Annotated in this window: 42 protein-coding genes and 3 pseudogenes; 28 read left to right on the top strand and 17 right to left on the bottom strand. The window is 62.5% G+C overall.

Annotation, left to right across the window (positions count from 1 at the left end; genetic code table 11):
* Nucleotides 1–821: 821 nt before the first annotated feature.
* Nucleotides 822–1,472 carry a dienelactone hydrolase family protein gene (locus CXY71_RS05775; RefSeq protein ID WP_233204450.1) on the bottom strand — a complete coding sequence of 217 codons (651 nt, stop codon included), beginning with the start codon at nt 1,470–1,472 and terminating at the stop codon, nt 822–824.
* 327 nt (nt 1,473–1,799) lie between these two features.
* On the opposite strand from CXY71_RS05775, the gene CXY71_RS05770 reads away from it, so the two are divergent.
* The 4 genes from CXY71_RS05770 (at nt 1,800) to CXY71_RS05755 (ending at nt 4,302) form a co-directional block, all read left to right on the top strand.
* Nucleotides 1,800–2,333 carry a DUF488 family protein gene (locus tag CXY71_RS05770; RefSeq protein WP_104134708.1) on the top strand — a complete coding sequence of 178 codons (534 nt, stop codon included), beginning with the start codon at nt 1,800–1,802 and terminating at the stop codon, nt 2,331–2,333.
* 91 nt (nt 2,334–2,424) lie between these two features.
* Complete coding sequence (locus CXY71_RS05765; protein ID WP_104131165.1) at nt 2,425–2,634, top strand: DUF2945 domain-containing protein; 210 nt, start codon at nt 2,425–2,427, stop codon at nt 2,632–2,634.
* Nucleotides 2,635–2,890: 256 nt separating this feature from the next.
* On the top strand, nt 2,891–3,820 hold the full coding sequence (locus tag CXY71_RS05760) for an alpha/beta fold hydrolase (RefSeq protein ID WP_104134707.1): 930 nt from the start codon (nt 2,891–2,893) through the stop codon (nt 3,818–3,820).
* Between the two features lie 23 nt (nt 3,821–3,843).
* Nucleotides 3,844–4,302, top strand: a complete 459-nt coding sequence (locus tag CXY71_RS05755; RefSeq protein WP_104134706.1) for a carboxymuconolactone decarboxylase family protein — start codon at nt 3,844–3,846, stop codon at nt 4,300–4,302.
* Nucleotides 4,303–5,077: 775 nt separating this feature from the next.
* Here the strand turns inward: CXY71_RS05755 and CXY71_RS05745 are convergent.
* Complete coding sequence (locus CXY71_RS05745) at nt 5,078–6,085, bottom strand: universal stress protein (protein WP_104134704.1); 1,008 nt, start codon at nt 6,083–6,085, stop codon at nt 5,078–5,080.
* 175 nt (nt 6,086–6,260) lie between these two features.
* On the opposite strand from CXY71_RS05745, the gene CXY71_RS05740 reads away from it, so the two are divergent.
* From CXY71_RS05740 to CXY71_RS05725, 5 genes are all read left to right on the top strand, one after another.
* Nucleotides 6,261–7,142 (top strand): universal stress protein, encoded by an 882-nt coding sequence (locus CXY71_RS05740; protein WP_104134703.1) that lies wholly within the window; start codon nt 6,261–6,263, stop codon nt 7,140–7,142.
* A gap of 90 nt (nt 7,143–7,232) precedes the next feature.
* Nucleotides 7,233–7,691 carry a cation-transporting P-type ATPase gene (locus tag CXY71_RS22590; protein ID WP_368665864.1) on the top strand — a complete coding sequence of 153 codons (459 nt, stop codon included), beginning with the start codon at nt 7,233–7,235 and terminating at the stop codon, nt 7,689–7,691.
* A 12-nt stretch (nt 7,692–7,703) separates the two neighbouring features.
* A complete protein-coding gene (locus CXY71_RS22585; RefSeq protein WP_368665863.1) occupies nt 7,704–8,306 on the top strand; it encodes an HAD-IC family P-type ATPase in 603 nt (200 codons plus the stop codon).
* Between the two features lie 114 nt (nt 8,307–8,420).
* Complete coding sequence (locus CXY71_RS22580) at nt 8,421–9,956, top strand: HAD-IC family P-type ATPase (protein ID WP_368665862.1); 1,536 nt, start codon at nt 8,421–8,423, stop codon at nt 9,954–9,956.
* A 501-nt stretch (nt 9,957–10,457) separates the two neighbouring features.
* Complete coding sequence (locus CXY71_RS05725; protein ID WP_368665861.1) at nt 10,458–10,889, top strand: GNAT family N-acetyltransferase; 432 nt, start codon at nt 10,458–10,460, stop codon at nt 10,887–10,889.
* On the opposite strand, the gene CXY71_RS05720 is transcribed toward CXY71_RS05725, so the two are convergent.
* From CXY71_RS05720 to CXY71_RS05715, 3 genes are all read right to left on the bottom strand, one after another.
* On the bottom strand, nt 10,839–11,708 hold the full coding sequence (locus CXY71_RS05720) for an isochorismatase family protein (protein WP_104134701.1): 870 nt from the start codon (nt 11,706–11,708) through the stop codon (nt 10,839–10,841). The two genes, CXY71_RS05725 and CXY71_RS05720, sit on opposite strands and share 51 nt — an antisense overlap.
* A 24-nt stretch (nt 11,709–11,732) precedes the next feature.
* Entirely contained in the window at nt 11,733–12,089 is a 357-nt protein-coding gene (locus tag CXY71_RS20610) for a hypothetical protein (protein ID WP_146072752.1), read from the bottom strand.
* A gap of 105 nt (nt 12,090–12,194) precedes the next feature.
* The gene (locus CXY71_RS05715; RefSeq protein ID WP_255412622.1) at nt 12,195–12,971 is read right to left on the bottom strand and encodes a metallophosphoesterase; all 777 of its coding nucleotides are present in this window, start codon (nt 12,969–12,971) and stop codon (nt 12,195–12,197) included.
* Nucleotides 12,972–13,288: 317 nt separating this feature from the next.
* Between CXY71_RS05715 and CXY71_RS05710 the strand changes: the two genes are divergently transcribed.
* The 7 genes from CXY71_RS05710 (at nt 13,289) to CXY71_RS05680 (ending at nt 25,125) form a co-directional block, all read left to right on the top strand.
* Nucleotides 13,289–13,726 carry an ASCH domain-containing protein gene (locus CXY71_RS05710; protein WP_104134699.1) on the top strand — a complete coding sequence of 146 codons (438 nt, stop codon included), beginning with the start codon at nt 13,289–13,291 and terminating at the stop codon, nt 13,724–13,726.
* A gap of 363 nt (nt 13,727–14,089) precedes the next feature.
* A complete protein-coding gene (locus CXY71_RS05705) occupies nt 14,090–16,321 on the top strand; it encodes a UvrD-helicase domain-containing protein (protein ID WP_104134698.1) in 2,232 nt (743 codons plus the stop codon).
* 269 nt (nt 16,322–16,590) lie between these two features.
* Nucleotides 16,591–18,720 carry an alpha/beta fold hydrolase gene (locus CXY71_RS05700; protein ID WP_104134697.1) on the top strand — a complete coding sequence of 710 codons (2,130 nt, stop codon included), beginning with the start codon at nt 16,591–16,593 and terminating at the stop codon, nt 18,718–18,720.
* Nucleotides 18,721–18,779: 59 nt separating this feature from the next.
* Nucleotides 18,780–20,285 carry a DUF3375 family protein gene (locus tag CXY71_RS05695; protein WP_104134696.1) on the top strand — a complete coding sequence of 502 codons (1,506 nt, stop codon included), beginning with the start codon at nt 18,780–18,782 and terminating at the stop codon, nt 20,283–20,285.
* Nucleotides 20,278–20,931 (top strand): DUF4194 domain-containing protein, encoded by a 654-nt coding sequence (locus CXY71_RS05690; protein ID WP_104134695.1) that lies wholly within the window; start codon nt 20,278–20,280, stop codon nt 20,929–20,931. Before CXY71_RS05695 ends, CXY71_RS05690 begins: the two co-directional genes overlap by 8 nt.
* Nucleotides 20,928–24,314, top strand: coding sequence for an ATP-binding protein (locus tag CXY71_RS05685; protein ID WP_104134694.1), 3,387 nt, complete (start codon nt 20,928–20,930; stop codon nt 24,312–24,314). Before CXY71_RS05690 ends, CXY71_RS05685 begins: the two co-directional genes overlap by 4 nt.
* A 328-nt stretch (nt 24,315–24,642) precedes the next feature.
* Nucleotides 24,643–25,125 (top strand): hypothetical protein, encoded by a 483-nt coding sequence (locus tag CXY71_RS05680; RefSeq protein WP_146072751.1) that lies wholly within the window; start codon nt 24,643–24,645, stop codon nt 25,123–25,125.
* 82 nt (nt 25,126–25,207) lie between these two features.
* Here the strand turns inward: CXY71_RS05680 and CXY71_RS05675 are convergent, their stop codons facing one another.
* The 3 genes from CXY71_RS05675 to CXY71_RS05665 all read right to left on the bottom strand — a co-directional run bounded on the left by CXY71_RS05675 (nt 25,208) and on the right by CXY71_RS05665 (nt 26,573).
* Nucleotides 25,208–25,768: a GNAT family N-acetyltransferase gene (locus CXY71_RS05675; RefSeq protein WP_233198163.1), complete on the bottom strand. Its 561-nt coding sequence runs from the start codon at nt 25,766–25,768 to the stop codon at nt 25,208–25,210.
* Between the two features lie 7 nt (nt 25,769–25,775).
* A complete protein-coding gene (locus CXY71_RS05670) occupies nt 25,776–26,243 on the bottom strand; it encodes a DoxX family membrane protein (RefSeq protein WP_104134692.1) in 468 nt (155 codons plus the stop codon).
* A gap of 165 nt (nt 26,244–26,408) precedes the next feature.
* A complete protein-coding gene (locus CXY71_RS05665) occupies nt 26,409–26,573 on the bottom strand; it encodes a hypothetical protein (RefSeq protein ID WP_104134691.1) in 165 nt (54 codons plus the stop codon).
* A gap of 155 nt (nt 26,574–26,728) precedes the next feature.
* On the opposite strand from CXY71_RS05665, the gene CXY71_RS05660 reads away from it, so the two are divergent.
* On the top strand, nt 26,729–29,020 hold the full coding sequence (locus CXY71_RS05660; protein WP_104134690.1) for an FdhF/YdeP family oxidoreductase: 2,292 nt from the start codon (nt 26,729–26,731) through the stop codon (nt 29,018–29,020).
* Nucleotides 29,021–29,029: 9 nt separating this feature from the next.
* Here CXY71_RS05660 and CXY71_RS05655 read toward each other — a convergent pair whose 3' ends face one another.
* Nucleotides 29,030–29,347 carry a DUF6457 domain-containing protein gene (locus tag CXY71_RS05655; RefSeq protein WP_233198164.1) on the bottom strand — a complete coding sequence of 106 codons (318 nt, stop codon included), beginning with the start codon at nt 29,345–29,347 and terminating at the stop codon, nt 29,030–29,032.
* 94 nt (nt 29,348–29,441) lie between these two features.
* Nucleotides 29,442–29,930: a DUF427 domain-containing protein gene (locus CXY71_RS05650; protein ID WP_104134688.1), complete on the bottom strand. Its 489-nt coding sequence runs from the start codon at nt 29,928–29,930 to the stop codon at nt 29,442–29,444.
* Nucleotides 29,931–30,512: 582 nt separating this feature from the next.
* On the opposite strand from CXY71_RS05650, the gene CXY71_RS05640 reads away from it, so the two are divergent.
* Together CXY71_RS05640 and CXY71_RS05635 are read left to right on the top strand one after the other, a co-directional pair.
* Nucleotides 30,513–31,346 carry an aldo/keto reductase gene (locus CXY71_RS05640; protein ID WP_104134686.1) on the top strand — a complete coding sequence of 278 codons (834 nt, stop codon included), beginning with the start codon at nt 30,513–30,515 and terminating at the stop codon, nt 31,344–31,346.
* A 58-nt stretch (nt 31,347–31,404) separates the two neighbouring features.
* Nucleotides 31,405–32,427: pseudogene (locus tag CXY71_RS05635) on the top strand (DNA polymerase domain-containing protein).
* A gap of 10 nt (nt 32,428–32,437) precedes the next feature.
* Here CXY71_RS05635 and CXY71_RS05630 read toward each other — a convergent pair.
* Together CXY71_RS05630 and CXY71_RS05625 are read right to left on the bottom strand one after the other, a co-directional pair.
* Nucleotides 32,438–33,439, bottom strand: coding sequence for a glutathione S-transferase family protein (locus tag CXY71_RS05630; protein WP_104134685.1), 1,002 nt, complete (start codon nt 33,437–33,439; stop codon nt 32,438–32,440).
* A gap of 29 nt (nt 33,440–33,468) precedes the next feature.
* Nucleotides 33,469–33,783, bottom strand: a complete 315-nt coding sequence (locus CXY71_RS05625) for a hypothetical protein (RefSeq protein WP_104134684.1) — start codon at nt 33,781–33,783, stop codon at nt 33,469–33,471.
* Nucleotides 33,784–34,095: 312 nt separating this feature from the next.
* Between CXY71_RS05625 and CXY71_RS05620 the strand changes: the two genes are divergently transcribed.
* Both CXY71_RS05620 and CXY71_RS05615 read left to right on the top strand, forming a co-directional pair.
* Entirely contained in the window at nt 34,096–34,335 is a 240-nt protein-coding gene (locus tag CXY71_RS05620; RefSeq protein ID WP_104134683.1) for a hypothetical protein, read from the top strand.
* Nucleotides 34,332–35,138, top strand: coding sequence for a DUF1206 domain-containing protein (locus tag CXY71_RS05615; protein ID WP_104134682.1), 807 nt, complete (start codon nt 34,332–34,334; stop codon nt 35,136–35,138). Before CXY71_RS05620 ends, CXY71_RS05615 begins: the two co-directional genes overlap by 4 nt.
* Here the strand turns inward: CXY71_RS05615 and CXY71_RS21870 are convergent.
* Nucleotides 35,102–35,377: a hypothetical protein gene (locus CXY71_RS21870; protein ID WP_104134681.1), complete on the bottom strand. Its 276-nt coding sequence runs from the start codon at nt 35,375–35,377 to the stop codon at nt 35,102–35,104. The genes CXY71_RS05615 and CXY71_RS21870 overlap by 37 nt on opposite strands.
* A 53-nt stretch (nt 35,378–35,430) precedes the next feature.
* A pseudogene (locus CXY71_RS21430) lies at nt 35,431–36,695 on the bottom strand (DNA polymerase ligase N-terminal domain-containing protein); the annotation flags it as partial.
* 56 nt (nt 36,696–36,751) lie between these two features.
* On the opposite strand from CXY71_RS21430, the pseudogene CXY71_RS21865 reads away from it, so the two are divergent.
* Nucleotides 36,752–36,976 (top strand): annotated as a pseudogene (locus CXY71_RS21865) (Ku protein); the annotation flags it as partial.
* 480 nt (nt 36,977–37,456) lie between these two features.
* Here the strand turns inward: CXY71_RS21865 and CXY71_RS05590 are convergent.
* Nucleotides 37,457–39,025: a phosphotransferase gene (locus CXY71_RS05590; protein WP_158252989.1), complete on the bottom strand. Its 1,569-nt coding sequence runs from the start codon at nt 39,023–39,025 to the stop codon at nt 37,457–37,459.
* Between CXY71_RS05590 and CXY71_RS22575 the strand changes: the two genes are divergently transcribed.
* A complete protein-coding gene (locus CXY71_RS22575) occupies nt 38,947–39,234 on the top strand; it encodes an FCD domain-containing protein (protein WP_368665860.1) in 288 nt (95 codons plus the stop codon). The two genes, CXY71_RS05590 and CXY71_RS22575, sit on opposite strands and share 79 nt — an antisense overlap.
* Entirely contained in the window at nt 39,235–39,414 is a 180-nt protein-coding gene (locus tag CXY71_RS05580; protein WP_104134678.1) for a hypothetical protein, read from the top strand.
* 418 nt (nt 39,415–39,832) lie between these two features.
* On the opposite strand, the gene CXY71_RS05575 is transcribed toward CXY71_RS05580, so the two are convergent.
* The gene (locus tag CXY71_RS05575; RefSeq protein ID WP_104134677.1) at nt 39,833–40,336 is read right to left on the bottom strand and encodes a GNAT family N-acetyltransferase; all 504 of its coding nucleotides are present in this window, start codon (nt 40,334–40,336) and stop codon (nt 39,833–39,835) included.
* Between the two features lie 328 nt (nt 40,337–40,664).
* Between CXY71_RS05575 and CXY71_RS05565 the strand changes: the two genes are divergently transcribed.
* The 3 genes from CXY71_RS05565 to pflA all read left to right on the top strand — a co-directional run bounded on the left by CXY71_RS05565 (nt 40,665) and on the right by pflA (nt 45,694).
* The gene (locus CXY71_RS05565) at nt 40,665–42,389 is read left to right on the top strand and encodes an AMP-binding protein (RefSeq protein WP_304481825.1); all 1,725 of its coding nucleotides are present in this window, start codon (nt 40,665–40,667) and stop codon (nt 42,387–42,389) included.
* Nucleotides 42,390–42,470: 81 nt separating this feature from the next.
* Complete coding sequence (pflB, locus tag CXY71_RS05560; RefSeq protein WP_104134675.1) at nt 42,471–44,741, top strand: formate C-acetyltransferase; 2,271 nt, start codon at nt 42,471–42,473, stop codon at nt 44,739–44,741.
* A 2-nt stretch (nt 44,742–44,743) separates the two neighbouring features.
* Complete coding sequence (gene pflA / locus CXY71_RS05555) at nt 44,744–45,694, top strand: pyruvate formate-lyase-activating protein (RefSeq protein WP_233204442.1); 951 nt, start codon at nt 44,744–44,746, stop codon at nt 45,692–45,694.
* Here the strand turns inward: pflA and CXY71_RS05550 are convergent, their stop codons facing one another.
* Nucleotides 45,695–46,543 (bottom strand): TIGR00645 family protein, encoded by an 849-nt coding sequence (locus CXY71_RS05550; protein WP_233204441.1) that lies wholly within the window; start codon nt 46,541–46,543, stop codon nt 45,695–45,697.
* 798 nt (nt 46,544–47,341) lie between these two features.
* Between CXY71_RS05550 and CXY71_RS22430 the strand changes: the two genes are divergently transcribed.
* Nucleotides 47,342–49,030 carry a flotillin family protein gene (locus CXY71_RS22430; protein ID WP_158252987.1) on the top strand — a complete coding sequence of 563 codons (1,689 nt, stop codon included), beginning with the start codon at nt 47,342–47,344 and terminating at the stop codon, nt 49,028–49,030.
* Nucleotides 49,031–49,119 lie beyond the last annotated feature (89 nt).

Below are 49,119 nucleotides of genomic sequence, written 5' to 3'. Positions count from 1 at the left end.
ATGATTCCTGATTCTCGCCCTACGTCACACGGCGGACTTGCTGTTAGCTACTGGCCTCACCCAACCCTGGCACGTAGGGCCCACGGTGATAGTGACATCCGCTACAGCACCTGCTATGTCATCAGCGGTCTCGAACAGAGTCGGGTATTCCTGGAAGGCATACTGTTGCCCCGGATCGAGGGTAACGGAGATCTTGTCGTCTTGGTCTGAGAGCGTTACCTGGATTTCTGCCTCTGACCCATTCAGGAGAACTCCGATAAGGCGTGCGGGCTCAGCCTCGCCGTGTGTGACTAGGAGCAGGTTTCTGACTTCGACAGGACCCACCTCCGCGTTCATGCCGAGGTTTATCGATCCCAGCTCCGTCGGAGGTATGGGAGGGGGTCCGAGGAAGGAGCAGCCTGACAACCCCCCGACCATAAGCAGCAACCCTGAAGCAATGATTCGATTACGCACGACACTCCGCCTGGAGGTAAGAGGAGCCTTGGTCTGGCTGGCGGAGCGCACGATGCTGCGGTCCGACAGTCGCACGGAGATCAGTGCGAACATTCTGGTCAGTGTGGGTCCTCCTGCTTGGTCTATTGCGGCTACTTGTGGTCTTTCTGCTAAGGCCATCGCCCGGTGATTTTCACTTCCGACGATTAGTTTATGTGCCGCGCGCAACTCAACCCTTGACCGATGCCGCGCGGAAGCAGGCGAGTTTGGGGAAGATTGCGGAGAACATTATCTTGCGGGACGCGATCCAAACAAATTTTTCTAAGATAGTTGAGCCCGCACCAGATTGCTTACCAAGTGCTTATCGATTTTCTGGGGCAGCTTGAGGCCTAGCGTAGATGGGTTTTCAGGAAGAGGGATGTTCGCGCGAATGCGTCTGTTGCCTCGACTGCGGCGTGGTGCGGAAGGTCCGGGTCCAGGGCAAAGCCGTGACGGGCCTTGGGGTAGACAATGACAGCGGATTGCGTGGTATTGGGGGTGAGGATTTCGCGCATCTGTTGGATGTCACGAGCGGGGGTGCTGGCGTCCTTGCCGGCATATATTCCCAGCCAGGGGGTCTTAAGCACGCGTGCGGCATCGATTCCGCTGAGGATGCCAGGCCAGCGTGGCGAAGCCAGGCTAGCGCCGTAGAAGGTGACGGCGGCGTCGATGCGCAGTGTTGCTGCCGCCCACACTGCGAGGGTCCCTCCCATAGAGAAACCCATTATCGCTACTTTCTGTGCTCCCTGGGCGCGGATCCAGGTTAGGGCGCTCTCGATGTCAAATGTGATCCCTTTGGCCGTAAGGGTGTCGTGGTACCGGCGGGCTTTTTTGAACTTCCCATCGGTGACGACGGGGTCCTCGATGCGGTGGTAGAGGTGTGGCGCTGCCGTGATATAACCGCAGCCGGCCAGGCGGACGACGAGATCGGCAACTGGCGCGGAGAGGCCCCAGACCTCATGGAGCACGATGACTCCAGCTCGCGCTTCACCGGTCGGCACTGACACTGTCAACGGGACATCACCAGGCCCTGCAGTTTTAATCGCGTGTGAATGGTCGGAACGGTTCGGGATCGGTTGCATGCTTTCTCCGTTCGTTCGAGGACTCCCTTTGGCCGCGGTGTTATCGGAGATATCCGCGCCTAGCTCGTGGAACCGGTGGACTGGAACGAGGAAGCTTCGTCCGTGATCAGGTTAGCGACGGCTTCAGGATGGCAACAGGGCGATGGCCAGCATCCGAGGTCCCGCTCGTTATTGCGGAGCCGGATGTCGAGCGCGCACATCTGACATTCCTGACGTGGACTTCAGTACGTGGGGTTGAATGGGAGCATGGATGCAATCTGCGTGTACACGATCGGGCATTCGACTCATCCCATTGATGAGTTCGTTGGAATGTTGACTAAACACGGTGTCGAACGACTCGTCGACGTGCGCACCGTTCCGGGGTCTCGTCACAACCCGCAATTTGCGGAACACGAACTTATCGTCAGCATGCCGGAGGCAGGTATTGACTATCAGCGGCTCCCTGAGCTCGGCGGGCTACGACACACCCCGGCGGCAGAAGCATCTATCAATGGAGCGTGGCGTAATAAAAGCTTTCGCAACTACGCCGACTACATGCAAACGTCCGAGTTCAGAGCCGGTGTCGACGAGTTGCTGGCATTGGCGAGGAATCAGACAGTGGCGATCATGTGTGCCGAGGCTGTGCCCTGGCGTTGTCACCGATCACTGATCGGAGACGCATTACTGGCGCGGGACTTTCAGGTTCTCGACATCATGAGTCTGACCTCGACCAAGCCGCACACACTGACCAGCTTTGCCAAAGTCGATGGCGACCGTGTCTGGTACCCACCAGAAGAGTGATCGATGAGGGTGCCAATCCAGATCGGGGCGACGTAGTACAGCGAATATGGTGAAGAGATTCGGCAACAGTGTAAAAGCGGAAGGTGCACCTATGATAAAAAAATTCTCAGTCGGCGATCACGTGCGCTGGAACTCCGAGGCCGGCCATGTGCGCGGCACCATTACGAAGATTCATACGAAGGACGTGGAATACAAAGGCCACATTCGCCGCTGCAGTGTTGATGATCCGCAGTACGAGATCACGAGCGACACGACCGATCACGTGGCGATGCATAAGGGCGAGGCCCTGACGAGAATCTAGCCGTGCGCGGCCACCACTATGGATACCAACGCGAACGTGCCCACGTTCTGTGCTTGCTGGCATTGGCGATGGCGACCACGGTCGGAGGTCGGCGGTCTGTGCCGCAGCCCGGATAGAAGTGAGTTGGCGCGCAGATGTGGTCACCTTCTGTTGCGTCATGGATGGTAAGGGTGGCATCACTTCGTAGCTATATTGACATGAGCTACTGCCAGTGCAAGTCTGAATTGTAGGCATGGACGGGTGAAGCGAGGACAGTATGGGCGAATTCACAACGGAAACTGATCAGCTCACGCGGGTGCGCCATCGCACCATTTCCGTCGATGGGGTAGAGATCTTCTTCCGGGAGGCGGGCCCGGCGGATGCGCCGACTCTCGTACTCCTGCATGGCTTCCCTGCTGCGTCGCACCAGTATGCGCGCCTGATGGATCGGCTCAGCGATAGGGTACATCTCATCGCACCGGATTACCCGGGTTTTGGTTACAGCAGCGCTCCCGCCTCGAGCAGCGGCGGCGGAGACTTCGTCTACTCTTTTGATCACCTCGCTGAGGTCATGGAAGCGTTTCTGGTCAGCCTCGGCATCGACGAGTTCTTTATGTACGTTTTCGACTTTGGGGCTCCTATCGGGTATCGCATCGCGTCGCGGCATCCGAATTGGATTCAGGGGGTCATCGCACAAAATGGCAACGCGTATGAGGTGGGGCTGGGGCCGAATATGCAGCCTGTGGTTCAGTACTGGATAAATCACGAGGGGATGGAGCCGGTTATCCGTGGAGCGCTGACAGCTGACGCAACACGCTCCCAGCATCTCGAGGGAACGGCACGCCCAGAGTCCGTCGATCCGGACGTATGGACCTTGGATCAACACTGGCTCGATCAAGCTGGACGAGACCAGATCATGCTTGATTTGCTTTATGACTATCAGTCCAATGTCGTGCTGTACCCCGTGTGGCAAGCGTGGATGCGCGAGCATCAGCCTCCCATGCTTGTGCCGTGGGGGCGCAACGATCAGTTCTTTTCTGAAGCAGGGGCGCGCGCGTACCTCGATGATCTTCCCTCCGCTGAACTGCACCTGCTCGACACCGGGCACTTCGCCTTGGATGAACAGCTGGACACCGTCGTGCATTTGATCGATGACTTCATCGGGCGACATACGCAAGAGGAGCCACTCGAAGTACACGCACCTTAAACACAAACAGAAAGATAACGACAATGTCATTTGAGCAACGCCTCTCCGTCCGGGATGTCGATCCTGAGGCTTATAAACCGATGGTTGCCCTTGAGAAGTACATCCACGCGGGAAGCTTGGGTGAAGCCTTGTTGGCGCTGGTGAAAATTCGTGCGTCGCAGATCAATGGTTGTGCGTACTGCCTGGACATGCACGGGCGTGAAGCTCGAGCGGCGGGCATCGATCAGCGTCGCCTCGATGTGTTGGCTGGATGGGAGGAAGCGCCGAACGTGTACTCCGAACGCGAACGTGCCGCCATAGCACTCACTGAGGCGGTGACACTCATCGGAAACGGCGGTGTGTCGGACTCGTTGTGGGGGCAGGTGAGGGAATCATTCGAGGAGAGGGAAATTGTGCAGCTATTGATGGCCATCGCTGCGATCAACGTGTGGAACCGTCTGGCGGTGAGTACTCACCAGAGCCTTCCACCGCAAACGACCTAACTAATCTCGCTACTCCCATGATCGGCGGGGAGAGATATACATCGACACGACGCACGCATAAACTTAATGGCCGTGACCTCATCGAATGAAAAGGTCAAGGAGTATGACTCCATGCGGGGATTGGCATCTGCGGGCTGACTCGGTCGCTGGCGATCTTGGACTAGCCGCTTTCGGCTTTTCGGCGGAGGCACCCAACGCGGCCGCGCCGCTCGACCGATCGTTGGCGTAGAGGCATCAGGGTCGACCTACGGGCAGCATCGAGGAGGTTGGTGAAGACCACAAGGCCGACAATCAGTCTCATCAACGGGTCACGGCTGACGAGTCGAAATCCTTCGGCGAGGTCCGACCAGTAGGACGTGTGCGGCGGGTCGTTGTCGTTTTTCGCGCGACTGAGCAAGGCAGGCACAACGGTTACGAATGCCCAAGTCAGGAGAGCCGAAACTGCGAACGTGGCAGCATTGTCGAAGAGAGCCGCGATTGGTCCTACGGATGCCACAAGCAGTCCTGCGATCGAGGCGCCGATCAGCTTGGCGAACCGCTCCGAACCGTCGAGTAGGCCAATACACGGCGTGAGTCGCACACCCGCGCGAGCCATCAGATTGGGTAGCATAACCCGTCGAGCGGTCTGTCCAGGAGTGTCGAGCAATCCGCCTGCGAATATTATAAGGAGAAGCGAGCACAGTCGCTCGCAACCTGAGTGTGTCAAACCCCACAGGTTGCAAGACTCCAAGCTGAACCAAATTGGCGCGACTGGAGCCCAATAGCAGACTCGGTGCTAACTCACCATGTTCGCTTCGGGGACAACCATGATCGGCGATCGTCCGTGGTGCAGCACGGCTTGGCTAACGGAGCCTAAGAGCAGTCCGGGGAATCCGCCGAGGCCTCGGGTCCCGAGCACCACCAAGTCAGCGGTTTGCGTCGTTTGAACAAGAACTTCTGCTGGCTTTCCTACGAAGAGATGTCGACTGAGTTTCACGTCGGGGTACCGTTCTGCGACCGTAGTGATGACGCGGGTCAACTTTGCCAGTTCCTCTTCATAATACGGATCTGAATTTTCCATGGACGGCGACCAAACCAAGTCACCGACGGGTGTACCTGTCACGGACACCAATGCAAGCGGTTTGCCGTGGATGCGCGCCATTTCTGCAGCTTCCCATAACGCTGGGCTCTGCATACCCGAGTCAACCGCGATCACGATTTGACCAGCAAAGGAAAGATCATTAATCACGTTATCCTGCTGCCGCGGCCGGTCTTCTACATGCACTGCTTCGAAGAAGGTTGGCTGCATCGTGCTCTTTTCGCCGCGTTCGTTGCGGGGGACACCACGAGCACCTTGATCGTCTTCCAACTCGGTTGCAGTGGTATCGTGCCCCTGCAAAACCACGACAGTGGGACAGTGTGAGTGGGCCGCCAGGCCCGAGGAGACGCTACCTAACAGTCGCCCGACAAAACCTCCTCTGCCGCGCTTGCCGACTACGGCCAGTTTGGTGGTTTCGGAATGTTCGACAAGAACCTTGGTGGCATTACCGGACTCCACATGCGCTTCGGTGCGGATATTTTGAGCTTCTGCGCGTTTCGTTGCATGGTCCAGAACGGCTTGGGCTTCTTGTCTCGCGGCCAGTGCATAGCTCGCTCCGACAATGGGATCCGCGACAAAAGTTGAGGGAAACGTGCTCACTAATCGCAGTGACCAATTGCGACTATTAGCCTCGACAATTGCCCAATCCAGAGCTCTATCGCTGTTCGACGAGCCATCAACGCCAACCAGAATCACATTGCGCATATTCACAGCCTTGCATAGTCGAGGGAAAAAGGAGCGACGTTTGTAGCACCAGTTCAGGGGCGCCCGTCCGGACCAGCCTCAGTTCTGGCGAGCAGTGTCCGTTACACTGGAGGCCTATTCGGGCACTAATTCTCCATAAGACTAATTCTCCATAAGATCGAGGAGAGGAAACGGTATGGCCGAGACAATTGTTCTCGCACTAAACGGCGGTACGGGAAGCCGCGCTGCGCTCGACTGGGTGATTGAGCGTGCCCGCACCATTCAGGTATCTCTGGAACTGATTACTGTCATCGATCTGGCAAGGTTGCCGATGACGATTACGAAGGACAGGGTCATTCCTGCTTACGAGCAGATGTTAATGGACGCCGCAAGTCGATTGAGACGCAACGCGCCTGCTGTGCAGGTGATGACGTCGGTACGACGAGGCGCACCGCTCCAGGAGTTGCTGAATTCTGCCGCTAATGCCGATCTGCTCGTTATCGGTACGCGTGAGGCCACGGGCTCTCTCTATGGAACATTGCGCCACCAGATCGCAGCGGGGGTGAGTTGCCCCCTCGTTATCGTGCCCACAGACTGGACGCCTCGTAACGGTTCCGTCGTCGTCGGCGTGGATGACGACGAAACCTCTTACCTTGCGGTGGACTTCGCCGCTCGGGAAGCCGAGCGGCTCGGCCGTGAACTGTCGGTCGTACATGCGTGGCGTATCCCCACCTTGCTCGCTCTCAGATGGTTGGACGCTGGGGCTAGTCCGTATAACGAGATACGTATGGCACACGCTGAAGTTCTGGCAGGAATGGTCGAACGGGTCCGCGCCGAGCATGCGGCCGTGGTTGTTCGAGACACCCTCGAACACGGATCTGCTGCTTTGGTAATCACCGACGCGGCGGAGAACGCTGAAATGGTCGTGGTAGGCACCCCCGAACGGGGGATGATGGCTGGGCTGTTACTCGGCTCGGTTGCTCACGACCTGCTGATCAGTATGCCGTGCCCGGTCGTGGTCGTGCCGCACCCAGCCGATATGCCTCTGCTCATCGCGAACGCCGAGCAGAATAAATAATGACTCTGCAGAAGCGGCCGGGTTGACATATCGAGTTCATGCATCAATTACCCGGGTTTCGACGTGTGGCCCTTACGAGACTGTGCTTTCATGAGCATTACTTCCCAGACGGAGGCGCCCTTCCGAGCGCACGATCCCTATGCGCGTCTGGTGGAGGAAGTGCTTGCGGAGCTTGAATCGAAGCCGGAGGGCTTGAACGTTAGCGCTGCAGAGCAACGGCTGGCGGTTTATGGTCCTAACTTGCTGGCTGCCCCGCTGACGAAGAACCCGGTGGTGCGGTTTTTGTCTCACTTCAACGACGTGCTCATTTACGTGTTGTTGGCCGCTGCCGTGCTGAAGTCGATTTTTGGCGATTGGATCGATGCCGCAGTGATTTTCGCCGTAGCCGTGATTAATGCGGTGATTGGTTTCTTGCAGGAAGGCCGAGTTGAGAAGGCGCTGGACGGTATCCGCCGGATGCTGTCCTTGCACGCGTATGTTCGCCGCGACGCTGTGTGGGTTGACGTCGATGCGGAAGCGCTCGTGCCCGGCGATATTGTGCGAGTTTAATCCGGAGACAAGGTGCCGGCCGATGTGCGATTGATCGAGGCAACCACACTGCGCGTGGAGGAGTCTGCGCTCACGGGCGAGTCGGTTCCTACTTCAAAGAAGACCACCCCAGTCCTGGCTGATTCGGGACTTGGTGAACGGCACAGCATGCTCTACTCGGGCACAATCGTTACCACCGGTCGTGGCGTCGGCGTCGGCGTCGTCACCGGCACCGGTATTGACACGGAGATCGGCCGAATCCAGTCCATGCTCACGGGGGTGCAGAGCCTGGCTACGCCGCTCACACGGCAGTTGGACTCGTTCGGAAAGAAGGTAACGTTGCTCATTCTGGGCGTAGCTGGTGTCATGCTCGTGATCGGGCGTCTTTTGCACGATCAGAATGCCAATGATCTGCTGTCGGCAGCTATCGGGTTCGTGGTCGCGGCTATTCCCGAGGGCCTGCCGGCTCTTGTCACTATCACCTTGGCCCTTGGCGTACAGCAGATGGCCAAACGTCGAGCCATCGTGCGCAAACTCACCGCGGTCGAGCCGCTCGGCTCGGTTACCACCGTCTGCTCCGATAAGACCGGCAGGCTCACTCGCAACGAAATGACGGTGCGAAGCGCCGTCACCTGAGCCGCTCGATACCACGTCACCGGCATCGGTTACGGGCCCATTGGCACGGTCAGCGTCGATGACGAACTCGCCACACTCGATACCCGCCCCGACCTGGCTGAGCTCGTCACGGTCATGGCTCTTTGCAACGATGCCCGCGTTACCGAAGAGGGCGGCCACTGGCGTGTCGTCGGTGAACCGACCGAGGGCGCGTTGCGAATTCTCGCCCTCAAAACCAGCTTTGAGGGCGCCAGCTGGAAGCGGATCGTGGTCATACCGTTTGAGTCCGACAACAAATTTATGGCCATGCTCGATAAAGACCCCGACGGGAAAATGCAGATTCTTCTCAAGGGAGCGCCTGGTGAAGTACTCAAGGCAAGTAGCCTGCAGATCGGCATCGACAGAAGACCAGAGCCGATCGATGCGGTGTATTGGGAAAAGTGTGTGGACGATCTCAGTGCGCAAGGCCTGCGCGTGCTTGCCGCTGCACGCGGCGCCGCAGCCGACACGATGGTCGATCTCCACATCGAAGATATTGGCAACGGGCTGCTGTTTCTTGGTCTGGTTGGCATCGTCGACCCGCCCCGACCGGAGGCGATCAATGCGATCGCTACCATGCATGCTGCTGGTATTCGAGTAAAGATGATCACTGGCGACCATGCGGGCACTGCGCGAGCAATCAGCCGTGAGATGGGCATCACCCACGACGCGAACGCGCGGGTGATTACCGGCGCCGAACTGGAAGCGATGAGCCAGGACCAGCTCATTCGGATCGTGCGCGAGGTCGACGTGTTCGCCCGCACTAGTCCCGAACACAAGCTGCGCATCGTCAAGGCTTTACAAGCCCATAAGGAAGTCGTCGCGATGACGGGCGACGGCGTGAACGATGCCCCCGCGCTCACCCGTTCCGACGTCGGGGTCGCAATGGGGATCAAAGGAACGGAGGCGACTAAAGAGGTCGCTGACATTGTTCTCGCCGACGACAACTTCGCTACCATCGAGCGGGCCATTGAAGAAGGACGCCGCATCCGTGACAACCTGCAGAAGTCAATCGTTTTTTTGTTGCCCACCACAGCCGCACAATCATTGGTCATTCTCGTCGCCGTGCTCTTCGGATTTACCTTGCCTCTTCAGCCAGCGCAAATTCTCTGGGTCAACTTGATCACTGCCATCATCCTCTCGCTCGCCCTCGCTTATGAACCCGCCGAGCCCGGCATAATGCTACGTCAGCCCCGCAAACCAGGCGGATCCCTCATTGGCCAGGCCTACCTGGGCCGCATCCTCTGGGTGGCTTTGCTAATCAGTGGTGCCACTATCGCAGTTTTCTTCCTGGAGCTTGCTGTTGGGTCCCTTCTTGCGCAAGCGCAAACCACCGCGGTGACCATGCTGACTCTTAGCCAGGTCGCTTTTCTTTTCAACTCGCGGTTTTTGCGTGCGTCAAGTCTGAAGTTTGCCGTGTTGGGCGGTAACCCAGCGATCTGGATCTCGACTGGCACGCTTCTCGTACTGCAACTCGTGTTCGTATATACCCCCTTCATGAACCTCTGGTTCCGCTCCGCGCCAATCGGGGTACGCGAGTGGGGGTACACCCTGGGCCTGTCTGCTGCGATATTCCTGTTCGTCGAACTGGGCAAGGCGATCGAACGAGTGCAGGCGCGACGACAAAAGTGACCGTGTCGACACACCGACAGCGTCAGTGGCGCGGATAAATGACGACACTACCCCACGGGTCACGACCCCAGCAGATCGTGCGACAGCTGTTATGGGTGCCGCCGCTTTGCCGGGGAAGTCGTTGCAGCTGCGTCTGGTGGTGTCCTCGGTGGACAGTGCATGCAGCGCGCCAGCCCTGAGCTCGGACGGCCCGGCCAGTGCGTGCGACAGGGCGGGAGTCACCACGTACGAATTAGCGAAGTCGCTGGGCGTGGACACGCCGACCTCCGTTGAGCTGACACTTGTGTTCGGGAGTACATCCGAGGCTAAGCAGGTCGCCGCAGATGTGGGTGCCTCGGCAACTCCCTGAAGGCGACAGGTCCGCGCAGCACTACATGACCCAACAGGAACCCTTTGAAAGACCTGGGCGTGGCGCGTTCAACTTCCGTGTTGGTTGGACTGGCGGTTGGCGCAGCTCGGTCACGTCCCGCAGCAGGGTCCGTTTTAACACGATTAGATGGGATGATGAATCCTAATTATCGGTTCTCCTCAGATGTTGCCGAGATAGACCGTGACCAAGTACATCGTTGGATCAGTGAGCAGTCTTACTGGGCGCCTGGGCGATCACGCTCACGGCAGGACGCAGCGATTGACGGCTCGCACAACTTCGGCGTGTACGACACCGATACCAGCAGGCAGGTTGCCTACGCGCGCGTCATCACCGACGGCGTTACGTTTGCCTGGCTTTGCGATGTCTTCGTAGACCCCGCAGTTCGCGGACAAGGTATTGGCAAAGCCCTCATCGCGGGAATTCTAGAGGAGTGTGAGCCCCTGGGACTGAGGCGCATAGCGCTCTCAACCAACGATGCACACGGCTTGTATTCCAATCTAGGATTCACCGCTTTAGACAGTCCCGATACCTGGATGGAACGGATCGTTAACCCCGGCATATAGCCCTGCGAAGACTATTGGTGGAGGCGCGAGGCCCCAGTGGGAAGTGATGCCTGCGCCCATCTCCTCGACCGATATCGTGGAGTCCTGCTCCAGCTGACCCCGACGACTACCCCAGATTTGCAGGAAGTGACCGACTTTCTTCGCATCGCTGACCTCACTCTCAGCGGGCTCGATTCCCCCTCCGTGCACCTGTGGACGGCACGCGATGCAGAAACCGTCCACATCGTCGCCTGCAGGGGCTACGAGCGCAGCGACGACAACGACCACGTGCTCAATTCGGGAAAGTTCCGCCGCGCTGATCATTCCACCTTCGAGGTCTGTCCTGTCAAATGTGTGCGCCGCATCTACAGCAAAGTAGACGGTGTATCCCAGGTTTTCGCCAATGCGTACTGTCTTTTCGCAGCAGTGATTGGTGGTGATGCCGCAGATCACAATGGTCGAGGTAGCGTTTTCTCGAAGCCAGGAGTCAAGATCGAGTGTGCCGTGAAAACTTAAGTTGAGCGTTTTCTGAACCAATAGATCCGGAGTGCCGGATATGTAGCTTTTCAACGCATTGCCGGGGCTGCTGGGGTGTAGCGGGGAGAGCGGATTCGAGGAATTATGCTGCACGAAGCCGACCGGTCGCGAAAGCCTGTGCCACTCGCCCACTAACGCTGCGATGTTCTGATCACAGTCCGCGTTGTTTCGGGGTCCCCACCATTCGACTTGGTCAAATCCTTGCTGACCACGCTGTGGACAATCCCGAAGATCAATATCCTGTGTCGCGATGAGGTGTTGTGAGCCGTTGACATACTTTTCAGCGTATCCAAATGAAAGCAACGAGCGAATACCGCAGGTGCAACGCTAACCGAGCGTGAACCCGGAACTGGTGAGTGTCCATAAAGGCGCGACGACGGCAGCCACGACAAGCACGATCATAAGGATTCGTAATGCTTTATCGCGGCGTTTAGGTCGAAGTACCGCGCCGGCGACCCACAGCGCTACAAACAGGGCAACGAGGGAGGCGCTGCCAAGAAGTGCGGGACCCGAGCGTGCATCAGGAGCGCAGCTTGGTGGCGCGGGGTAAATTGCCGGGCAAATACTGGGGAGCGATTGGGCGACCCAGATCAACAAAATTGAGACGGCGGCGATCATGGCAGCTGTCACCGTCCAGCGCCATAAAGCTCGCGCTTTAGCCTGATCATCCGCTGTGGTCGTCATGGGCTCAGAGTAACGGGGAAATACGTTGGCATGTAGTTCGTGAAAGCTGGATAAAGTTCTGCCCGTACGCCGTACGCCGTACGCCGAACGTCTTGCGGGACGGACTTATCGTGAGCGCTGTGCGAGGGTCCGGAACTGGCTCGAGAAGTGATTTTCCTGAAGGACGTGCATCGCATAGCCAGGCGGAACGTCGTCGGTAGTCAACGGGGAGCCGGGCTCACGTATCTCTTGCAACAGGACGCCCGCCGACCGAATTCCGGGGGCGATCACGAGCGGCTTACCGGCGAACGTCGTAGCGAGCGCCGCATGGGTGTGCCCACACAGCACGGCAACGATTTGCTCATGCCGGGTGATGATGGCCTCGAGCGCCCCGCTATTGTGCAGGAACAAGCCATCGACGGCCGCGTGATAGAGCGGCGTGGGTGGTTGATGCATCACGAGCACAGCCCGTTCGTCTCCACTCAAGGCATCAAGTTGGCGCGCCAACCACGCAAGGATCGAATCGGTCACCTGGCCATACCCGTGGCCGGGCACGGTGACATCCAGCAAGATAATGACGAGCTGCCCAAGCCGATGGACTTGGTGCATCGACCCCGGAATCGGCGGAGATAGTCCAAAACGGGACGCAAATGCCACACGGTCGTCCGTGTTGCCCGGGCAGCAAAACACCGGAACGCGCATTGACAGCGCAGCCAGCAGGGACTCGAGGTTTTGAGCGGCCAACACCGTCTCATCGGCAGGAGGAAGGCTGCCCGCGCTCTGAGTCAGGTCGCCGCTCACGATGACAACGTCGGGCCGAACAGCGAGCCCTCTCAGATGATCGGCAACCTGCGTCAATCGACTGAGGGCCTCGGGGCTACCATCGAGGTGCGGGTCAGACAAATGCGCGATGACTACCAATTGTCAGCTCCGATTCACTCTCGACGGTCTCGGTAGCCCCATCGGCTTTCTGAGCCTACCGAGCTTCTACCGAACACTGATGGGAAGTGACGTAGCCGAGCACCGACACGATCACCCTGAACACCAGCAGCTCAACCAAACGCACCCGGGCGTTCGACACGGCATTCAGCGAGGGCACCCCACCACTGGGACGTTGAGCCTGGGACGGTTGGTCACGGATTCTTCCGCACCGAAGAGGCAGTTTCGCGCGAGGAACATCTTGCGGTTCACTTGTGATCTCCATCAAATAGGATCGCCCTATGACCACTCACTGCGCCGTTCCGAGCGCGGAGTTCGCTTTTGCGGGTCCCCTGAGGGACCGGCTCATCGCCGCAATCTTGGACGGCACGAAGACCTCCACAAGCTCGACGCTGCTGGAGTACTCGAGAGAGAACGAACCGCTGCCGGTCATCGGGGCCAGGCAGACGGTCGTGGATTCCCACAATTCAGCGGTGGCTATCATCCAGACGATTGCTGTCGAGATCACTCGACTTGCCAACGTCGGAGTCGCGCATGCGCGCGATGAGGGCGAAGGATTCGTCTCCGTCGCCGCCTGGCGCACCGTTCACGAGGCCTTCTGGCACAGCACGGAGTTGCGGGCGGGCCTCAAGGACCCGACCTTCACGGTCGACGACGACACGCTCGTGGTGCTGGAACGGTTTCAGGTGATCCAATCGCACGGCCACACGGCGCGGTAATCCTAGTGCTCACACAATTTATTGAGGTTTCCCGGTGGACTGGCCAGCCAGAAATCGGCAGCCGTGGAGCTTTATCACCGTCTGTGACAAAGAGCACCGCGGAGCGGGAATGTAACTGTATCGTCCAACAGCCTGACCGGAATGCCTCTCTCGGCTATGCGTGCGTATCCATCAACGACCAGGATTTCGAGCTCAAAAGGGTGTCCTGGTCACTCTCAGCAATACCACCAAAATGACGATCACCGATCAAGATCTCACCGGAACGAAGCGTGCCCGGCAGGTCTTTTCGAGCGGCTTGAGACGCACAGCCAGGACCACACCGACCGCGACTAAACTAGAGGCTTCGGTTTAAGGGGTGCGTGCGTGATCGACCAGGAGCTTGTTCGGGAACAGAACTATGTCCAGTCGCTGTATGAGCGGTTGGATGCACTGGCGGAAGAGGCCGAACATCAGCTGATCGAGGTGCGCCGCCTCGACGTGGGCGGCAACCACCAGTCCCGCAGCGAACGCGATACTTTTGCCCGTCTGTATGAGGACCGCATCGTGCAATTGCGCGAGGTCGACGATCGGCTCGCCTTCGGCCGGCTCGAAACCATGCCGGACGAGTCGGGCGACTCCGTCTATCGCTACATCGGGCGGGTCGGACTGCGTGATACCGACCACAAACCCCTATTGCTGGACTGGCGGGTGCCACAGGCGAGCGCTTTCTACCAGGCCACCGCAGCCACGCCGCTCGGCGCGCGGGCTCGCCGTCATTTGCTGTCCAAGGGGCGCAGCATCATCCGTATCGAGGATGAGATCCTCGACGCCACCCTGCTCTCTGACCCTTCGGCCATCACGCACCAGGGTGAGGGCGCGCTGCTCGCGGCACTCACGGCGCAGCGCACCGGGCACATGTCCGACATCGTCTCGACCATCCAAGCGGAACAGGACCGCATCATCCGCTCTGAGCTGGCCGGCATTCTCGTCGTGCAGGGCGGCCCAGGTACAGGCAAAACCGCCGTCGCTCTGCACCGCGCCGCCTACCTGCTGTACACGCACCGGGATCGACTGCGTGACAGCGGCGTGCTCATCATTGGTCCGTCACGCTCGTTTCTGCAGTATATCGAGGCCGTACTGCCGTCGCTCGGTGAGACCGGCGTCGTGTTGGCGTCGGTCGGGCAGCTGTTTCCCGGCGTCGAAGCGACAATAGAGGATGCCCCGGCCGTCGCGGCTCTGAAGGGCCAGTCGTTCATGGCCGATCTCCTGGCACGGGCAGTGCATTCCCGGCAGCGAATGCCTGCCGCCGCGCAGGTGATCGTCGCTAACGGCGATCGCATCGTGTTGCAGCCGGAGCTGGTCTCCCAGGCGATCGCGCGCGCTCGAGGCACCGGCAAGACCTACAACGAGGCCAGGGTCACATTCGTGAAGATGGCCATCAACGCGTTGTCCCGGGTGTGGCTCGAGCAGCTGCAGCAGCAGGGTCGGTCGATGGACGACACCGACCTGCCTATGCTGCGCGAAGACCTGCGTCTGGCCGACGATGTGCGAGTTGCGCTGAACACTGCCTGGCTGCCGCTGACGCCGCAAAAACTGCTGCAAGACCTCTACGCCCGGCCACAGTGGCTGGAGGAACTGACCCCGCGCTGGCGTTTCGCCCAGCGCAAACTATTGGCGCGCCCGCGCGACGCCGAGTTCACGATCGCCGACATTCCGCTGCTTGACGAGGCGGCCGAGCTGCTCGGTGAATACAACGCCGTCGACCAGGCGAAGAAGCGCGCGCTCAAGGAACAGCACAAGCGTGACGTGGAGAACGCCGAAATCGCGATCGAGAACATGCAAGTGAAAGGCCTGATCAACGCCAAGGACCTCGCCGCTCGTAGCGCCGAACTCGACGAATGGGTCACGACCAGTGAGCGAGCCGCACGAGACCGCAGCTGGACCTACGGCCACGTCGTCATTGACGAAGCGCAGGAACTCTCCCCGATGCAGTGGCGGCTGGTGTTGCGGCGTGGTCCGCGTCGGTCGTTCACGATCGTCGGCGACATCGCGCAGGCGGCCAGCGCTGCGGCATCCGCTAGCTGGAAGGAGGCGTTGCAGCCGGTACTCGACGGCTCACCCGAGGCCGACCGCTGGCGGCTCGAAGAGTTGACCGTGAACTATCGCACGCCGAGCCAGATCGCCACCGCAGCCGAAACCGTCGCGATCTCGCACCATCTGCCGATCACGCCTTCGCGCACCGTGCGGTCGAGCGAGTGGCCGGTCGCGACGGTAACGGATGCCGCGGTGGCGGTGCGCCGTGACCGGGCGCTGGGCGCCGGCGGCACCCTCGCCGTGATCGTCGTCGACGCCGATCTCGACGCCCTGGAAACAACTCTGCGCACAGAATTCGGCGACCTGCTCGGCGTCGGTGCGCTCGGCCTGAGCCGGGAGATTGCGCTGCTCACTCCGCGGGACGCCAAGGGGCTGGAGTTCGACGCGGTCATCGTCGTCGACCCGGCGGCGATTCTTGCGGCCTCGGAGCGTGGCGCGGGGGCACTCTATGTCGCGATGACCCGCGCTACGCAGCGGCTGTACCTGGTCGGGGAAGCTCCGCTCGGTGCTGCGCTCGGCTGACGTTCGGTGGACGTGCGCAACCGTGGAGAATCGGCCAGGAAGAGGGCGGATCGCCTCGTTCTTGCTTCCTGCGGGTGAGATCTCCGCAGTTGTGTACCCTGTCGCCCAGACGCGCGCGGCCGTGGCTTAATCAGGAAATGCCGTAGCTGCGACGGTTCCGACCCGCGGCGCGGTGCGACGCCCAGTCGCGCACCCGACGAATCTCCTGAATTAGCCACGAGGAACGCTCGTGCCGCTGGCCGTTCGGCCGGGTCGGCTAGCGTGGAGCTATGACATTGGAGTCTCACCCCACGCCCTTTTCCAGCCTCGACGATTACGTGGCGCTGCCCCGCGTGGAGAGTCTCGCCCTCTCGCCCGACGGCCAGAGGGTGGTGCTGACCGTCGCCACCCTCACCCGCGACCAAACGAGCTACGAGCGGGCACTCTGGTCGGTGTCCGCCGATGGCACCGGCATTCCGACCCGCCTGACCCGGTCGGTGAAGGGCGAATCCGGGGCCGCGTTCACGGCCAGTGGCGACATCCTGTTCGTGTCCGCCCGCGCCGATGCCGCCGCTGACAAACCCGACAAACTCGACAAAGACGCCGAGGCCGCCCAGCTCTGGCTACTGCCAGCCTGTGGCGGTGAAGCCCGTGCGATCACTCGCCTAGCCGGGGGAGTGTCCGGCATCGCTGCGGTGACCACCGTCGCGACCTCGCTCGTGATCGCCGCCGACCTGCTGCCGAGCGCCGCTGACCTTGAAGCGGATGCCCTCGCCCGTAAGGAGCGCACCGAGAAGAAGGTCGTGGCCATTCTGCACGAAAGCTACCCGGTGCGGTTCTGGGACCACGACCTTGGGCCCGCCGAACCGCACCTGCTCGCGCTCGACCTCGCCGACCTGCACGACACAATCACGGGCCCCGTCAGTAGCACCGAAGCGGATGCCCCCGCTCCCTACCCCGCCGACCTCCCTCGTCCCCGAGACCTCACGCCCAGCCCCGGCCGCACCATGGATACCGCCGGCCAGGCCCTGACCCCCGATGGATCCACGCTCATCGTGGCCCTGCGGGTCGCCGAGCAACGGTCCGGCCGCTACGTGCTGGTGTCGCTCGACGTCGCCACCGGCGCCCAGACCGTACTGTTCGACGAGCCCAAGGTCGACTTTGAGTCGCCGAACGTGAGCCTCGACGGCCGACAGATCGCCTTCGTCCGCTCCGCTATGAGCACCCCAGTGGGCCCAGCCGACCAGGAACTCTGGGTCGCCGACCTCGATGGCGGCCACCCGCGTCGCCTCGCCGCCGACTGGGACCGCTGGCCGACCAGCCTGATTTTCGACGCGCCGCACGCCGTCGGACCGCACGCTGGCGTCACGACTGCGCTCATCGTCACCGCCGACCATGACGGGCGGGGTCCGATCTTTCGTGTGCCGCTCGACGGCGGCGCGCCCGAGCAGCTCACCACTGACGACTTCAGCTACACCAACGTCTGCGTTGACGCCCAGACCGGCGACCTCGTGGCGTTGCGCTCGTCCTGGATCGCGCCAGCGCATCCCGTTCTCATCGGCCGATCCGGCACCGTCACGATGCTGGCCACACCCGCCCCGCTGCCCGATGTCCCCGGCACGATCACCGAGGTCGAGACCCGAGCCGAGGATGGAGCGCGGGTGCGCGCCTGGCTGCTGCTGCCTGCGGGAGCCGCGCAGGAGCATCCGGCCCCGCTGTTGCTGTGGATTCACGGTGGCCCGCTGAATAGCTGGAACGCCTGGAGCTGGCGGTGGAGCCCGCTGCTCGCCGTGGCCCGGGGCTATGCGGTGCTACTGCCCGACCCTGCGCTGTCGACCGGATATGGCCTCGACTTCATCGCGCGCGGCTGGAACGCTTGGGGCGCCAAGCCCTATACCGACCTCCTTGCGATCGTTGATGCCGCCGAAAAGCTCCCTGAGATTGACGAAACACTCACAGCGGCAATGGGCGGATCCTTCGGCGGCTACATGGCGAACTGGGTCGCCGGCCACACCGACAGATTCCGCGCCATCGTCAGCCACGCGAGTTTGTGGTCGCTCGATCAGTTCAACGGAACCACCGACGACTCGCAGTACTGGCAAAGCATTTTCTCGGCGCAGGGCATGATCGACAATTCGCCGCACCGGGCGGTGCGTGACATCGTCACACCAATGCTCGTAATTCACGGAGACCACGACTACCGGGTGCCGATCGGCGAAAGCCTGCGACTGTGGTCGGAACTCGCCGAGCACCATGCGACTGCTAATGGAAGTACCCAGCACAAATTCCTCTTCTTTCCCGACGAGAACCACTGGGTGCTGGGGCCCCAGCACGCGGTGGTCTGGTACGAGACCGTGTTCGCTTTTCTCGACCAGCACGTGCAGGGCGCCGACTGGAAGCGGCCGCGCCTGCTCGGCTGATTAGGTCAGGAGCACCCGGCCGCGTCGGTTAAAGTGGAAATCCGGAAGGGAACGAGCTAGTGAGTAACATTGCAGGCGAATTGGCGCGGGTACGCGAAGCCTTCGACAAACCCACGCTGCGGCTGCTCGACCGCAAGTGGGCACCCTTCGTGCTCGCGGTGTTCAAGAGCTCGTTCAGTCGTGACCGCCGCAGTGTTTCCTGCGAGGCGCTGCACACCCAGGTGGATGCCTACCTCGCCGACCTCCGCAGCATTGGCCTGAATGCGCCAGAGAAAACGGGTCGCGCTCTCTGCGTGCAGTGGATGAACGACCTCTGGCTCTACCGCGAGATCAGCGACGCGGGGCAGGGACCGGAGGAGCACTACTCGCTCACCAGCCACGCCCTCGAAGCCCTGCTGCTCGTCGACGGTCTCGCCCGAGATCGGGCGCTAATCAGCGAATCCCGCCTCACCACGATCGTCGACACGGTGCGTCATCGCGCCACCGAAGCCAACCCAGACCGCGAGGAGCGGGTGCGCCGCCTCGACCAGCAGATCCACGAGTTGACCAGCGAACGTGACCGGCTCTCCGACGGCGGCGACATTGCGCCGGCCTCTAACGAGCAGATGCACGAGGGCTACGCCAACCTCATCAACCTCATTCAGCAGCTGCCGAGCGACTTTAAACGGGTCGAAGAGTCCGTCGCGGCCATGCACCGCCAGATCGTCAACGACTTTCGCGGCGAGGACCGCCCGATCAGCGAAGTCCTCGACGACTACCTCGCCAAAACGGATACCCTCATGTCGTCGACCGCGGAGGGTCGCGCCTTCGAGGGCGCGTTCACCCTGCTGCGCAACGACGCTCTGCTGCAGGGGCTGAAAGCTGATCTCGAGACGATTCTGCTGCATCCGTTCGCCCTCGAACTCAGTCGCACCGAACGCCGCAGCTTCATGAGCACGGTCACCCTCATTCGCAAGGGCATCGACGACGTGCTGACCCAGCGCAAGGGGCTCACTACCACTTTGCGCGAACACATCGTCAACCACGACGTCGTGAAAGACCGCGAGCTTGAACGTGTGCTGCGCGACGTGAACCGGGAGCTCGCGACCTGGATGCAGACCGCCGGGTCCCGTTCCGCCGTCACGGCTGAACTCATGCCGGGCACCCTCGACGTGGAACATCTGCACGAACGATTCTACGATCCGGTCGCCCACCGCGCACCGCCCGCATTGGTCGATGTGTCCGACGCCGCGCCCGCGGCGCCGAGCCTCGATGCCCTGCGCCAGCAAGGTGGGCCGCTGCTCGAAGAACTGCGCGACGCCCTCGTGGCCGCTTTCGCAACGGGGGAGGCGGCGTCCGTGGGCAGCGCTTTTAACGGACTCGACGCGAGTCTGCGTCGGCCGGTCGAGATTCTCGGCCTGCTGCAGCTCGCCGCCCAGCTCAGTCCGGGAGCGGCGGGTCTGGAGCGCTTTGAAACGGTGCGACCGGATGGCTCAGTGCGTTTCTTCGAGGTGCCGCGCCTCATTTTGACCGACGACGACACGGCGGCTTTGGCCGCCCAGAATTTGGGTTCTGAGAATGATTGACGACCTGGCCGACACCGGCATCGACAGCGACCCGGCCAGCCTCTCGCTGTTCGAGGGGGATGAGGGCGGCCTGAGCGTGGAGCAGCGCCGCACGCTGGTGCTGCTGCTCAAGCACCGCTATATTTCGTCGGCGCTGCAGCCGGCTGAGTGGCAGACCCTGCTGGAATCGCAGAGCCTGCTTAAATCGCGGCTCAACGACGTCTTTCTCGACCTGCACGTTGACCTGCACTACGAGATCGCCTTCAAGCGGCAGGCCCTCGCGGAGGGCGGCGAACGCTTTCCTACCCTGCTGCACGACGTTGCCTACAGCCGCGAAGAAACCATTCTGCTCGTGCTGCTTCGCCAGCGCTTTCGCAGCGAACGCGCCAACGGCCTCGAAATTGTTCTGGTCGACCGCGACAACCTGGTCGACAACGTTGCCCATTTTCGGCCGGAGCACGCGACCGACCTGTCCGGCGACGCGCGCAAGGCGACGGCCGCCGTCGACAGCCTCGCCAAGGCGCGGGTGTTGCTGAAGACCAGCGACCCCGACCGCTTTCGCATCTCCGCCGTGATCGAAGTACTGCTGCCGGTGGAGCGCCTGCGCGAGTTGCTGGAGTGGTTGCGCACCGAAAATAACGAACCGCTGATGGAGCCTTTGGTATGAACGATTCCCCGCTGTTCTACATCGATGGCGCCACCGAGGGCACCACCCAGTGGCGCGCCGAATCGATGCAACTGGTCAACTGGGGTGGCTTTCATGGCCACCACGAGATCGACTTCAATGCCTCGGCCACGCTCGTTTCCGGGGCCTCCGGCACCGGCAAGAGCAGCATGCTCGACGCCTATCTCGCCCTCATGATGCCCTCGGACACCCCGTTCAACGGCGCTTCGAATGACGCCGGCTCCGGCCGGGCGCGCAGCGTCGACCAGCGCAATCTGATGACCTACCTGCGCGGTAAGACCGACGCCAACCGCGAAGCCGGCACCGACGAGCTGACCGACCAGGTGCTGCGTGGCGCAAAGGCCGCTACCTGGGGCGCTATCGCCATGACCTTCGTCGACGACAACCAACGCCGCTTCACCGTGCTGCGGGCCTATTTCGTGCCGCGCGGCGCCAACAAATTCGCCGACGTCACCATGAAAATGGCCACGACAGATGGATGCCTTGACCTGCGCGACCTCGCCGCCATCGCCGAGAATCGGTTCGACAGGCGCGCCCTGAAGGCCCACTTCGACGGCCTCGACGTCTTCGATACCTACGCGGCTTTCGCCCAGACGCTGTACACGCGGCTCGGCATCGGCGCCAACGGTGAGGGCAGCAAGGCGCTGCGCCTGCTCGCCCGCATTCAGGCGGGCCAGCAGGTGAAAACGGTCGACGGATTGTACAAGTCGATGGTGCTGGAAGAGCCAGCGACCTTTTCGGCCGCCGACAAGGCCGTCGACCACTTCGAAGATCTCGAGCGCTCCTACGGCGCCATGGTAACCGAGGCGCAGAAGGCGCAGGTGCTCGAACGCCTGCCCGATCTGCACAGTGCCTATGAAGTGTCGACCGCCAAGGCTGACCTGGTCGACACCTTCGGCGTGCACCGGGCCGGTGATACCCCGTTCGTGCTGTGGCAGTTGCAGACCGAGCAAGCCTTGCTCGAGACCGCTGCCGACACCAACCGGGTCGCTCGCCGGGACAACCAGGTGGCCCTGAGCTGGGCGAGTGACGGTGAAACCACTCTGAAAAACCGGGTGGCCGAGTTGCAACAGCAGCAGCGTAACAATGGCGGCGACGTGCTCGAACGCCTGCAAAACGAACTCGCCCAGCTGCGCAACCAGCACGATGACGTGGCTCGGGAGCGCGCAGGCTTCGACCATCGGGTGCAGAATCTCGCCCTGCAGGTCGACTCGCTCGCTTCCTTTGCGGCCGCCCAGCGCGCCGCCGAGGAATTCGCCGCCGGGTTCGCCGCCGCCGAGGCTACCCTGGAGGCGACCCGCACTGCGCTACAACGCGAGTCGTACCCGGTGGAGGAGGGCATCCGCTTACTCAAGCAGGAACGTGCCTTTCTGACCGGACGCGAGAGCCTCGTACCCCAGCAGTTGCACCAGGCCCGCCTGCTGATTGCCGAAGCTGCGGGCATTCCGGTCGATGAGCTGCCGTTCGTCGCCGAACTGATCGATCTCGCCGCCGGTGAAGAGCAGTGGCGGCAGGCCGCCGAGGTAATCCTCGCCTCGGTCGTCAGGGTTTTGCTCGTCGATGAGACCCGGCTCGCCCAGCTCAGCGCGGCGATCGACCCACTGCAGCTGCCGCTGCGCATCCACTTTGCGGGTGTCGCGCTAAAGCCGCACGTCGTGGCCGACGGCGACGCCCGCTACGTGTCGGGCAAGCTCGACGTCAAGGACTCGCCGTTCAGCAGCTGGGTACAGGCGCGACTTCGGAGCACCAACCTCGACGCCCTGTGCGTGGCCAGCCCGTCCGAGCTGGGGGGCGCAGGCGCACGGGTGACTTCGAGCGGGCAGACGCGCAATGGTTCCCGAGGCGCCCACGGCGTGAACGCGGGTCAGAAATCGATCATCGGATTCTCCAGCCGCGCCAGGCTAGACGACATTGCGTCGGAACTCGCAGTGCAGGGACGGGTAGCCGATGCTGCCGCTGGGCGAGCATCTGGTGTCGCGGACGGTCTCGTTGATCTTCGCAACAAAAAAACCGCTCACCAGCATATTCTCGACACCGACTGGTCGACCATCGACGTTGCGGCTGCCGCTGAGCGCATTGCGGGCAAGAAATCCGAGCAAGAACGGATGCTCGCCGGCAGCGATATTCTGCGCGCCCTGAACGATGAAGAGGGCCGGCTGGCTCTCCAACTCGATGTCGCAGGGAAGCAGAAGCACGCGGCCGACCAGACCAGCGCAACGCTCGCCGCAGAGCAGAGCAGCATCGTTGACGCGCAAGACAGAGTCAGTGGGAGACTGGACCAGATCAGACAGGACGACGCGCTCGTGCTCGCGGCCGAGCATGCCGCACACCTGAGTGAGCAGTTCGCGCTGGTCACCGACCCGAGCGATTTCGCCGGCTTTCCCGCCGGCCTGAAACGCCTGCGCGAGCGGTTGATTGCGCAGTCGACGCAAGACCGAGATAGCGCGGCACGTGATCGCGCGACCATGATCGGCATCTTCGAGTCCTTCCAGAGCCGCTGGCCAGACCCGAACATCGGCGTCGCGCTTGAATCAGTCGCGAGTTACACCGACATTCTCGACGCGATCCGCACCCTCGGCCTGTCGGAGCGGCGGCAGGAATGGAAACGCCGGCTCTCCGCCTGGAGCGGGCAAGACCTCGTGCCGCTCACCGGCGCTTTCAACTCGGCGATCGAGGAGATCGAAGACCGGCTGCGACCGATCAACGAGATTCTCGCGACACTACCGTTCGGCGCGGGCCGGGACCGCCTACAGATCGCCCTGCGGCGCCTTCACCGAGACGACGCGACCGCGTTCCGCAAGGAACTCAAGGTGCTTGCTTCGGGCGCGACTGAGCAATTCACCGATGATGAAACCGAGGATCGCTTCACCCGGCTGCAGCGGTTCATGGCTTTGATTCGCCGGCCCGACGGGCTGAACAACTCTCAGCGGGACCTGCTGCTCGACGTGCGCCAGCATGTCGAAATCACCGCAGTGCGCGTGACGTGCGAAGGCGTAAAGGTGAGTACTTATTCCTCCCTCGGCGGCAAGAGCGGTGGCGAGTCGCAGGAACTCGTGGCCTTCGTCGTCGGCGCCGCCCTGCGCTTTCAGCTCGGCGATGAGAGCCGCACCCGGCCGCGTTTTGCCCCGGTCTTTCTCGACGAGGGTTTCGTGAAATCCGATGCCGAGTTCGCCGGGCGTGCGGTCGCCGCATGGAAGGGCCTCGGTTTTCAACTCATCGTCGGAGCTCCGCTCGACAAGGTCACGGCCCTGGAACCGCACATGCAGTTGGTGCTCTCGATCACCAAGAACACCGCCACCGGTTACTCCTATATCACCCCGTTGGCATCCCCGGAGGTACTTATGGCCGAAGCGTCGGCCGTGTAGTCCGGTCGGCGCTTCGTGCGAAAACGCACGTATACCAAAGCGGCGTTCGCCGATGAGGTGCCTCGTTGTTTTGCTATCCCTGCACGCTGTCGGGCCGCACTGGCTTGGGCGTAGCATGTTTGCATACCGGTCCGAGATTCATTCTCAATGGCTTGGGCTGAACTCACCAAGTACCTTGGACTGGAGCAGAAACGTGACCACAATGCGGCGACTCCATCGCAATCCCAGTTTCCGAAACCCCACCTTCTTCTCAACCTGGTTGCTGTGGAGCGTGGGATTTCTCGCGTTCCCGATCGCGGGTTTCGCCGGCACGGCCGTCGGAGGGCGCGTGAGTAACCCCGTATCGGCCCTTATCGGTGGCGCGGTTTGTGGGGTCGTCATTGGCTTCGGTCAGGTTCTGGTCAGTCGGCGTCGCCTCAATCCGCTGAACTGGGTTCCGCTGACCGGAATTGGTTTGGGTTTGGGTCTGCTCCTGGGCTCGACGGTGGTCGACTATCGCACGACGCTTCCGGAGTTGGCCTTGATGGGAGCGATCACCGGGATCGTGCTCGGTGCCGCGCAGGCCGTGGGGTTACCGCCGCGCACGCGCCGACGCTGGCTGTGGACCCTGGGCATGGCCACGCTGTGGGCGCTCGGATGGACCGTGACGACGTTGGCCGGGGTCAACGTTGAGGCACAGTTCACGAATTTCGGCGCCATCGGAGCGGTAACCGTCACGGCGCTGTCCGGACTCCTCCTACATTTCCTGCTGCCGTTTCATCCCTCGTCAGGCCTGTGGTTGCGCTCACGCCCCATCAGTACCGCGCCCTGATGCGCAAAGCGGCCTGTCACACGTCACAACCCGAACGGGGCGCAATTACCGGCTTATGCTCGCGCCTCCAAGAGGCGGGTGTTTAGCCGTGCTGCAGAACTTTTTCGAGCACCTCGAGATGTAGGTCGTCGCGCCTGGGTATTCCGAAGCGTGTGTCGAAGTGAAAGGGTTTCTGCACGCCGGTTCGCTGGTAGCCTCTCCGCTCATAGAACGCGATGAGGGAGTCTCGCACATTGATGACCGTCATCGTCATCACGGTTGAATCCCATTCCGAGACAGCCAGGCGTTCAGCTTCGGCCAGGATACGTTTGCCATCGCCCTGGCTCTGGCCGGTCGGTCGCACGGCGAACATACCGAAATAGGCCGTATCGCCCACATCCTTCGCGATATGCGCGCACCCGACCAGCTCGCCTCCGCGTTCGCCGAGAAGAACGAGGCTGTCAGCGCGACTGAGGTCTCCACGAAGTACGTCGGCGTCGAGGCGCTGCCCGTCGATGAGGTCGGCCTCACAGGTCCAGCCCTGGCGGCTCGCGTCGCCCCGATAGGCGCTTGTCACCAAGACCAGTAAGACCGGAACATCATCGGTCGTGGCGCGACGAAAGGTTAGCGGGTCCATTTGACCCACAATATCGATGGCGGGCATACTCCTGCTATCGCTTTGACGGAGGCTGGACCGCAACCCGGCTGCGCCAGGCTCGCCACGCATCGGTAGCCCAGAGCGCCCACAGCACGAGCAGCGGCTGAAAGGCGAGGCGGATGCCCCGCGACATATCTGAATTCAGTCCGAAGGAGTCAGTTGCCGTGACGAACTGTGAGATGTTGCCGGGAAAAATTGCCACGAAGAACGCGGTGACGACCCAGCCGACGGGTACCCGCCACCGGTGCAGAGTTAGCAACGCGATTCCCAGTATTATTTCGGCTATTCCGGAGAGTACGACGACCAGGTCGGCGTCCAGCGGAACCCAGGCCGGAACCTGAGCCTGGAATGCCTCCCGGTTGAACGTGAGGTGGCTGATTCCAGCCAAAAGCAGTACTGCGCCGAGGGCCAGCCGGCCGAGCAGTCGTGGCAGCGAGCGGCGCGAGCGCGATGCGGCCCCGCCAGTTTCCGGAAAAGTCATGTGCATTGAGTGTAAGTGTTCAGTCGAGCGTTTGACCAGGACGCCACCAATCATGGTGCGCGCATCGAATCGCGGGTGAAACGACCGAGTTACTGGGCGTGTCTTTGAACCCCGGGCCCGGAACATGTTGAGGTTACGGCATCGGCGTCGGCCTGAGCGCGGCTGCTACTGGCCGAGCAAGCGGGCGAAGAAGCCTCCAGTAGATTTCTCCTTGACGTGGCCCTCGCAGCGCTGGCTGCGCGGCACATTTTTCATTACCTGGTCGACGTGCTGGCCGCACCCGGCCCAGGTGGTCTTCTGGCAGGTCTTGCAGGTGACAGCTCTGCACATAATGGGCGCCTTTCGTTGGGGAAGAATCTCTACATTATACCCTTGGGGGTATAAATCAAATTCTTCGATTGAGAACGGATGCTGCCACCAGTGTCGGTGTATCGTCGCCAGCGACGACCGTATGGCCGACAAGAAGACGACGAGAGCGGTGCCCCATGAGCAGCGACCCCCCAATCGACGACGTCACCGACGACGATATCGAGATCACGCACTCGAAAGCGTGGGCAGCCGGCGTACCGGGAGTGCTGAACTCCCTGAAACCAGCGATCACCCAGATGGGCGCCCGGCGGGGGATGCGGGCTCTGCTGGCGATGAACCAGAAAGACGGCTTCGACTGCATGAGCTGCGCCTGGCCCGACCCGGGCCAGCGAAAGACTTTCGAGTTCTGCGAGAACGGTGCCAAGGCGGTCACCTGGGAGGCCACCCCGATCACCATTCCGACCAACTTCTGGACCGAACATTCCCTGACAAACCTGCGGGACAAGAGCGAATACTGGCTCGGCATGCAGGGCCGTTTGGTCGAACCCGTCTACAAGCCCGCCGGCAGCGACCACTACCGCCCGATCAGTTGGGCCGAGGCCTTTCAGGTGATCGCCGCCAAGCTCAAGGGCCTTGACTCGCCCGACCAGGCGGCGTTCTATACCAGTGGTCGCGCCTCCAACGAGGCCGCCTTCGCCTACCAGCTGTTCGCGCGCGCTTACGGCACCAACAACCTGCCGGACTGCTCCAATATGTGCCACGAATCGACGGGCTGGGCCATGGGCCAGACCGTCGGCATTGGCAAGAGCACGGTCAGCTACGACGACTTTGCGAAATCCGATCTGATCATCATCATGGGACAAAACCCCGGTACCAATCATCCGCGCATGCTCACCGCGCTCGAAGAAGCCAAAGATGCTGGCGCCCAGATCGTCGCCATCAATCCGCTGCCCGAGGCTGGTCTGCGCCGCTACAAGAACCCGCAGCGGGTGCGCGGAGTCATTGGCCACGGCACCGATATCGCAGACCAGTTTCTGCAAATTCGCCTCGGCGGCGACATGGCATTGCTGCAGGCCGTCTCGAAGCGGGTGCTCGACGCCGAGGACGCTGCCCCAGGAACCATCCTCGATCAGGCTTTTCTTGACGAACACTGCCACGGGCTGATCGAGCTGCGCCAGCATCTCTCCCAACTCGATGAGCGGATGGTACTGGCCGCGACCGGCCTGCGCGCGGCACAAATCGACGAATTGGCAAAACGCTACCTGGGCGCTGATCGGGTGATCATTACCTGGGCGATGGGGCTGACGCAACAGAAAAAAGGCATCGAGACCATCAAGGAAATCATCAACCTGCTGCTGCTGCGCGGCAACATCGGTAAACCCGGTGCCGGTGCCTCACCGATTCGCGGCCACAGCAACGTGCAGGGTGACCGCACAATGGGCATCTGGGAGCAGATGCCGCCGGCCTTCCTCAACGCCCTGCAAGCCGAGTTCGGTTTCGACCCGCCACGCAAGCACGGCGTTGATTCCGTCGACGGAGTGCGTGCCATGCGCGACGGAAGGCTGAAGGTGTGGCTGGGGCTTGGCGGCAACTTCGTCTCTGCCATGAGCGACACCGGCATTGCTGAAGCCGCCATGCAACGCACCGAAATGAGCGTACAGATCTCTACGAAACTGAATCGCTCGCACGCCGTAACCGGCAAGGAGGCACTGATACTACCGACCCTGGGGCGCACCGAAATCGACGAGCAGGCCAGCGGGGTGCAGTTCGTCTCCGTAGAGGACACGGTCTGTGCGGTGCACCCCTCGTGGGGAAAGATCAAGCCGGTCGCACCGAATCTACTCTCGGAGGTCGCGATTATTTCGCGCCTGGCAAGCTCTGTCCTCGATGACCGAGTCGCGGTCGATTGGGCGGGTTTCGAGGCCGACTACGACCGCATCCGTGACCACATCGCCCACGTGATCGAGGGGTGTGAAAACTATAACGAACGCATCCGACAGGAGGGCGGATTCATGTTGCCGAACGGACCGCGGGACTCGCGCACGTTCAACACTCCAATCGGCAAGGCCATGCTGACCACGAACACCCTCGAGTATCTCGAACTACCGGCAGGGCGGCTGGTGTTGCAAACGCTGCGCAGTCACGACCAGTTCAACACAACCATCTACGGCCTCGATGACCGCTATCGCGGCATTAAAAAAGGTCGCCACGTGGTCTTCATCAACAAGAAGGACCTGATTGCCCTCGGTTTCACCGACGGCGACCTGGTCGACGTGCACAGCGAGTTCAGCGACAACGTCGACCGTGTGCTGCGAGGATATCGGCTCGTCGCCTACCCGACACCGCGCGGCTGCGTTGCCGCGTACTACCCGGAGGCGAATGTGCTCGTGCCCCTCGATAGCGTCGCCGACGGGAGTAACACGCCGGTGTCGAAGGCCGTCATCATCCGGCTGGAGCGTGCGGCCTGATCGTGAACGTTATTGCGCAGTGTTCACCCAGCCGGTTTTGTCGGGACCTTCGGTCGGGGGCTGCTGACAGACAGTGATGACAACTTCCGCTGCCCGGGCAATGGCCGTCTGCGAGGACATCGCCGAATTGGCGGCCGCCAGACCGGCTGCGTAGCCGACCATGAACGTGGTGATGGGGGCGGCCATGGGGCTGACAGCGTGGGCGGCTTCAGCGGCCACGTTCAGCACGAGATGGTTGTCTACCTCCAGGTCCAAAATCTGGAGGGCCTGGCTGAGTCTGCGGGTCCACTGATTGAGTATCTGTTCGTCAACCTCGTCGCGGTTCACAGCAGCTCCTTCATTAGTCGGGTACATCGGATGCCAAGCTGGTTTGAGGGTAACTCGACCCGTGAAATCGTGAGTAACGATTTTTCGCTAACAGCTACCACCCAGTGGTGCCCTCGGCACCCTTGTACGGCCCGACAATCTTCGTGGTGATCCAACCACCGTAATAGTCGCCGTCCTGTGCCTGCACCGTTTCACCGTCGACGGTGCAGCGGTGCATCGCCCCCGGGTAGATCGCGACGCGATCGGCCAGCGTTTCGTAACCCAGGGTGGGCGTGGGGTAGAACCAGGCAGCCCGTGCGCGCGAGCCCACCGAGAGGTAGCCGGCGATTCCCTTGTATTCGCAGTAGCTATGGCCCGGTGCGGGTTGCAGCACACCCGGTGCGAGTGCGCTACGCGGCAGGTAGTACACCGGCGGATGGCTGGTCTCGAGCACCCGCACGACATCACTCGTGTCGGCGATGGTCACGCCGTCGAGTTCAATAGTGACGTGTTCACCGGTATGTTCGACGCGGGGCGGGCGCGGATAGTCCCAGACGGATTCCTGGCCGGGGCGTACAGGGTCACGGTTCACTCGCTCAATCATGATTCGATGCTAGGTCGGCAACCTGCGAGGACGCGTTGTGCTTGCTCCGGGTTCGATGGTCGCAGCAGGGGCACGGCGTGTGCCGCAACGAAACCGGCCATGGCCAGCGACACGCCGACCAAAACGAGTATGAGCACGGCCGAACGGGTGAGCAGTACCCCGCGGTCATGCAGGCGGGTGAACTGACCAGAACCGACCAGCGGCCGAATCGGGCGGCGACGATGACGGCCTGGACCGATGACCAGGTGTCAGCGAGGTAGGCCACGAAGACAAGGCCGCGCGAGGTTTGATGCGTCAGGTAGGACCCGTGACTTTATTCCTACCGTGTGAACAACATCGCGCGCTGCAGCGTGACCGATGTGTGCGGGCTGAGAGCGTACCTCGGTCATTGTGCACACGGAATATCTTTCTGGGGTGAGTGGTTTCCTCTCCACGTGCACGCAGTTAGGTATGTTGACCATGACAACTCCGACTTCCCGGCTAGCCTCCATTGCGGGCCGGAAACATTTGTAGGACGGCCACTGGAAAACTGGATCTATTCACGTATCGTCGCACGCACATTTCTAACCAGGAGAAACACCAATGACTGCAGTTCCCACCATCACCCTCAACAACGGTACGAGTATTCCGCAGCTCGGTTTCGGAACCTACCAAATTACCCCGGAGACGACGAAGGCGGCGACCCGCGCGGCTCTTGAGGCCGGCTATCGACACATTGACACGGCAGAGATGTACGGTAACGAGAAAGAGGTCGGTGAGGCCGTCGCAGAGTCTGGGCTGGACCGGTCTGAGATCTACGTCACGAGCAAGCTCAACAACGGGTTCCATGACCGTGTCGATGCTCTTGCCGCTTTCGATCGCACCCTGGATGCCCTCGGCTTCGATCACCTTGACCTCTTTCTCATCCACTGGCCGCTCCCGGCTGTTGGAGACTTCGTCGAAACCTGGAAGGCAATGGAGGAAATGCAGCGATCCGGCCGCGTTCGCACCATTGGCGTGAGCAACTTCCAGCGCGAGCACCTGCAGCGTCTGCTCGACGAGACCGACACCGTGCCGGCCGTCAACCAGATCGAAGTCCACCCGTACCTCACGCAGGATTCGCTGCGTGCATTCAACACCGAGCACGGCATTGCAACCGAGGCCTGGTCGCCGCTCGCGCAGGGAGCAGTTCTTTCCGACCCGGTGATCCTGGCAATCGCCGACCGCCTCGATAAGACTGCTGCCCAGGTCACCCTGCGCTGGCACCTGCAGCGGGGTGACATCGTCTTCCCGAAGTCGGTCACCCGCAGCCGAGTCGACGAAAACTTCGCCCTGTTCGACTTCGTTCTCACCGAAGCAGATGTTGCGGCGATCACTGCTCTGAACCGCGACGAGCGCACCGGCCCGAACCCCGACCAATTCAACTACATCCCGTAGCCGCCGGAAGCGACAGCTGAAGGCTGGCGCGGCCAAAAAATCTGGCTAAAGTGTGCGCATGAGCTCTGATGCAGTGGTTCTGATGGTTGCTGGCCCGCATGGTCCGCGCGATGTGCGCGTGTCCAGCCCGAAACGGGTGCTCTGGCCCGAACCGGGAATCACCAAACTCGACCTCGCCCACTACCTCATGGAGGTGGGCGAGGCGTTCGTGCGGGCCAACGGCGGCCGTCCGTTGTCACTGCAACGTTTCAGCGGCGGCATTGATGGCGAGCAGTTCTTCTCGAAGAACCCGCCCAAGGGCGCGCCTGACTATGTGCGGGCCGTTCCCGTGATCTACCCAAGTGGGCGCACGCATCCGCAACTCGTCATCGACGAACCGGCCGCCGCAGTGTGGGCCGTGCAGATGAACACGATCGTGTTCCACCCGTGGCCGTCCCGGGCCGAACTCTCGGACAATCCCGACGAACTGCGCATCGATCTGGATCCGCAGCCGGGCACGGGCTTCTCCGACACCATTCCGGTCGCTGTCGAATTGAAGAATCTGCTGGCCGAGGCCGGTCTGACCGCGTTTGTGAAGACATCCGGAAATCGCGGACTGCACGTGTTCGCGCCGATCACCCCGACCTGCGAATTTCTTGACATGCGACACGCGGTCATTGGCGCGGCGCGCGAGTTAGAACGACGGATGCCCACCCAGGTGACCACAAACTGGAGGAAGGAAAAGTGCGGCGAGCGCATCTTCATCGAAGATAACCAGGCCAACCGTGACCGCACCATGGCCGGCGCCTACAGCCCACGGCCGCTGCCGCACGCACCGGTGTCCGGTCCGCTGGGGTGGAGCGACCTCGCCTAGGCCGACCCGCATACGTTCACTATTCTCACCCTGCCGACCCGTCTGCGGGAACAGGGCGACCCGTGGGCCGCCATGCACGAGCAGCCTGGCTCGATCGACACTCTCTATTCGTGGTGGGAACGTGATTTGGCCGGCGGCCTCGGCTAGCTGCCGTTTCCGCCGGACTTTCCTAAGATGCCGGGGGAGCCGCCGCGGGTGCAGCCCAGCCTCGCTCGCCGCCCCGACTAGCCCGAAGTGACTAGTTCACAATCCGCTCGTCGGGCAGCGGTGCCTCGGGTGGGGTACCGGTGCCGAACGGGCGGCCACCGAGCTCGGCCCGAGAGTGCGGTGCCAACCAGGCGGCGGCATCCGGTCCCTTTGGCACGATGCCACTGGGATTGATGTCTACGTGCGTCACGTAGTAATGCTTCTTGATCTGGTCGAAATCGATCGTGTCACCAAAACCGGGCGTTTGGAACAGGTCGCGGGCATAAGCCCACAGCACCGGCATCTCGCTGAGCTTGTTTCGATTGCACTTGAAATGCCCGTGATACACCGCGTCAAAGCGTGCCAGAGTCGTGAACAAGCGGATGTCCGCCTCGGTAATCGTGTCGCCCACGAGATACCGCTGCCCGGCCAGGCGTTCCGCGAGCCAATCCAGTCGGGCGAAGAGGGCGTCGTAGGCCCGCTCATACGATTCTTGGCTGCCGGCGAAGCCGCACTTGTAGACACCGTTGTTGACGTCGTAAAAGATCAGGTTGGCGACCTCGTCGATCTCGGCCCGCAGGGCTTCGGGGTAGAGGTCGGGGGCGCCGGCCCGGTGGTGCTCCGTCCACTCGGTCTCAAAATCAAGGGTGATTTGCGGGTAGTTGTTGGTGACGACCTTGCCAGTCTGTACATCGACGATCGCCGGTACGGTGATACCGCGCGGGTAGTCGGGAAAACGGGCGAAGAAGGCCTGCTGTAGGCGTTCAATGCCGAGCACCGGGTCGAGCCCGTCGGGGTCAAGGTCGAAGGTCCAGCTGTTCTTGTCGTGGGTCGGCCCGGGCAGGCCGAGCGAGATGACGCCCTCGAGGCCGAGCAGGCGGCGCACGATCGTGGTGCGGTTCGCCCAGGGGCAGGCCCGCGCTGCGACCAACCTGTAGCGACCCGCCTCGACCGGCCACCCGTCCCGGCCATCCCGCGTGATGCGGTCCTCGATGTAATTGGTGTCGCGATTGAAGTCCAGGCCGGGCTTGATATAACTGGGGTTCAGGCTCATGCCTCCACGCTACGCGCCTCAGGCGGTCCCTAGACCGCTTCGCCGAGCTGTTCGGCGATTTCGACGTCGGTGCGGGCGTCGATGATGCCCCACATCATGTGGGTGGGGCCGCTGCTGTCGCTCGGTTCGGTGCGCGGCCGGCTGGCCCAGCCGTGCGCAACAGCGGCGGCGCCGAGGTGCTCCAGCGAGGCGCTGATGCGCGTCTTGCGAATCTTGCCGGCCAGTACGCTGCCGTCGGGCGCCTGACGCCAGCCGCGTTTGTGGGCGATCACGCGAGCTATTTCTTCGTTGGTCAGCCAGCGCGAAAAGCTGCGGGTGGGTGGGTCGATGGCAATCAGCTTCATGCCGACACTGTACCCGCCCGCCCGCCCCCGGCACCTCGTCAGAGACGCGGATCGGGGCAATACTCACAGCATCAACCCGACATAGCAGGAGAACAAACCCTGAGCAGTTGCCTAAGCGGTACCTCGGCTTTCGCGACAACGCGACCGAGAAGGACAAGATCATGCACTCCGGGCTGACCACTCCGAGCTGATTCTCGCTGATGGCCTCCGACCGCCCCAAAGCAGGGGACTCCCCGCGAGCAGCAGCGTTACCGTCTCCCTCAGCGGTGAGGACGAGGTCGAACTGACCGGGTACTGGGAGAAGCGGGTGAGGTGGGTTCTGTCACGATGCCGCTCAACAAAGCGGTCTGGGCCGACAGTCTCGGCATGGTGGGCGACAAATCTGGCATCAACTGGATGATCAACATCGCCGGTGTCGCTGCCGAGTTCGCGGTCGCCTCGAGCCCGGTGACGCGGAATTTCGGGACGACGTCACCCGGTGACTTGTCGGTACGTCGGCTAAGAAAAATTTCTGCGCGCGACGGTGTGCGTCGACCTAGGCTGAGCCCGTGAAGAACTCATCGGCGACACACATCGCTCGCGACGCGAGTAACAGTTCGGCGCTGCAACTGTTGGCACGGCTAGGGTTCGCCGTCAGCGGGCTGCTGCACGTTTTGATCGGGTCGATCGCGATCAACGTGGTGATCGGTGCAGGCAGCGGCTCCGCCGACCAGAGCGGGGCACTCGCCCAGCTGGCTTCAGGCCCGGGTGGGGTGTTTTTGCTCTGGATTGTCGTGGTCGGCATGTTCGCTCTTGGGGTGTGGCTAATCGTCTCCGCATTCATGATGCAGGGCGAGTTGAAACGTAAATGGGCGCGTCGTCTGGCCAACTTTGCCAAAGCCATCGTCTACATCGCCCTTGGGACTACGGCGCTGACCTTTGCCCTGGGCGGTGCGTCCAGCTCGGCCGGCAGTACGCAGAGCGCGAGTTCGTCGCTTCTATCCTCGCCGGGCGGCGTCATCGTGCTGTTCCTGGTCGGTGTGGCCGTGCTCGGTGTCGGCGGCTATTTCATCTACAAAGGTGCAGCGCAGAAGTTTCGGTCAGACCTCGCCGTGCCGAGCGGATTGGTCGGCCGCGCGGTCATCGCCCTCGGCGTCGTCGGCTACGTCGCCAAGGGCATTGCGCTCGCCGTGGTCGCGATCCTCGTCGGCGTCGCCGCGGTCACCAATGATGCCAGCAAATCCACCGGGCTCGACGGGGCGCTTAAGGCTCTCGCCGCGCTGCCGTTCGGAACCATTGCCCTGATTCTGATCGGCGTAGGCCTGATCGCTTACGGCCTCTATTGCTTCGTTCGCGCCCGCCGCGCCCGGTTGTAATCCGCGGGAGGCCTGACGAGTGTTCTAGGCGATCTCCCACCGAGCAGCACGAGCGAGATCGATAGTGAGGCGAGGGCATCCGTTGCCAAATGGTAACCAAGATAAAGATGGCTGATCGCGGCGAACCCGGTTCCGACCCGGCCGACGTAACGCAGGCCCGTGTCGGTGGGAACCCCGAGTAGCAGGGATCCGATTGTGCCCGACCGGATGCCCTTGCCGGGCCGCCAGCCGCCGACCACGACCTCCTGGGTACGGAAGTGTTTGATTTTCAGCCAGTCTCGCGACCGGCGCGCGTGCGAATCAGGGCGAACCGGGCAGTGCCGCCGAGTCCGGCGTCGGGTTGGCCGTGTAGGGTCACGATCACCTCATCATCGAGCCACTTTTCGAGGTCGGAGTCACCGCGATCCCAGATCGTAACGTCGCCGGCACCATATTCTCCAGCCGGAATATTTCCCTCGAAGCTGCCGTATTCGAGCGGATGGTCCTCCACGTGTACCGCAAGCCGCTTCTGGGTCGGTGACACCGGCACGTTGCGCGGCAGAGCCCACGACACCAGCACCCGTCGTGTTCGAGCCGGAAATCCCAGTGCAGGCTGCGGGCATGATGCTCCTGAATGACGAAACTGTGTCCGGCTGTGTCGCCCGAAACGGATGCCGGCACTGGCTCCGCGTTTTACTCCCGTCGCGCTTGTCGCGGTACACCGTGAGGCGGTCCGGAGGGACGAGGTCGGAGGCGGTCTCCCTCGCCGTAGGCTCGAATGACCCGGCACCGAGCTGTGCGAGCGGGTCGTTCCGCTGCTTCAGGCGGGCGAGCACCTGCTTGTAGTCGAGCTGTTGCAGTTCGGTCGAGGTGAGCTCCTTCCAGGTGCGCGAGGTTGCGACGATCGGATGGCTGCGCCCGCGCAGCGACTACGGCGTGATCGTGGTCTTCGCGGCGTTGTTCTGGCTCCAGTCGACGAACACCTTTCCTGGTCGTAGGTGTACGACAGGTCGAGCGCCGCATATAAGTGGATGCCCTTGCTCCCGCTGGTCACCGGCATCGCTTCCAGCCCCATGTCCTGCAGCATTGCCCGGGCCCAGCGCACTACCTCGGCGCCCTCGAGCAGCCCGACGCCCGGTCCGGGGTCAAGATCCAGCACGAACCGGTCCGGATTGCGCGGAGTACCGGTGCGGTCGAACTACCACTGCGGCACATGAATCTCGAGGGCGCACATCTGGCCGAGCCAGGTCAGCGTGGCCAGGTCGCTGATTAACGGGTAGCTGTTGACAGGGTCCCTGTGCTGGATCTCGCGCCGTTTCACCCAGCTCGGCGTCGCCGCTTCGAGGTTTTTCTGAAAGAACACCGGGCCGGGGTCGTCGAGCGTTCCGACACCGTGTACCCAGCGTTTGCGGGTGGCCGGCGATTGGCCGCGTGCGGAATCAGCACGTCGGCTATGGCCGCGTAGTAGCCGCGTGCGTCGGCCTTAGTGGCACCCGTTTCTGGATACAGCACTTTGTTCAGGTGAGTGAGCGTGATGCGGTGTCCTTCGACGGATGCCACCGGGATGCCGGCGTTCATGCGTCAACTGTGCTCCCAAATCTTGTGGTCGACGAGGTGACGGATTCTTCGATCGGGTGTGTACTGGTCGCAAGAGAAGCATCTGCACCGGTGCGATCACCTTCGGACTCGTCAACGTGCCCGTCAACGTGCCCGTCAAGGTGTGCAGCGCTACCGAAGATCACGACGTCTCGCTGCACCAGGTGCACGATGCCGAGGGGGGACGCATCCGCTATCAACGTCGGTGTGAAGTGTGTTCCAAGGTCGTTCCCTACGACCGCATCGACAAGGCCTTCGACGACGACTACCAAGACGAGTTGCGGGCGCTCATCGAGGCCAAACTGAAGAGCGTGGAGGCCAGCCGGGATCGCGCCAAGCCCAAACCGAAGCGGTGTCGCGTTCGGCCTCGTGAGTTGTCGGCCTGGCCGCCGACGACCCGCGGCGTGCTTCGCCGAGGCTGCGGCGGCAGGACCGTTCACCATGACGGGACTAGTCGAGAACGTGTCCAGAGCAGATGCTGTGAGCACCATCGTTGGCCGCTCCCGCATCGAGATCCCCGCGCTCGCCGCGGACAGGAACTCCGCTGCCGCTGCCGGGGCTGCCGGGCTGCCGGTGAACGTGGCCGTGCCTGCGGACGCGCTGAAGGGCATCCGTTGGCTGAAATTGTGCATTCATGTGCCTGCGGGATCCCCGGACACCGAGGTACGCCAGGAGTCCGATCAGCGTGAAATCCCGGCGCATGTTGCGGACGGTGGCCCACAGTTAGGTAGCGCGGACCACGATCAGTTTGGCGCGCCGACCAGCCGTTTGACCGCAGCGAGCGGGATCGGCAGCCAGGCGGGTCGGTTGCGACTTTCATAGACGGCCTCGTAGAGAGCTTTGTCGAGTTCGAAGGCATCGAGCAGTGCACGCTGCTCGGTCAGTTTGAGACCGGAGCGTTGCGCGTAACCGTCGAGGAAAGCGCCACGGCAGGCCGTTGCCCATTCGGAAATCAACGGTAGATTCTTCGTGATCGCATCGGTCGACGAACCGGCTGAGGTGAGGGTGGCCGCGGCTTCGGCCGTGGTCGCCGTCATCGCTCCGGACACGTAGGAGAAGGATCGCAGCATGCCGGCGACGTCGCGCAGCGGGACATCGGGCCGGGTGCGTTCTCGCAGAGTGCGCAGCGGTTCACCTTCGAAATCCAGCAGCACCCAGCCGCGGCCCTGCACGTCGAGAACCTGCCCGAGGTGAAAGTCACCGTGGATGCGCTGGAGTCTGGGCCACACGGCGGATTCCGCCCGGGCAAACACCTTTTCGATGGCGCACTGGTATTTGGCCAGCTTCGGAACTTCGTGCAGGGTCTGACTGCAGCGCAGTCTCATCTTGGCCATTTCCGCGGCAATGACTTTGGGGGTCGTCTCCAGGGTCGGCAGTGTGCGCGCCAGATCGTGGTGCACGTCGGCGGTGGCCTGGCCCAGACGGAAGGCCGGGCCGGTGAAGTCACTTCCCGCTGCGGCAGCGATCAATGCCGTGCGCCAGGCATCTGGTGCATCGGGTAGAAACTCCTGAGCAAATGCCAGGTGGCCGACCGCACGCTGGCCGGGTTCGGCCGGATCGTCCCACTGGCCGAGAACAGCACCGAACGGCAGGGGGATCCGACTAGATCCGGCACCGGCCAGCGCGGCCTGTACCGTCACATCCGGATTCTCTCCAGCATGAATAATGCGGAAGACCTTGCAAATAATCGGCACCGCCGGGGCCCCGGTCGCGTCAACGCGCTCCACGATGATCGAGGTATTGGATTGCTCTCCGCTGAGCACCCGACTCGATACGACGGTTGCGACCGTCGTACTGGAGGGGGCGCTGGATCGCGGGCGCAGGTCCTCGCCGCGTGCGCCGGCGGCGGAGCGGTCAGCCACCGACGACTTGGCCGACGCGGACATGCCCTGCCGCTCCATAAAGGCGAGCAAAACGGTAGCGAAGGCGGGATCGTAGGCTGCATCGTAAATGTACCGCGCGTTCAACGAACCGGGTTGGCGCGCGGTGATCAGGGCGTTGTCAGTGCCGGGTAATTCCTCGACGCGTTCGGTGGTCGGCAACTGGTACAGCGTGAGCGTGAGGCTCGCTGTGTCGAGCACCAAGTCGACGCGAATGGTGACTCCCGGTTCGGCGCAGTCGAGCGCGAAATGCCCGATGCTGCGCAGCGCGGGAACGCGACCCTTGTTGCTGAACCAACGCTGCGTCGACACCCACGCGTTGACGTAGCTGGGCAGCGGGGTGCCGCGATGGTTTGGCGCGAGGTCCGCGTCGGCGGTTTTGTGGGGCTGCGAATCTCGGTTTGGACGGTGAACGCTGTCTCCATCGATCATGCCGCCAGCGTAGCGCCCTAACCGGGATTCTGCCGTTGCGCCAAAGCGGCCGAGACTCACTGTTTTGCAAAAGTTTCTGTCAGGCCGCGGCCGCCGGCGACCGTGTCGCCATGAGCGACGCCGATCTAGCGTTCCACGCACGCCTGATTGCCCTGAGCGGCAGCCCCTGCCTCGCTCGCATCCACAGCACTCTGATGACGGAGACATAAATGTGCCAGACCGTACTCCAGGACTTTTATCGGGTCGACGCAGAGTGGATCGCGGAGCATCGCGGTATCGCCGAGGCCGTGTTGAACGGCGACAGGACGCTGGTCGAGGGCCTAGTCAGCGACCATGCAGAGGGCGCGCTGGCGCGACTGAATAGGACGACGGCATCCATATCGGTGTGACCGGCACGGGCTGTGTGCACCCGGCCGCTGCTTAGCGCCCGGCCTCTGCTTAGCGCCCGGCCAGTTGCGCGCCTCGCCGGGACCGATCGTTTCCGGAGTCGAAAAGGTTCAAGCCGAGGCGTGCGCTGCCAGGGCGGGGGGCAGACGGGCCGGTTCGACGCGAATGCTGGTGCGCTCGCAGCCGGTGCACTTGAGGACATAGAGGGGGAGGGTGATGCGCAAAGCCTGCGCGGGGTTGGGTTTCAGGTCAGCTGGTGATTTGCAAAACGGGCAGGTGAGTCGCATCGAGGGGTTTCCCTTGGCTCATTTCTGCGCAAGCGGTAGCTCGCGTCAAAATGACCATAGAGTGAATCACAGTTCTTTGCTGCCCCTTGAATTCGTCGCGAAACTGTGTATACAGAACAGTCCGTCTCCCCCGCTAAACGAATGCCGCCATCAAGCTCACGACGACGGTGTCACCCTTCGTCGACAGCTGGCCGACCTCAGCGAAGCCGAGGCGGCCGTGGAACGCGAGGGATCCCGGGTTCGGCGGTTCGAGGTTGACCTCGCACAGCACCTCGGCGAGCAGTTCGCGGCGGGCCGCACCGAAGATGGTGTTGTAGAGCACCTGGCCGAGACCCTGCCCGCGAAAACCATCGGCCACGACGATACGGTCGACATAGAGAAAATCGGTGGATCGCTGGGAGAACCAGCGATAGTTCTCGCTCGCGTACTCGGCGCCGGCGACAAAAAGGATGGCAAAGCCAAGCACCTCTGCGGCCGCATCATCGTCGGCGACGACAGCGACCGCGAGGTGGCTGAGTTCGACCAGCGCGGCCAGCGCCGGCGCATCCAGCTCGTTGACCGCGGGAACGGCGGCATTGTTGAGCGCGAGCAGGCGTGGTAGATCGGCGGCATCGAGAGAACGAATCGAGTAGGTCACCCTTTAACGATAGGCCAGCGAGCCACCCGCAAATCGCAGGCCCGCTAGGCCTCCGCGCGCGTTCCGGCTCTGTAGACGGCGGCCGCGATGACCAAATCTTCCCAGGACATCCCGGTGCTCTTGAAGACGCGGGGGCGTTCTGTCGGGACGACGCAGCAGTCGGTGGGCACCAGGCTGCAGTCAAACAGCGGAGTATGCGCGGTAGTGGCGCAGACGATCAACTGGGCCGTTGCCACGTCAGCGGCTGGCCCGACTCCGCAGTCCTGTCAGAATGGACTATTGCCGTTTCGCTTTGGCAATACGATTCGCCAAGAGGAGACAACATCGCATGACTCATCCGGTGAGCACGAGCACAATCAACACGAGCACAAATAACTACAAGGCTGCCCGCGACCAGCTGTTGGCGCTGCGCGACGATCATGCCCGTGCCGCGCAAGAGTTTCGCTGGCCCGACGTCGGCGAGCACTTCAACTGGGCGACCGACTGGTTTGATGTGCTCGCTCGCGGCAACGACAAGATCGCTCTCTGGATCGTCGAAGAAGACGGCAACGAGCAGAAGTTCAGCTTCGCCGAGATGGCCTACCGCTCAGACCAAGTGGCCACCTGGCTGGTGCGGCAGGGCGTTGGTCGCGGCGACCACGTTATGCTCATGCTCGGCAACCAGCTCGAAATCTGGGAGGCGATGCTCGCCATCATGAAGGTCGGCGCGGTCATCATGCCGACAAGTGCAGTGCTCGCCACACATGACCTGACTGACCGGGTACGACGTGGTGGTGTCAAGCACGTGATCGCGAACGCGGCCGATGCGCCCAAGTTCGACGAGGTTCCCGGCGATTACACCCGCATCAGCGTTGGCGCACCGCGGCCCGGCTGGGCCGACTTCGCAGAGGCCTACGGCCTCACGCCGGAACCCATCGCGACGGTCGTGGCATCCGCTGACCCGTCACTGATCTATTTCACCTCCGGTACGACGAGCAAGCCTAAAATGGTGCTGCACTCGCAGACCTCCTACCCGGTCGGTCACCTGTCGACCATGTACTGGCTGGGACTGCGCCCCGGCGATGTGCACCTCGCCATCAGCTCGCCAGGCTGGGGCAAGCACGCCTGGAGCTGCTTCTTCGCCCCGTGGATCGCCGAGGCGACCGTATTCGTCTACAACTACTCCAAATTCGCTCCCGATGCTCTCTTCGCGCAGCTGCACCGCGCGAAGATCAGCACATTTTGTGCACCGCCGACGGTCTGGCGAATGCTCATTCAAGCGGATCTCGGCCCCCGGCCGGCCAACCTGCGCGAGTTGCTCTCTGCCGGGGAACCCCTCAATCCCGAGGTCATTCGCCAGATCGACGACGGCTGGCAGCTGACCATTCGCGACGGATTCGGGCAGACCGAAACCACCGCGATCGTCGGAAACGGACCGGGATCGGTGCTCAAAGCCGGGTCGATGGGCCTACCCTTGCCCGGCGTCTCGATCAAGCTGCTCGACCCGATCACCGAACTTCCTGCCAAGGAAGGTGAGATCTGCTTGGACCTGTCGACGAGTCCGGTCAACCTGATGACCGGCTACCACGATGAACCCGATCTGACCGCGCACGCCATTCGTGGTGGCTTCTTTCACACCGGCGACGTCGCCACTGTGGATGCCGACGGCTACCTCACCTTCATCGGCCGCACCGACGACGTGTTCAAGTCGAGCGACTACAAGGTGTCACCGTTCGAGGTGGAGAGCGTGCTGCTCGAGCACCCCGCGGTTGCCGAAGCCGCAGTCGTTCCGGCCCCGGACGCGACCCGGCTGAACATTCCCAAGGCGTACATTCACCTCGCCCCGGGCTGGGAGCCGACGGCCGAAACTGCCGAAAAGATACTGCTGCACGCCCGCACCCGGCTGCCCGCATACATGCGCGTGCGGCGGGTCGAGTTTTTCGACCTCCCGAAGACCATCTCCGGCAAGATCCGCCGGGTCGAACTGCGGGAGCGCGAAGCCGACGCGGCCTTCGTGGGCGCCCGGCTGCCGGATGAATGGCGCGACGACCAGTTTCCGGGGCTCAAGCGGTAGCAGTATCCGCTCGAAAAATCTGCGGGAAAGTCGGGGCTTACGGCCCGAGACAGGGCCCGGCCCGGTCGATAGCGTGGAAGCATGACCCTTCTTGACAACCCGCGTGCCACGACAACCGATGCCCCTACCAGCGCTATCAACGGCTGGGCCGGCTTCACCGCCGGGCCGTGGCAGCACGGCATTGACGTTCAAGATTTCATCCAGCACAACTACACGCCGTTCACTGGCGATGCGAGTTTTCTTACCGGCGCCACTGAGCGCACCCTGGCACTCTGGGCTCGGCTATCGGAGATGTTCCCCCGGGAGCGCGCGCTCGACGTCGACCCGTCCACCCCGGCGTCGATCACCGCGCATGCCCCCGGCTGCACCGACCAATCGAGCGAGATCATCGTCGGTCTGCAAACGGATGCCCCGCTCAAGCGTGCGATCATGCCCTTCGGCGGCTGGCGCATGGTCGCCACGAGTCTGGAAACCTACGGATACCCGGTCTCGTCCGAACTCGAAACCATTTTCACGAAGTACCGCAAAACGCACATCGACGGCGTCTTCGACGTCTACCCGCCCGCCGTCAAGCGGGCCAGGCACAGCCACCTCATCACCGGACTGCCGGATGCCTACGGTCGCGGCCGCATGATCGGCGACTACCGCCGCGTCGCGCTCTACGGTGTTACCGCCCTGATCGCGGCCAAGAAACTCGAACGCACCGCACTCGACGCGCAGCCGAGCACGGAGGAGATCATTCGCTCCCGCGAGGAGAACGCCGAGCAGGTACGCGCCCTGAAAGAACTCGTGCAGATGGCGGCGACCTACGGGTTCGACGTCACGCAGCCGGCGCGTACCGCGACCGAGGCGGTGCAATGGCTCTACTTCGCCTATCTCGGTGCGGTCAAGGAGCAAAACGGCCCTGCCATGTCGTTTGGGCGCAACAGCGCCTTTCTCGACATTTATATGGAGCGAGATCTCGCGGCGGGAATCCTGACCGAAAGCCAGGCGCAGGAACTGATTGACGACCTTGTGATCAAGCTGCGCATCGTGCGCTTTCTGCGCACCCCCGAATACGACCAGCTGTTCTCGGGCGACCCGACCTGGGTCACCGAGTCGCTCGGCGGCATCGGTCTCGACGGCCGCAACCACGTCGTCAAGAGCGCGTTTCGGTTTCTGCAGACGCTGTACAACCTGGGCCCGGCTCCCGAGCCGAACCTCACCGTGCTCTGGAGCGATACTCTGCCGGACGGTTTCAAACGCTTCTGCCCGCAGGTCTCCATCGATACCTCGGCCATTCAGTACCAGTCCGACGACCTCATTCGTGCGGCCTGGGGCGACGACGCCGCGATTGCGTGCTGTGTCTCGCCGATGGGCGTCGGCAAGCAGATGCAGTTTTTTGGCGCCAGGGCCAACGTGGTCAAGGCGCTGCTCTACGCCATCAACGGCGGCCGCGACGAGCTGACCGGCGAGCAGATCGCCCCGGTCACAGCGCCCCTGGATAGTGACGTGCTCGACTACGACACGGTCTGGGCGGCCTACCTCGCGAGCCTCGAATGGCTCGCCGCAACCTACGTCGACGCGCTCAATTGCATTCACTACATGCACGACAAGTACGCCTACGAGCGCCTGGAGATGGCCCTGCACGACGGCACTATTCTGCGCACAATGGCCTGCGGCATCGCCGGCCTCAGCGTCGCCGCCGATTCCCTCGCCGCCATCAAGTACGCCACCGTGCGCCCGGTGCGCGACGCCAGCGGCCTCGTCGTCGACTATACGATCGACGGCGACTACCCCGCGTTCGGCAATGACGATGACCGGGTCGATGCGATCGCGGTCACCATCGTCGAAACCTTCATGGCAATGATTCGCCAGTACCCCGCTTATCGCAATGCCGTGCACACCCAGTCGGTGCTCACGATCACTTCGAACGTGGTCTACGGCAAGAAGACCGGCAACACGCCTGACGGACGCCGCGCCGGCGCCCCGTTCGCGCCGGGAGCCAACCCGATGAACGGCCGGGACAGCCACGGCATGCTCGCATCGGCCCTGAGCGTGGCAAAACTGCCATACTCCGAAGCGCAGGACGGCATTTCGCTGACCAACACGGTCGTGCCGACCGGGCTCGGCCGCACTCCCGCGGAGCAGGTCACCAATCTGGTCGGCCTGATCGATGCCTACACGTTATCGCACGGCTATCACCTCAACATCAACGTGCTCAACCGCGAAACCCTCGAGGACGCCATGGAACACCCGGAGAACTACCCGCAGCTCACCATTCGGGTGTCGGGCTACGTCGTAAACTTCGTGCGCCTCACCCGGGAGCAACAGCGCGACGTCATCAGCCGCACCTTTCACACGAGCGTCTAGCCGTGTCAGCCGTGGTCAATCTTGGAGCGCACCGTCTGGGTCCGGTGAAACGGGTCACCGACGGTCCGTCAAAAGCGGATGCCATCAGACGGGCGATGCGCGCAGCATCCGTTGCCCGAGCTTCGACCGCAGATGACCTGCACCAACTGGATCTGACCTGCGCCGCGTCCAGCGCTGCCGCGGCGACCGACCTGCACCATCAAGAGTTGGAAGCGATCCGCGATGGCACGGTGGCGAGTGTGCATTCCTGGGAGCTGGTCACGTCGGTCGACGGACCGGGCACCCGGCTGACCTACTTTCTCTCCGGCTGTCTGTTGCGCTGTCAGTACTGCCACAATCCGGATACCTGGAAGATGCGCAACGGCGCACTCACGTCGATGAACGACGTGCTCGCGCGCATCCGTCGTTACCGCGCCGTGTTCGCGGCGACCGGCGGCGGCGTGACGCTATCCGGCGGAGAACCGCTCCTGCAACCCGCGTTCGTGGCGCGGCTGTTTGCCGAGTGTCACGAACTCGGTGTGCACACCACTCTTGACACGTCGGGGTACCTCGGCGCGAGTGCCACGGACGAACTGCTGGAAAACGCCGACCTGGTGCTGCTCGACGTGAAGTCAGGCCTCCCCGACACTTACCGCGAGGTGACCGGGCGCGAGCTGGCACCGACGATTGCGTTCGGCGACCGACTGCGCGAGCGTGGCATCAACGTGTGGGTGCGGTTCGTGCTCGTTCCGGGGCTGACCGACGCGGTCGACAACGTTGATGCGGTCGCCGAGATCGCGGCCCGGTGGCCGAACGTCACCCGGGTCGAGATGCTGCCGTTTCATCAGATGGGCGAGGACAAATGGAATCGCCTGGCGATTCCGTATCCGCTGCACGGCGTGCTGCCGCCCGATGCCGCGCTACAGGAGCGGGTGCGGGCCCAGTTTCGGGGCCACGGCCTCGCGACGTTCTAGCTAGAAGCGGGCGAGCAGTTCCGTCTTCTTGGCGAGGAATTCGGCATCCGTCACCACGCCGGCCTCGCGCAGTTGAGCGAGCTGCGAGAGATGCAGGGCGACTCCGGTCGATGCCCCAGCAGCGTGGTTTTCGAGTTCGCGGTGTGCGGGTGCGGCGGTGAGGGCCGGAAACGGCTCGAGAGCGAGGATCGGCCCGGGGGTAGGTTTCGGGGCGGCGTGACCGGACTGGGACATCCGGTCGATCCAGGCCAGTGCGATCGCCGAGAGGATGAACACCATGTGAATGATGACCTGCCAGAGCACGCCGTCCCAAGTGTAGATGTTGCCTGTGATGGTTTCGGTCGGGTTGTTATCGACGGGGGTGCCGCGCGCGGCCAGGTCGCCGACCTCGATGAAGGTCTTGAGCAGGTGGATCGACGAGATGCCCACGATGGCCATGGCGAGCTTGACCTTGAGCACGTTGGCATTGACGTGGGAGAGCCATTCCGGCTGGTCAGGGTGACCCTCCAAACGGATGCGAGACACAAACGTCTCGTAGCCGCCGATAATGACCATGATCAGCAAGTTCGCGATCATGACTACGTCGATCAGGCCGAGCACCGAGAGCATGATCGCGGCTTCTTCGACGTGGATGCTGCCGTCGTCCCCCGGCACAGTCAACGAGGTCCAGACGTCGCCGCCGAGGTTGATGAGTTCGACCATGAACACGATCACGTAGATGATCTGCGCAATGATGAGGCCAATATAAAGGGGCGCCTGCAGCCAGCGGCTGAAGAAAATCATGAGGCCAACGCTGCGCACCCAGCGAGACTGGGGCCGGAACGGGCGGGAGAGGGCTGTTTCAGTCACCGGTTGATCATAAACGAGGCCCGGGTGAGAACCACCTGTGTGCCGCAGGTTCTGTGGACGTACGCTGACGAGTGATGAATTCGGCCCCGATGGTCGCTCACCAGCACGGTGCCGTGAGCTCCCCGGCCAGTGTGCGGGCATGGACGGAACGATCAGAAAGATCTCAGCGAACGTGCACAAGCGCTGAGCCCGGGATCGCTCGGGCGAGCGAGCGGCGCGCCAGCAGGCTCGGGATCGGTACCAGTTATCACGGCGGCCGGCACCGCATCCGTTTCTGCCTGCAAGACGCAACCGCAGGCGTGGTCTGTCAAGGCTTCGGACGAAGTAACGCGGCAATAACGCTGGAGCACCATAGTCGTTACGCCCCACCCCTGTTCCAGCATGAATTGAATGAAGAGGAACGGAGCCATGCCCGAACCGATGCCCTGAACTACACGGCAGCCCTCGCTGTCTCCAAGTGGACTCGACCACCTTCGCCCACACGTGGTCAACCCCGGTGGCGGTAAAGTTTCATCGATTGGAGTGTTCAAGACCACGAAGAAGGATGTCGACGCCATTTTTGCGACGCATCTGCCGCCTTTGTGGCCGAGCATGACGGCGTTGTACCAATTGTCTTCTACGCCCACGGCGGGCTGGGGGCGACTGCTGTCGGTTCGGCCCGACCGATGGCATCCGCTTATTGTCGACATCTTTCGCATCCGGCGCTGTGGCCTGCGACACTGGAGAAACAGCTCTGCGTCGAGGTCGTCTGACCGATTCGCGGAAACGATGTACGCGCCGGCTCCTCGGAAGGACCCCATGCTCGATTTTCTGTTCAGCCCGATCCCCGGGATCATCTTCACGATTGTCGTGGTTCTGCTTATCGGCCTGATTTACGCCAAGACGATCTATAAAAACGCAGGGCCCGACGAGGCCCTCATTATCACGGGCAAGAAGAGCCGCAAGACCATCGTCGATGGCGCCACGCTCGAGGAATCCGGCCAGCGGGTCGTGCACGGGCAGGGCGTGTTCATCACGCCGTTCTTCCAGAAGGCGTTCAAGATCAGCCTGCGCAGCCGCGCGATTGAGATCACGGCCGTCGCGCAGGACCGCAACGGCATCACGCTCTCCGTCGAGGCCGTCGCCATCGTCAAGGTCGGCGACGATCCGGCCGCCATTCGCGCCGCCGCCCAGCGTTTTCTTGGACAGGACAAGAACATTGACGGCTTCGCGCAGGAGGTACTGAGCGGATCGCTGCGCTCCTCGATCGGTGCGACCGACGTTATGACCGTTATTCAAAAGCGCGACGAGCTCGGTACGTCGGTGCTGGCCACAGCCCGCGAATCGCTCGCCAATCAGGGGCTCGACGTTGACTCGTTCGAGATCAAGGGCATCACCGACGAGAACGACTATATTCGCGACATCGGCCGTGCCGAGCAGGCCAAGGTGCGTCGTCAGGCCGAGGTAGCCGAGCACGTTGCGAACCGCGAGTCGCAGGAAGCCCTGATCACCGCCGAGCAGGCCATCGCAGAAGCTCAGAACACGCTTGCGCTGCGTAAGGCCGCGCTGCAGCTCGATACCGACAAGGCCTCCGCCGAGGCCGCCGCGTCGAAGCCGCTTGCTGAGGCGAAGGCGCAGCAGGCCATCGTGCAGGAGCAGGAACTCACTGCCCAGCGCCGGGCCAGCCTGCGCAAGGCCGAGCTCGAGTCCGAGGTCAACGCCATCGCCGACGCAGACGCCTATCGCATTCGTGTGACAGCGATTGCCGCCGCCGAAGCATCCGTCGCCAAGGCCACTGCCGATCGCGACAGCCGTGTCGCCAACGCCGACGCCACGCGCGCTGAGGGCCAGGCCGAGGCCGATGCCATTCTCGCCCGCGGTACCGCCGAGGCGACGGCCACCCGGCTCTCAGCCGAGGCCGTCGCTCAGCAGTCTGAGGCGCTCATTCAGCTGCGCCTGGTCGAAATGCTCCCGCAGATCGCGCACGAGCTCGCGGCGCCGATAGGCAACATTGACCAGCTCACGGTTATTTCAACGGATGGCGCCAGCCAACTCTCCAAAAACGTCGCGTCCGGCTTCAGCGAGGTCGACGCCGTGCTCGGCTCCACCATGGGGATCGGCATTAAGGACCTGCTCGGTGGCCTGCTTGGCGGCACCGCGGGAGCCGCTTTGCGGAACGCGACACCCAGTTACAGCAGCGCAGCCCCCTCGACCGCTGGCGCTGCGCCGACTCCCTCGAGCGCAACGGGCGCTGCTTCAGCACAGTCCGGGGTGACGCCGACCTCGGTGTCGGCCGCGGCCGCGCCGTCGGCCACATCGCAGTCTACGTCGATGGCCGCGTCCGCGGCGACAGCTGCCGCAGCGGCGCGATCAGCAGCGGAAGCATCCGTTTCTCAGTCGATCGACGACGTTGATTTCGATGCTGTCGCTGACGAAGCCGCTGCCGCAATCACCCGCACTGCGGCAGCGCGGCTGCCCAAGAAGGCCGGGGACCGCCTGCTGCCGTAGTGCCCTGACCGCCGTAACTGGGGTTAGCAGCCGGGGCCGTGGGGGTTGGCGTGGCAGTCTTTGGCGACGAGGACGGTGGATTCGTTGGT

The organism is Cryobacterium sp. Y62 (genome assembly GCF_002929785.1).
Lineage (GTDB): Bacteria > Actinomycetota > Actinomycetes > Actinomycetales > Microbacteriaceae > Cryobacterium.
This window is presented reverse-complemented; position numbering and strand designations above follow the sequence as displayed.

Bases quoted from the DNA above. Each gene is read 5' to 3' on its own strand.
- CXY71_RS05565 (WP_304481825.1), top strand. From the start codon at position 40,665: ATGACTCATCCGGTGAGCACGAGCACAATCAACACGAGCACAAATAAC.
- CXY71_RS05700 (WP_104134697.1), top strand. From the start codon at position 16,591: ATGACATTGGAGTCTCACCCCACGCCCTTTTCCAGCCTCGACGATTAC.
- CXY71_RS05710 (WP_104134699.1), top strand. From the start codon at position 13,289: ATGACCACTCACTGCGCCGTTCCGAGCGCGGAGTTCGCTTTTGCGGGT.
- CXY71_RS05660 (WP_104134690.1), top strand. From the start codon at position 26,729: ATGAGCAGCGACCCCCCAATCGACGACGTCACCGACGACGATATCGAG.
- CXY71_RS05625 (WP_104134684.1), bottom strand. From the start codon at position 33,783: ATGAAGCTGATTGCCATCGACCCACCCACCCGCAGCTTTTCGCGCTGG.
- CXY71_RS05665 (WP_104134691.1), bottom strand. From the start codon at position 26,573: ATGTGCAGAGCTGTCACCTGCAAGACCTGCCAGAAGACCACCTGGGCC.
- CXY71_RS05765 (WP_104131165.1), top strand. From the start codon at position 2,425: ATGATAAAAAAATTCTCAGTCGGCGATCACGTGCGCTGGAACTCCGAG.
- CXY71_RS05740 (WP_104134703.1), top strand. From the start codon at position 6,261: ATGGCCGAGACAATTGTTCTCGCACTAAACGGCGGTACGGGAAGCCGC.
- CXY71_RS05670 (WP_104134692.1), bottom strand. From the start codon at position 26,243: ATGACTTTTCCGGAAACTGGCGGGGCCGCATCGCGCTCGCGCCGCTCG.
- CXY71_RS05685 (WP_104134694.1), top strand. From the start codon at position 20,928: ATGAACGATTCCCCGCTGTTCTACATCGATGGCGCCACCGAGGGCACC.
- CXY71_RS20610 (WP_146072752.1), bottom strand. From the start codon at position 12,089: ATGACGACCACAGCGGATGATCAGGCTAAAGCGCGAGCTTTATGGCGC.
- CXY71_RS05640 (WP_104134686.1), top strand. From the start codon at position 30,513: ATGACTGCAGTTCCCACCATCACCCTCAACAACGGTACGAGTATTCCG.
- CXY71_RS22430 (WP_158252987.1), top strand. From the start codon at position 47,342: ATGCTCGATTTTCTGTTCAGCCCGATCCCCGGGATCATCTTCACGATT.
- CXY71_RS05675 (WP_233198163.1), bottom strand. From the start codon at position 25,768: ATGCCCGCCATCGATATTGTGGGTCAAATGGACCCGCTAACCTTTCGT.
- CXY71_RS05650 (WP_104134688.1), bottom strand. From the start codon at position 29,930: ATGATTGAGCGAGTGAACCGTGACCCTGTACGCCCCGGCCAGGAATCC.
- CXY71_RS05580 (WP_104134678.1), top strand. From the start codon at position 39,235: ATGTGCCAGACCGTACTCCAGGACTTTTATCGGGTCGACGCAGAGTGG.
- CXY71_RS05760 (WP_104134707.1), top strand. From the start codon at position 2,891: ATGGGCGAATTCACAACGGAAACTGATCAGCTCACGCGGGTGCGCCAT.
- CXY71_RS05690 (WP_104134695.1), top strand. From the start codon at position 20,278: ATGATTGACGACCTGGCCGACACCGGCATCGACAGCGACCCGGCCAGC.
- CXY71_RS22580 (WP_368665862.1), top strand. From the start codon at position 8,421: ATGGCTCTTTGCAACGATGCCCGCGTTACCGAAGAGGGCGGCCACTGG.
- CXY71_RS05745 (WP_104134704.1), bottom strand. From the start codon at position 6,085: ATGCGCAATGTGATTCTGGTTGGCGTTGATGGCTCGTCGAACAGCGAT.
- CXY71_RS05725 (WP_368665861.1), top strand. From the start codon at position 10,458: ATGATGAATCCTAATTATCGGTTCTCCTCAGATGTTGCCGAGATAGAC.
- CXY71_RS05590 (WP_158252989.1), bottom strand. From the start codon at position 39,025: ATGATCGATGGAGACAGCGTTCACCGTCCAAACCGAGATTCGCAGCCC.
- CXY71_RS05630 (WP_104134685.1), bottom strand. From the start codon at position 33,439: ATGAGCCTGAACCCCAGTTATATCAAGCCCGGCCTGGACTTCAATCGC.
- pflB (WP_104134675.1), top strand. From the start codon at position 42,471: ATGACCCTTCTTGACAACCCGCGTGCCACGACAACCGATGCCCCTACC.
- CXY71_RS05770 (WP_104134708.1), top strand. From the start codon at position 1,800: ATGGATGCAATCTGCGTGTACACGATCGGGCATTCGACTCATCCCATT.
- CXY71_RS22590 (WP_368665864.1), top strand. From the start codon at position 7,233: ATGAGCATTACTTCCCAGACGGAGGCGCCCTTCCGAGCGCACGATCCC.
- CXY71_RS05755 (WP_104134706.1), top strand. From the start codon at position 3,844: ATGTCATTTGAGCAACGCCTCTCCGTCCGGGATGTCGATCCTGAGGCT.